Here is a 56,525-nt window from a genome sequence, read left to right on the forward strand (position 1 = left end):
TTACTCACTCGTTGTTCAGTTTTCAAAGATCAAACCCATATTATATCTTGCTATCGTTCTTGCTTTGTTTCATCACCGCGTCTCAGTGGCGACCTTTATAATATATCATTACTTTGTGAGATTTGCAAGAGTTTTTTTAATTTCTTTTTTTTGAGCAAATTTCTCAAAAAGGAACGAAAATTAATTTACCATGAATCCTAAATAGAGTCAATACTTATTTTGATATCAGAAAGTATAAACTTCTTAAGGGTTAACTTCCTGATATCTCTGATTTTATAATTAGCTCTTATATCTTTTATTGTTTGGTTTGGGGAACGCGCCCTCTGCGAGCATATTTGGATAGTTCCTTGGCGGGTGCAAAGCGGGCATACATGCGAAAAACTGTTTTATACCGAAGCGCTATCGCATAACGAATATCCTGATCCAATCGGGTATCGCTCATATCAAGCAGCATTTCATCAAGTTCCTTACGAAGAACATAATCCAGTTCCTTGCATTCTTTTTCGTTAAACAGCATTCCCAGCATATGACCATACTCCCTTATCAGCTTATTATATAGTGCTTATATTCGCTCAACTATTGTTCCAGTCTTTACCTGTTTTTAAACTCAACTGCTAAGGTTTCAAACTTATTCCGATTTAATTCCATGTTTTCACTTTGGGCTCTCCCCTTTGTTATGTTCAATTTTCAGGAAAAATATAAATAACCGACCATAATATTTTAATGTGACAATAAACGATACGTTATTCCACTCTCGATTGCAGCAGCAATAAACAGCAGAACAACGGACCATATAGACACCCTCAACGTCTGTTTCATAAACGACTCCCACGTTTGGGCAAGCCCTTTTCGTTTCAACCCTATGCCTGCACCGATCGAGGACATCACTTGCCCCCCAAACTTCAAACCGAAAGCACAGGCGATAATTAAAACAGGTAATTCAATTACACCATGCGGAAGCAGTCCTTTTACAATAACCTCATACAAGCTTCTGCACGTATCCGCCTGTAAGTGTACGACAAACCCCAAAACCATCCCATTCATAATTAAAAATACAAACGGTACAATTCCAAATAAAGCTCCTACAAATATAACCAGCACACACTTGATAGCATTATTGAAAAAGATAAACACAAAAAAACTCCATTGAGGATGTTCAGTCTGCTGCAAACGCTGAGCCACTTCCCCCAATCCTGACAATTGTTGAGTCAATATGGATTGAATAGCCCCTGTACTTAACCAGCCCACCACAATACTTATGCAAAACAGAAATGCGGAAACTAAAATCAACCGTCTTGTCGTGTGTAAATCATGTAGAAATGCTTTTAATCCCATCAGATCAATCCCTCCTGTTTAGTCCAATGGCATAATTGACAACCCCAGGCATAGCTTTAAGTAAACAAGCACTTCTATGATGAAAGGGGCGTTATTAACCATGAATTCTTTTTTTTATGTACTGAATGGCAAAAAAATTAAACGGTTCTTTATCGTAGCGGCGGCGGCCATTTTCGCTATTGGGGTCATTTATGTAGAAACCGATAATGTCACCGTTTTTTCCGAGGAAGTACCAGCGGCTATTTATAGTGTACCCACAGACAAAAAGCTGATCGCTCTTACCTTTGACATTAGTTGGGGAGATAAGCGTACTGAACCCATCCTAAAGGTTCTTGAGGACAAAAAAGTGAACAAGTCCACCTTCTTTCTTTCCTCTCCATGGAGCAAAACGCACCCGGAGCTTGTAAATCAGATAAAAGATCGTGGATATGAGATCGGCAGCCATGGACATAAACATGAAAATTACAGCAGTCTAAGTGATGAGGACATTCGTAAGCAGATTTCAACAGCCCACACCACGTTGACCGAGCTGACCGGGCAGCCGCCGAAGTTGATCCGTATGCCTAATGGTGATTTCGACAAAAGGGTTCTTCAGGTCGCCAGCACTTTCGGCTACAAAACAATCCAGTGGGACACTGATTCTTTAGATTGGAAAAACCCAGGTACTCAGGTCATTATTGACCGTGTTGTGAAAAAAGCACATCCCGGCGACATTGTTCTTCTGCATGCCAGTGATTCCTGTAAGCAAACTCATGAAGCGCTGCCCATCATTATCGACAAATTGCGTGCGCAAGGTTATGAATTTGTAACTGTATCCGAACTGCTTCAACAGGGCACAGTAAAAGGCAAAGAGGTTCGTGATCAGGCCCTGGGTCTTTAAGAAGTTATTTTACAACCTTCTCAACAAAAAACCAAAATTCAGACGACATATTTCACCTCATCCATTCGCATACTATCCACATTCATGATGAAGGAGGAATACGGCCATGAATTGGACTCGTTTGCGATTAGTCAGCATGATATGCGTACTGGGCGTTGCGCTGACCGGCTGTGGTTCGGACCAGAGCTCGGCGCCACCCCAGAACAGCTATAAAGAAATGAAAACGATGGTTGTCGATATTTTAAAAAGCGATGACGGGAAAAAAGCAGTGGAGGAAGCTTTGACCGGGGAAAGCAGCTCATCGAAAGATGGACAATCCGGTCAAGGCAGCGAAGGCGGTGGATCTGGCGGTGGCTCCGGCGACAGTATGGGAATGAAAATGATTATGCCCACACAGTCAGCAGAACAGATGAAGATCGCAGTCAAGGATACTCTGGTTTCTCCGGAATACAAAAAGGAAATCGAGAAAATCATGACTGATCCGCGCTTTGCCGGTGAGTTTGCCAAGGCCATCAACAGCCAAAGTAAGCAACTTCATATGCAGCTCATTAAAGACCCTTCTTATCAAAAATCTATTGAGGCGATGCTCAAATCGCCAGAACTGACCAAAATGTATATGGACTTAACTAAAACCCCTGAATACCGCAAACAATCTATGACGGTCATGCACGATGCGATGCAGAATCCGATTTTCCGACTTGAGGTTATGAATTTACTCAAAACTGTCGTACAGGAAGAGCTCCAACCCAAGGTTGAGAAAAAAAGTGGTGGTCAGGAAGGGACAAGCGGTGGAAAACAAGATGGCGGCGGTGGTGATAGCGGCAGCGGTGGACAAGAAGGTCAATAATAAAAAGGCTGGTTCAGGAACCAGCCTTTTTTTCTTATTCAGATTCGGCGTGCAATGTCGTAATTTGAGTGGCGATGTCGTTGTAGATCGCTCCCGTTGCCGATTCGGATTTATATACAGATGGTGAAAAATCCGCCTCTGCCGGATGATTATCCGGAATACCCAGTGGAATTTGCGCCAGCAGCTTTGTATGAAGAGTGTCCGCCAGCATAGCCCCGCCCCCACGGCCGAAAACATAGTCCTTCTCCCCGGTAGAGGATACATAATAGGACATGTTCTCCACAACGCCGATGACCTTATGATCCGTTTGGAGCGCCATTGCTCCTGCACGGGCGGCCACAAAGGCTGCGGTTGCATGAGGAGTAGTCACAATGATTTCTTCACTCTGCGGGATCATCTGGTGTACATCAAGCGCTACATCCCCGGTTCCCGGCGGTAAATCAAGAATCATATAGTCCAGCTTGCCCCATTCCACATCGCTAAAAAACTGTCTGAGCATTCTTCCCAGCATGGGTCCTCTCCAGATCACGGGGTTGTTCTCCCTGACAAAAAAGCCCATAGACATAATCTTGATACCAAATCGCTCCACCGGCTGAATAATACCGTCTTCTACGGTAGGAACGTCCTCGGCTCCGATCATATCTGGTACGCTAAATCCATAAATGTCCGCATCAATCAAACCTACACGTTTGCCCTGTCTAGCCAAGGCAGCCGCTAGATTTACAGCCACTGTCGATTTCCCGACACCGCCTTTTCCGCTGGCAATGGCAATAAACCGTACGCCAGATGCCGGATTCAGCAGCTCATGTTCTTCCATACCAGCAGCATGTCCCTTGGTCAAAACCGGGTCAGCCGCTTCCTTCGCATTCTCTCCCGTCTGAATGGCGGATCTTTCATGCTCAGACGCTTCACGAATACGAATATGAATATGGTTCAGTCCCGCTTCTTCCAACGTCTGTCTGATTTCCCTCTCCAGCTCTGCCCGTGCCCCTTCCTCCGAGTTCAGACTAATCGCGGTCAAGGATACACGATCCTCTTTAATAACAACATCCCGAATAAAATGAAGATTGACCAAACGATGACCTGTATGAGGCTCTCGTACCTGTTGAAGTAGCTCTATAACTTGCTCTCTGGATTGCATGAATAATCAGCACCTCTGCTTCAATGAATTTACGTAGTTGTAAACACTTACAGTATACCACTATCTGGCCTCAGGTGCTGACGAGACTCCCTTTTCCCCAGCGCTATAACGCAGCACTCCTTTATAAATCGCTGCTGCGACCTGTCTCTGATAGGTTTCATCACTCAGTCGTCTGGCTTCCTCCGGATGGGACAAAAAGCCCACTTCTACGAGAGCTGATGGCATTTTGAGGGCCTTGAGTAAATATACCGTATTCACCGTCTTGACCACTCTGTCTGTATTCTCCAGGTTGCGTTTAATCTCCTCCTGAATGAGGGAGGCCAAATTTTCGTTGTCCGCATGATTAGGGACGTAAAAGGTTTGGGCTCCACTCCAGCGGCTCGACGGGATGCTGTTCATGTGAATACTTAAAAAGAGATCCGCTTTATGCTCCTCAATCATGCGCACACGCTGCTTCAGGTCCTCCGTTTTTCTTTTAGCATAGCCCTTGGTTTCTTGCTGTGCCAGATCACGGTCTGCCTCCCGAGTCATGACGACAACAGCTCCTGCTTGTTGCAAATAATCTCGCAAATATAAGGCAATCGCCAGATTAATGTCCTTCTCAATGACGCCTTCCTTGCTGACAGCCCCTCCATCTGGTCCTCCATGTCCTGCATCTATGGCAATTACTTTACCGGTAAGCGGAAGACTCCAATGGGTCCAGGCTCTCGAAGCGGGTATCTCATATAGAGCCAGCGTGATAAACAGAACGGCGAGACAGCAGCCCAACAGTATTTTTTTCAGCGTCCGATAGCGAATCCACAGTGTAACCTCGTGTTTACGATTGTTTTTTTGCATAACAAAACGCCTCCGTCCCTATACAGATACTAATGATCTATATGGGACGAGGCGTGTAAATAGTACAACTCAGGAATGAACAAATTCTTTCATACCTTCAATCAGCACTTGGGCGACTTCCGGTCGTGTAAATTCAGGCGGCGGGCAAACCCCCGAACGTAACAATTCCCTAACTTTGGTGCCCGAAAGCGTCAAATGATGTTCCTTAGGATGAGGGCATGTTTTGCTAGAGGCCATATTTCCACATCGGGTACAATAAAAGCTGTGTTCGAAGAACAACGGGGTAATCTCCAGTTCCTCAGGTGTGAAGTTTTTGAAAATATCCTGAGCTTCGTACGTACCATAGTAGTCTCCTACACCCGCATGGTCCCTTCCTACAATAAAATGGGTACACCCGTAGTTCTTCCGCACAATGGCATGAAAAATAGCCTCTCTCGGACCAGCATATCGCATGGCAGCAGGAAACACACCCAAAAAGGTACGGTCAGCCGGATAATAGTTGTTTAGCAGCACCAGATAGCTCTTCATACGCACATCTGCCGGAACGTCATCTGACTTGGTTTCACCCACGAGCGGATTCAGAAATAACGCATCGACAATCTCCATCGCGCTTTTTTGGATGTACTCATGTGCCCGATGTACGGGATTACGTGTTTGAAACCCGACTACTGTTTTCCAGCCTTTTTCAGCAAAATGATTGCGTGTCTGCACCGGTGTGTAATAAAACTCACCAAATTGCGCGGGTTCTGGCCGATTCAGCACCTGCAGAGATCCCCCTACATAAGTAGCTGGTCGCTCCAAAAGTTTTTTAACGCCAGGATGCGCCGGATCATTTGTCTTGAATACACGTCTGGCCTCCTCTGCCTGATCAACCTGATATATACTCTCAATATCAAGTACAGCATATATGGTACCGTCCGTTTCACCCACTAAAGCGACCTGTTGACCCAATGTAAGTTCCCGGGCTATGATCTCCGTAACCGCAAGCGTAATGGGGATACTCCAGACTGTACCATCGGCAAGACGCATATCCGCTACCACCGACCGATAGTCGGCTTCGTTCATAAACCCTGTCAGCGGAGAAAATGCCCCCACCCCAATCAAATCCAGATCGGAAATAGTCCACGAATTTACACGGATAGGAAACAATTCACGGGCGGCCTGCAAAAGTGTTTTTTGCTCTGGTCCTGTAATGATTCTATCGACAAGCGTTCCACCATGCGGAAGAATTGCAGCCATAATGCACTTCCTTTCTGTTCATAAATGAGATTGACAGCTACTTGTTTATCGTTATTGATGGAGTCCACATTCCGTTTTCTCACTGCCTGACCAGCGACCAGCACGAGGATCTTCGCCTGGAAGGACTTTACGCGTACATTGCTCACAACCAATGCTGGGATAGTTACGATCATGTAGCGGATTATACAGCACTTTATGTGTATGAATATAGTTCCACACGTCCTCTGATGTCCAGCTCGCCAACGGGTTGAATTTAACGAGACCGAATTTTTCGTCATATTCTATCTTTTTTGCATTTGCACGGGTAGGAGCCTGATCTCGGCGAATCCCGGTAATCCATGCATCGTATTGCGATAAAATACGTGTCAGCGGCTCTACTTTACGTATACCACAGCATGTGTTGGGATCTGATTTCCAAAGCTCTTCTCCATGCTTGGCCGCTTGCTCTTCCGGAGTAATTAGGGGAGATACCCGCACAAAATCCATGTTGTATTTTTCCCTCATCTGATCACGCGTATCGTACGTTTCTTGAAAATGAAAGTCAGTGTCCAAATAAAAAATATCACTGGAGGGACTAATTTTTTGCAGCATATCTACAAGCACTACATCCTCCGCCCCAAAGCTACAAGCAAAGGTAAGATTCGGAAACGTATGAACAGCATACTGAATAATTTCCTCAGGCGTAGCCTCTTCCAGCTCGATTGCCTTGACCTTGATCAACTCTTCTTTCTCCAACAAGTTCATTATCAATGCGCCTCCATATGAAGATTCATAAATAAATTCCAGCATTCCAATACCGACTAAACTAATAAGAATAAATATAGTATAAAACTTTCATATTCATTGTCAATCCAAGGGATTGTGTCCTTATGCATACAATCTTTGGCCCTAAAAATGCAGAATCGTTGCCCTGTAAGCATTATATAACCCTATCCTCCGCATCCGACCAAGTTCATTGACTTTATATAAAATATTCTTATACAATACATTTGGAAATCACCCTAAAGTTACTTGATAACTAAAAGTAATTAGTCATAGAAAGAAAGTTCGCTTGAACGGAAGCTTTTTACGTCAACAAAGACCGTTCGCTCGCTACTCCGCTCAAAGGAAAAGATGTACTCGCCAATCCGCTTTTAAACAAGGGTGTCGCCTTTACACCGAATGAACGGAAGGAGTTGGGGCTTGAAGGTATACTGCCTCCGACGGTTCTGACTTTAGAAGAGCAGGCCGAACGTGCGTACAAGCAGTTTCTCGCTCAACCAACCACGCTGCGTAAGAATGCTTCGTTGAATGACTTGTATAATCGGAATGTGGTCTTATACTATCGTCTCCTTACGGATCACCTGAGCGAAATGCTTCCGATTGTCTATACACCAACCGTAGGTCAAGCTATTCAGGAATACAGCCATGAGTATCAACGTCCCGGTGGGGTATATCTTTCCATTAATAATATGGATGGCATCGCACAGGCTTTTGCCAACACGCAATTGAGCGCTGACGATGTAGACTTAATCGTGGTTACTGACTCCGAAAGCATACTCGGTATCGGGGATTGGGGTGTGGGAGGCATTAACATCGCCATAGGTAAGTTAGCGGTGTATACAGCAGCAGCTGGTATTAATCCGGGGCGTGTGCTACCTGTCGTTTTAGATGTTGGGACGAACAATGAAAAACTGCTACAAGACCCTCTCTACATCGGTAATCGACAACAGCGGGTGCGTGGAGAGCAGTATGACCGTTTTATTGATGCGTTTGTACAGCATACATTGGGACAGTTCCCGAAGGCACTTCTTCATTGGGAAGATATGAACAATGTTAACGCCCGCAATATTATGGAAAAGTACGGAGAACATATTCTTACGTTTAATGATGACATACAAGGAACAGGTGCGGTTACATTAGCAGCTGTTATTTCGGCGTTAAAGGTGACGGGAATTCCGTTGCAGAAGCAACGTATTCTTATTTTTGGCCCCGGTGCTGCAGGGATTGGAAATGCCGACCAGATTCGAGATGCTATGATGAAGCAAGGTCTATCTGAGAAGGAAAGCAGCCAATGTTTTTGGACTTATGATTACCGAGGGCTGTTAACCGAGGGGATGGAGAATATATTCGATTTTCAAAAGCCCTATCTACGTTTCGAAGAGGAAGTACGTTCATGGGCACGGTCCGATGACGGTAAAATTACTCTGCTTGAGGTCATTCGTCAGATTAAGCCTACTATACTGATCGGCACCTCAGATGTCCACCGTGCTTTCTCGGAGAAAATTATAAAAGAAATGGCTAACCACGTTGAACGGCCTATCATTATGCCTATGTCTAACCCTACAGCGCTAGCAGAGGCAATTCCAGAGGATCTGATCCGCTGGACACAAGGTAAGGCACTTATCGCTACTGGAAGCCCCTTTGAGCCTGTCACCTATGAAGGGACGGTTTATGAGATTGGACAATCGAACAATGCATTTGTGTTCCCAGGATTGGGGCTTGGCGCGATTGCAGTACAGGCCAAGACGATCACTGGAGGTATGTTTACCGCCGCTGCAAATGCTGTAGCCGAGATGGTGGACAGCACTAAGCCAGGAAGCGCCCTTCTCCCCAGTGTACACAAGCTGAAAGAGGTATCCTTTGCTGTAGCATTAGCCGTGGCCAAAGCAGCTATACAGGACGGCACAGCCAGTGTCAAACCAGATCATATAGAACAGTCGCTTCGTGAACTCATGTGGAAACCGAGCTATAGACGTGTAACTGCGCTAAGCTAAGACGATTATACGGAAGTATGTTGAGTATTCACTTCTTGTTGTATTTAGTCACAGGTTATGAACACAACGGGGTAAACTGAATTTAAAATAAACAAATACGATTGTGCATAACATAACTGCCTTTGATCACAACGTGGACAACTTCGAGTGTTCCTTGCAATCAAGGCGGTTATTTTGTGTCCATACGGCTTTATAATTCATTCCTACACTTTACTATCTGGTTACATCATGGGTTGAGGATGAATCAAAGGTTCTAGTTAGTGCAGCTGTAGCACTTATCGACATGTGGATATTTCCAAAAAATATTTATAACAGCAAAAAAAGAACCCTTTCCATAAGGAAAAGGTTCTTCTGTATTCGAAATATTAACGTTTCGAGAACTGTGGTGCACGACGAGCGGCTTTGAGGCCATATTTTTTACGTTCTTTCATACGTGGGTCACGAGTCAGGAAGCCTGCTTTTTTCAAAGCTGGACGGAATTCCGGATCTGCTTTCAGCAAAGCACGGGAAATACCGTGGCGAATTGCGCCTGCTTGACCAGAGATACCACCACCATGAGCAATAACGAGTACGTCATAGCTACCTACTGTTTCAGTCAGGTTCAATGGTTGTTTTACGATCAGTTTGAGTGTTTCCAAACCGAAATATTCATTAATATCACGCTTGTTGATGACAATGCGTCCTTCACCCGGTACGAGACGAACACGAGCTACCGAATGTTTACGACGACCTGTCCCATAGTATTGTACTTGTGCCATGAAACTGTCCTCCCTTTTAATTATCCGCGAAGTTCGTAAACTTCAGGTTTTTGTGCTGCATGTGGATGCTCTGTGCCTTTGTAAGCTTTAAGTCTCAGCTTCATTTTCTCGCCTTGACGAGTTTTAGGAAGCATACCGTGAACAGCCAATTCCAGCATACGCTCAGGCTTGTTCTTAACCATGTCTTGTGCAACCGTTACTTTCAGACCACCCGGATGCAGGGAGTGACGATAGTATTTTTTGTTCTCCATTTTCTTACCAGTCAATACGATTTTCTCCGCATTGATTACAACAACAAAATCACCTGTGTCCACATGTGGTGTAAACTGTGGCTTGTGTTTGCCGCGAATCAACGCAGCCGCTTCGCTTGCCAGACGGCCGAGCGTTTTGCCTTCGGCATCAATGATGTGCCAGTTGCGCTCAACTTCATTTGGCTTCGCCATATACGTAGTACGCATGAAAAGTTTCCTCCTTAAGTTCGTTAACAGAAATCATCATTTATCTTCATTCGTTAAGTTGCTGCATTATTGATGGATTAGATGTTGTTTGAAAGTGATCGTCTTAATTGGGGCTGTGGGAAAGCCATTAAGAAAACACAACTTTTATATTACAGGATAACCATCAATTCTGCAAGGGTAAAATCAATGTTTTTTGATGTTTTCGTCGTACTCCACATTCCAGAGGGTTAAAGCATGCCCAACAGCCGTAGGACCGGCCTTTGAGCGATTTTTAGCCTCCAAAATGGAAGGAATATCATCCGCCGATTTTTTGCCTTCTCCCACTTCCAGCAAAGTCCCCATAATGATCCGAACCATGTGCTGCAAAAAACCGCTACCCGTAATATACGTATGAATAATTCCCTGATCATCCGAGCCCGGACGTGAAAAGGAATGGTCTACCGTCATGTAGGCTTCGTAAATTGTGCGGACATGATTCGTTTTCTGGGAACGTCGGGATGCGAACGATGTATAATCAAAAGTGCCGATCAAATGGGCCAGCCCTTCCTCCATCGCTCGTATATCCAAACTCGTCGGGTGATGTGCCTGTGTACGACGGTGAAAGATGTCCGGAAACCGGTTCGCATTAATACTGTACCGATACGTCTTCCGCTTCGCCATACGGCGTGCATGAAAGGACAACGGCACCTCTTTCGCATCCGTAACGATGATATCACGAGGCAGCCAGGCATTGAGTGCCAGACACCAGCGCTGTATCGGGATCGGTGATTCAGTATGAAAATTGAATACCTGTCCATATGCATGTACACCTGCGTCTGTGCGGCCTGAGCCTGTGATTTTAAGACGTTCGCCCGTCAATGAGTAAATAGCATTTTCAAGATAGTCCTGAATGGTATTACCACTGGGCTGCGTCTGAAAGCCATCATAGCGGGTTCCGTCATAGTTCACCTTCATGCACAAGTTCCGCATGTTTCTCACACCTTTGCAGGGGTATTCACTGGCCTTAAGGAATAACCGTACATAACAAAGGAGAAGCCCCTCAAGGACTCCTCCAAGAGAAAAAAAGGGTTGTTCAGAATCAAGCTGATTCTGTCCACCCTTCCCTCATCTTCGCCTGTTTACGCGCGGTCAACCAGTTCCAGATATACCATTGGAGCGGCATCGCCACGACGAGGTCCCAATTTCAGGATACGAGTGTATCCACCTGGACGCTCGGTGTAACGTGTAGCCAATTCGCTAAACAGCTTTTGGATTGCATCCTGCTCACCATCCAAAGTTTCACGGCGAACGAACGCAGCCACTTGACGACGTGCGTGCAGATCTCCTTTTTTCGCTTTGGTGATCAGTTTTTCAGCAATAGAACGAACTTCTTTCGCTTTAGCCTCAGTAGTTTGGATACGCTCGTACAAGAACAAATCGGTTACCAAATCACGAAACAAAGCTTTACGGGCACTGGAGTTACGGCCCAATTTTTGGTATGCCATGTAGTTTCCCCTCCTTCACAAAAACATTGCTGTACTATTCTTCCGTACGAAGTCCTAAACCAAGTTCCTCGAGCTTCTCTTGTACTTCTTCCAAAGATTTGCGACCCAGGTTGCGGACCTTCATCATATCTTCTTCAGATTTAGTAGTGAGTTCTTGTACCGTATTGATACCAGCGCGCTTAAGGCAGTTATAGGAACGGACGGAGAGATCCAGCTCTTCGATCGTCATTTCAAGAACTTTTTCTTTCTTGTCTTCTTCTTTTTCGACCATAATTTCCGCATCTTTTGCTTCGTCGGTTAGACCCACGAACAACATCACATGCTCGGTCAAAATTTTTGCTCCAAGGCTTACTGCTTCCTCAGGGCGAATACTTCCGTCAGTCCAAACCTCAAGTGTCAGCTTGTCATAATTCGTAACCTGGCCGACACGCGTATTTTCTATGCCATAGTTCACGCGTGAAATCGGAGTGTAGATGGAGTCGACGGGAATGACGCCGATCGGCTGGTCATCACGTTTATTCCGATCCTGCTTAACGTAACCGCGACCGCGATTGGCGAAAATACGCATGTGAAGTCTCGAACCCGGTCCGAGTGTAGCAATGTGAAGATCCGGATTAAGAATTTCCACATCACTGTCCGCACGGATATCTCCTGCCGTTACAACTCCTTCGCCTTCCGCATCGATTTCGAGTACCTTCTCTTCATCCGAGTGGATTTTAAGCGATAAAGCTTTCAGGTTCAGTATGATCTCCGTTACGTCTTCCTTCACACCGGGAACCGTTGCAAATTCGTGCAAAACTCCATCGATCTGAACCGATGTCACTGCTGCCCCCGGTAACGAGGATAACAGAATACGGCGAAGCGAGTTTCCTAGCGTCGTACCGTACCCGCGTTCCAGCGGTTCTACTACGAATTTTCCATAGGTGCCATCATCATTGACGTCTACCGTCTCAATTTTCGGCTTTTCGATTTCTATCACTGCAATATCCCTCCTTCAAAACGTCGCTCCTATATGAAACATTCACCTTATCCATAGTCTATCATGCAGTATGCCTAAACATCCATTCTTGGCAGTTTGTGCCGGATTTATACTACACGCAGAGGAGAAATCTCATTAGACGCGACGACGTTTTGGAGGACGGCATCCGTTATGAGGTACCGGAGTTACGTCTTTAATCAGGTTAACTTCCAGTCCAGCTGCTTGCAAAGAGCGGATTGCTGCTTCGCGTCCTGCGCCTGGTCCTTTAACCATGACTTCGACAGTCTTCATGCCGTGTTCCATTGCAGCTTTAGCAGCAGTTTCTGCGGCCATTTGCGCTGCGAATGGAGTAGATTTACGGGAACCACGGAATCCCATGCCGCCTGAGCTGGCCCAAGAGATTGCGTTACCGTGTGGATCTGTGATCGTAACGATCGTGTTGTTGAACGTGGAACGGATGTGTGCCACGCCAGTCTCGATATTTTTACGGTCACGGCGTTTTGTACGTACAACTTTTTTCGGTTTAGCCATTGAATGTTATCCTCCCTTCTTATTTCTTTTTGTTCGCTACAGTCCGACGAGGACCTTTGCGGGTACGAGCATTAGTTTTGGTACGTTGTCCGCGAACAGGCAATCCACGACGGTGACGAACACCACGGTAGCAGCCAATCTCAGTCAGACGTTTAATATTTAAGGAAATTTCACGACGCAGATCGCCTTCTACTTTAACTTCTTTGTCGATCGTTTCACGTAATTTGCTCACTTCATCTTCAGTCAAATCACGAACACGCGTGTTTGCACTGATGCCTGTTTCCTTCAAAATTTTCTGAGAAGTCGTTTTACCGATTCCGAAAATGTAAGTCAAGGCGATCTCAACGCGTTTGTCACGTGGCAAATCCACACCAGCTATACGAGCCATTTTACGCTACACCCCCTTCTATTAACCTTGTTTTTGTTTGTGTTTCGGATTTTCGCAAATAACCATTACATTCCCTTTACGGCGAATGACTTTGCATTTCTCGCAAATAGGTTTTACAGAAGGTCTTACCTTCATGTTGATTACCTCCTCCAAGCTTTACCCTGGTAAAACTCGCTTCGTGAACATTCACATCGTTTTGCCGAGCAAAACAAGTTTTTTTAAAATGACGTACGTTTAATTAAACCTGCATGAATTACTTGCGGTACGTAATACGGCCTTTAGTTAAATCGTAAGGCGATAACTGTACAACCACCTTGTCGCCTGTCAAAATACGGATAAAGTGCATCCGCAGTTTTCCGGAAACATGTGCAAGAATTTGATGACCGTTCTCCAGCTCTACCTTGAACGTAGCGTTCGGCAGTGGCTCGATTACCGTACCTTCAACCTCAATGACATCTTCTTTGGCCAAAGTCAGTCTCCTTTCTCTTCAGCTTGGTATTCGGACGACTCCATGAAAGTTTTCACTGCATGACGCAGCTTTCCATTTGTCACCCGACCGCTTTCGTTTAAACTGTTTACAACCTCGCTACTAATCTTGGGCTGAGGCATCAGATGAAGAACGTTTTTCTTCTTCGACTGATCAAACTTTCGTTTGTCCCCATCCGCAATATATACAAACCTGCTGTCCGCTATAGAAACGACAACCGCAATCTGTCCGACATCTCTGCCTTTCAGAATCTTCACCAGCTGACCGATTTGCAGGTTTCCTTGCTGAATCATTCAAATCACCTACGCACTCAGTTTCGTGAAAATGTCCATGCCGTCCGTTGTGACCGTCACCGCTTGCTCGTTACGAGCACGAGAGGCCACGTTCACCGTTACGACCGTCCAGTTGTCTTCCAGCGCCCCCACATGGCGAGAACCTATATGAACCATGAGTTCAATAGCCAGCACCATGCCGGTTTTCAGCCTCGGCCCCCGTTCGGGAATACCACGGTTTGGATTCTCAATATATTGCCGAATGGCATGCGACATTGTAAACTGGCGAGTCTTCGCGATGATATCGCCTTTGTTTAACTTGCGTTTGCCGGGAAATCCGTGCACCAGTTGTTCGTTGACTGAAGCGCAAATGCTGGCAGGAAAACCGTTATAACCTTTAAAAGACGGCACAGCTCCTTGACTGCGAATATACCGATCAGCTAAATGATCAAGTTCACCGGTCGTCATACCGGGCTCGATGTGTTCCACCAAGGAATGATTCGTTTCCGTATCCACTCTCTCAGCTTTCCTCATAAAGCTTAATTCCGTCCCCGACTTGCAAATGATCATTACAGCTAACCCCGCAACAAGGACACGATATTTTTGGAAACCACATCAATATCCTGTTCTCCGTCAATATGACGCAGAAGATTCTGGTTCTCATAAAACGTGAGGAGTGGTGCTGTTTTATTACTATATTCGTCAAGTCGTGTTCTTACGCTATCCTCGTTATCGTCAGGGCGCTGATAGAGCTCCCCGCCATCTTTATCGCAAATGCCTTCAACCTTTGGAGAATTAAAGACAACATGATAGCTAGTTCCACAGATTTTGCAAACTCGCCGTCCTGTGATTCGTACCAACAATTTGTCACGATCCACTTTCAGGTTGATGACATCATCAAGCTTCGTATCCAAACGACCCAAAATTTGATCCAAGGCTTCAGCCTGAGCCAAAGTTCTAGGAAAACCGTCCAGCAAGAAACCTTTCTTACAGTCCGGCTGTTGCAGCCGCTCTTCAACGATGCCAATCGTTACATCATCCGGAACAAGTTCACCCTTGTCGATATATTCCTTGGCTTTAATGCCAATAGGTGTTCCCTGTTTCATCGCCAGGCGAAATGCATCACCTGTCGAGATATGAGGAATGCCGAATTCCTTCACAATGACATCTGCTTGTGTACCTTTACCAGCCCCCGGAGGGCCCATGATTAAAATATTCACAATCTGTCACTCCTCAAGACGACCCCTACACAAGAAACAGCACAAAAGGTGCCGGTAAGTATGCGAACATCCTAAGCCGGAACCTGTTGCCTATTTGTTGATGAAGCCTTTGTAATGGCGTTTGATCAGTTGGCTTTCGATCTGCTTCATCGTATCCAATGCTACACCGATAATGATGAGCAATGAAGTACCGCCAATTTGCACGGAACGAGGCAAGCCCGAAAGCGAACCGAAGAATACCGGCAATACGGATATGACTGCCAGGAACAAAGCTCCTGTCATTGTCAAACGTGACATTACTCGTGTCAGGTATTTCTCCGTGGCTTTACCCGGGCGAATTCCCGGAATATAACCGCCGTTTTTCTTCATGTTGTCGGCCATTTGCTGCGGATTCATCTGTACAAAGGTATAGAAGAATGTGAAACCGATAATCATTACGACATACAAAACCATACCCAGCGGCTTGTCATAATACAAGTAAGTGGTAATCCACTTCGCCCAAGCATGATCTGCCCAAAAACTCGCAATAATTGTCGGGAATTGCAGCAATGATACCGCAAAGATTACCGGAATAACGCCTGCCGCATTAATTTTCATCGGAATATGCGTATTCTGGCCACCGTACATTTTGTTACCAACTACACGTTTGGCGTATTGTACCGGGATTTTCCGAATACCTTGCTGGATGTAGATAACACCCACAATAATCAGAATAATCACCAAGGCAATAATAATTGCCTTCAGAATATTCATAAACAGTTGATCTGCCTGAATAAACTGGGATTCTACAACCGTCCGAATATGTCTTGGAATACCTGCCGCGATCCCTGCAAAGATAACGATAGAGATACCGTTGCCGATTCCCTTTTCGGTAATTTGCTCACCTAGCCACATAAGGAACGTAGTTCCTGCTGTAAGCACAATAGCTATTACCAGATAATCTGCAAAAGTGGCTCCTGGAATCATCGCTGCACCATACAGTCGATTAAAGCCGATCGACGTTCCGAATGCTTGAATCAAGCCCAGTATTACCGTACCATACCGTGTAAGTTGAGCCAACTTCTTTTTACCATGCTCTCCTTGTTTAGCCCATTCCGCAAGTTTCGGAATAACGTCCATTGACAGCAACTGTACAATGATAGACGCTGTAATATATGGCATAATCCCGAGGGCGAAGATCGAGAACTGATACAAAGCGCCCCCTGAGAAGGTGTTAAGGAGTCCAAATAACTCGCTTCCTGCCTGATCCTGAGAAGTAAAGACTTGCTTGTTCACGCCGGGAACCGGCACGAAGGAGCCAATACGGTATACAAACAGTATAAACAGGGTAAACAGGATTCGGGTTCTAAGATCCTCAACCCGCCATATATTTTTCAGGGTCTTGAACATTAGATCACCTCGGTTTTACCGCCGGCAGCTTCAATTTTCTCTACCGCAGATTGAGAGAACTTGTTCGCTTTAACTGTCAATTTTACAGTGATTTCACCGTTACCCAGAATTTTAATTCCGGATTTCGCGTTTTTCACAATGCCATTGTTCAGCAAAAACTCAGGGCTTACTTCTGTACCCGCTGCAAAACTGTTCAAATCTTCGATATTCAAAACCGCATACTCTTTACGAGTAGGATTTACGAAACCGCGTTTAGGCAAGCGACGATACAGTGGGTTTTGACCACCCTCGAAGCCTGGACGTACACCACCGCCGGAACGAGCGTTTTGACCCTTATGACCACGACCAGAAGTTTTACCCGTACCGCTACTAGGACCACGACCCAAACGTTTACGTTCTTTGCGGGAGCCTGGAGCTGGGGAAAGCTCATGTAACTTCATCGTTCGTTGCACCTCCTTGATTATTGTTAAAATGCTTTACTTTATTTCCTATGCCTCGATTTCTTTAACAGAAACCAAATGGCTAACTTGATTGATCATCCCGCGAATCGCTGGATTGTCGGGTTGAATTACTTTATGGTTGATTTTACGCAAGCCGAGCGTTTTAACAGTCGTTCTTTGAGTACCAGGACGACCGATCAACGAACGAACGAGGGTAATTTCTAATTTCGCCATGACATTCCCTCCTTAGCCCAGCAGCTCTTCGATGGATTTGCCGCGCAATTTTGCAACTTCTTCAGCGCGTTTCAAGCGGGACAAACCTTCCAATGTCGCATTGACCATGTTCATGGAATTCGAAGAACCCAGAGATTTTGTCAAGATATCACCTACACCAGCAAGTTCCAGTACAGCACGAACCGGACCGCCAGCGATAACTCCAGTACCTTCCGATGCCGGTTTCAACAGAACCCGGCCAGCACCGAACTTACCTGTAACAAGGTGAGGAATAGTTGTTCCTACGAGCGGAACGTGAACCAAGTTTTTCTTAGCATCTTCAATACCTTTGCGAATCGCATCAGGTACTTCGCCAGCTTTACCGATTCCGGCGCCTACCCAGCCGTTACCGTCGCCTACTACTACCAGAGCACTAAAGCTGAAACGGCGTCCGCCTTTGACAACTTTAGCTACACGATTAATATTTACTACTCTTTCAGTCAGTTCCAAAGTGTTCGGATCTACACGCAAGTCGTTAACCTCCTTTTGAGAAATGTCTTAGAATTCAAGGCCTGCTTCGCGAGCTGCATCAGCCAAAGCCTGAATCCGTCCATGATACAAGTATCCACCACGGTCAAATACGATGTTAGCATGACCTTTTTCTTTTGCACGTTTAGCAACGAGTTCGCCAACCTTACGAGCTGCCTCTACGCTACCACCGTTTTTGATCTCACTGCTCAGTTCTTTATCCATAGTGGATGCAGATACCAATGTTACACCAGCTACATCATCAATCAATTGTGCGTAGATATGTTTGGAAGAACGGAATACGTTCAAACGAGGACGCAAAGCCGTACCTTCGATTTTCTTACGTACACGCAGATGTCTTCTGACACGTGCTTTATTTTTATCTTGTTTTGTAATCATCTTAAGTTTTCACTCCCTTCAGTTTGCCTTTTAAAGCTTTATACTAAGACGCACTGGGTAAAAAAGAAGTACGGAGTCTTTCCAGCAGAAAGACCGCACAAAGTCGGTAAGAAACTTATTTCTTCTTACCGGCTTTACCTTCTTTACGAATGATGCGCTCGCCTTCGTATTTAATCCCTTTACCTTTGTACGGCTCAGGTTCACGAACGGAACGAATTTTAGCAGCATAGGCACCTACACGCTCTTTATCAATTCCGCGAACGATGATTTTAGTGTTCGAAGGAACTTCGAATTCGATGCCCGCTTCCGGTGTGATTTCAACCGGGTGAGAGTATCCAACGTTCAGAACGATTTTATCTCCGGATTTGCTTGCACGATATCCGACCCCAACCAACTCCAGAGATTTTGAAAATCCTTCAGTTACACCACTTACCATGTTGTTGACAACGCTGCGGGTTGTTCCATGCAAAGAGCGGTGAAGTTTGTTGTCCGAAGGACGAATTACGTTGATTTCATTGTTTTCCACAGTAACGGACATGTCTTTATGAAGCTCACGAGTCAATGTTCCTTTAGGCCCTTTAACTGTGATCGCTGTGTTGTTCAAAGTTACGTCAACACCACTTGGTACTGTGATTGGCTTACGACCAATACGGGACATATCTGTTGCACCTCCTATCTTTTAAACGTTATCTTACCAAACGTAGCAAACCACTTCTCCGCCGGCTTTAGACTGACGTGCTTCTTTGTCGGTCATGATACCTTTGGATGTCGAAATAATCGCGATCCCGAGTCCACCCAGAACGCGTGGAATTTCGTTGCTCTTCGTGTAAACACGAAGACCTGGTTTACTGATTCTTTTCAAACCTGTAATAACACGTTCGTTGTTTGCACCGTATTTCAAGAAAACACGGATGATCCCTTGTTTGCTATCTTCAACAAATTCCGCATCACGAATGAATCCTTCACGTTTCAGGATGTCGGCGATTTGTTTTTTCATTGTAGATGCAGGCATTTCTACTGTTTCGTGACGAACTGTGTTCGCGTTACGAATACGAGTAAGCATATCTGCAATTGGATCAGACATAGTCATTGTGTATAAACCTCCTTCCCAAACAGGACTTTTTACCAGCTTGCTTTTTTCACGCCAGGAATCTGGCCTTTATAAGCTAATTCACGGAAGCAAATTCTGCAGATCTTAAACTTTTGCAGTACCGAATGTGGACGACCACAACGCTCGCAACGAGTATAAGCACGAACTTTAAACTTTGGTGTGCGTTGTTGTTTGACTTTCATTGAAGTTTTTGCCACTTAGCCTGACACCTCCTAAATAGTTTCGGAGAACAGGGTGTCTCTTATATCAGACGCCCAAAACGTTATGCCAACATTACTTTGCGAAAGGCATGCCCAGTTGAGTCAGAAGCTCACGGGACTCTTCGTCAGTTTTGGCAGTCGTTACGATAACGATGTCCATACCACGAACCTTATCAACTTGATCGTACTCGATTTCCGGGAAGATCAATTGTTCTTTCAGACCAAGCGTGTAGTTACCACGTCCGTCGAAAGCTTTTGTTGAAACACCATGGAAGTCACGTACGCGAGGAAGCGTGATATTGAACAATTTGTCCAAGAAATAATACATACGCTCGCCACGAAGTGTTACCTTAACACCGATTGGCATGTTTTCACGCAATTTAAAACCTGCAATAGATTTTTTTGCGCGAGTGATTACTGGTTTTTGACCAGCGATCAACTGCATGTCGCTCACAGCCGAATCGAGCACTTTAGAGTTTTGGACTGCGTCGCCAACACCCATGTTGATTACAACTTTCTCGATTTTAGGCACTTGCATTACTGATGTATAGCTAAACTTCTGCATCAAGGCAGGAGTGATTTCTTTCAAGAAACGCTCTTTCATTCTTGTTGTTGCCATGAATCATAGACCTCCTTTCTTTGAAAATTAATTAGTCGATCACTTCGCCAGAACGTTTTGCAATGCGCACTTTTTTTCCGTTGTCCAATACTTTGTAACCAACACGAGTTACTTTTCCGCTCTTCGGATCAATGTGCATAACGTTGGAAACGTGAATCGGAGCTTCTTTCTCGATGATGCCGCCTTGTGGATTCAACTGATTAGGCTTTTGGTGCTTTTTAATCATGTTAACACCTTCCACAAGCACACGGTTTTGACGAGGGTAAGCAGCGATAACGCGACCTTTTTTACCTTTATCTTTACCAGTAATCACCAGAACAGTGTCGTCTTTTTTGACGTGCAGCTTGTTGTTATGGGATTCCAGAACTTTTTTCACTTTTGGCATTTCGTACACCTCCTACAGGCACATTTTAAGGTGAATTTAGATCACTTCCGGAGCCAAGGAAACGATTTTCATGAAGTCCTTGTCACGAAGTTCGCGAGCAACTGGTCCGAAAATACGAGTACCACGTGGGCTCTTGTCTTCTTTAACGACCACTGCTGCGTTCTCGTCAAATCCGATATAGGAACCGTCTTTACGGCGGATAGAACGTTTAGTACGAACGACAACCGCTCTTACTACATCACCCTTTTTGACAACGCCGCCTGGTGTTGCTTGTTTTACGGAACAAACGATCAGGTCACCAATTTGAGCTGTACGACGTCCCGTACCACCGAGCACACGGATACACATCAGTTCCTTCGCGCCGGAATTGTCAGCTACAGTCAAACGTGTAAATGGTTGAATCATTTATTTATCCTCCTTTCGGAAAAACTACACTACATTAAATTATAACAGCTTTTTCAATGATTTCGACCAGTCTCCAGTTTTTGTCTTTGGACAAAGGGCGAGTTTCCATGATTTTAACAGTATCACCGATTTGTGCGGTGTTGTTTTCATCATGAGCTTTGAATTTCTTTGTTACTTTGATACGTTTATGGTAGAGATCATGTTTTTTGTAAGTTTCTACAGCAATCACAATCGTTTTGTCCATTTTATCGCTGACTACTTTACCGACTAACACTTTACGGGCATTACGTTCGCTCATTGTTGGCCTCCTTCCTAATGACAGGCGGAATCTCCACCCGGTCTGATATCTTAGCTAATCCCAAGTTCTCTTTCACGGATCACGGTTTTAGCACGAGCAATTTCCTTACGTACATCGCCGATCCGAGTCGGGTTATCAAGCTGACCGGTAGCGAGTTGAAAACGAAGGTTAAAGAGTTCTTCTTTGAACCCAGAGATCTTTTGTTCAATTTCAGCAGTGGTTAGGTTGCGAAATTCACTAGCCTTCATTTGCTTCACCACCCAATTCTTCACGTTTCACAAACTTAGTTTTGATTGGCAGTTTGTGAGCGGCAAGACGCATTGCTTCACGAGCAATCTCTTCCGGAACACCAGCAAGTTCGAACATAATCTTACCTGGTTTCACTACTGCAACCCATTTTTCTACGTTACCTTTACCACTACCCATACGAACCTCAAGAGGCTTCTGAGTAATTGGTTTGTCAGGGAAAATTTTAATCCAAACCTTACCACCACGTTTGATGTAACGAGTCATCGCAATACGAGCAGCTTCGATCTGACGGTTAGTAATCCATGCAGGTTCAGTAGCTTGCAAACCATACTCACCAAAGTTCAGTGTAGTGCCGCCTTTTGCACGACCCTTCATATGACCACGTTGTTGCTTACGATGTTTTACGCGTTTTGGTACCAACATGATTAGTTGCCTCCTTCCTGAGGAGCTTGTTTCTTAGCTGGAGGAAGAACCTCTCCACGATAGATCCATACTTTTACGCCAATACGGCCGTAAGTAGTATGAGCTTCCGCTGTACCGTAGTCAATGTCGGCACGAAGCGTATGAAGTGGAACTGTTCCTTCGCTGTACCCTTCGGAACGAGCGATTTCAGCACCGCCAAGACGTCCGCCTACTTGAGTTTTAATTCCTTTTGCTCCAGAACGCATAGTTCTTTGGATCGCTTGTTTCAAAGCACGACGGAAAGAAACGCGACGTTCCAATTGTTGTGCAATGCTCTCAGCAACCAAGATTGCATCCAGCTCAGGATTTTTAATTTCAGAGATATTGATGTGTACCTTTTTACCGCCTGCGATTTTAGTGATTTCATTACGCAAGTTTTCAACTTCGGAACCACCCTTACCGATAACCATACCAGGTTTCGCAGTGTGAATCGTTACGTTGACGCGGTTAGCTGCTCTCTCGATTTCAACACGGGATACAGCGGAATCTTTCAATCTTTTTTTCAGATGTTCACGAATTCTAACGTCTTCCAGCAAAAGATCACCGAAATCTTTGCCTGCATACCATTTGGATTCCCAATCACGGATAATACCGATTCGGAGTCCGACGGGATTTACCTTTTGGCCCACACGTTTTCCCTCCTTATTTTTCAGATACCACCAGAGTAATATGACTGGTGCGTTTATTGATGCGGCTTGCACGACCCATTGCACGCGGGCGGAACCGTTTCATTGTAGGACCTTGGTTTACAAAAACTTGCGATACTACCAACTTGTTCACGTCCAAAGAGTAGTTGTGGTCTGCATTTGCAATAGCAGAATTCAACAGCTTCTCAACGACTGGTGAAGCGGATTTCGGAGTGTGGCGAAGAATTGCAATCGCCTCACCAACCTGCTTACCGCGGATCAAATCGATAACGAGTTTAACTTTACGAGCGGAAATCCGTACGGATTTAGCATGTGCTTTTGCTTCCATTGAGTTTACCTCCTCTCAAACACTACGCTGTGTTGATTATCTTCTTGTTTTCTTATCGTCATCCGTATGGCCTTTATAGGTACGTGTTGGAGCGAATTCGCCCAATTTGTGTCCGACCATATCTTCCGTTACGTATACTGGCACGTGTTTACGACCATCATATACACCAAACGTATGTCCGATAAATTGTGGGAAAATCGTAGAGCGACGGGACCAAGTTTTGATCACGACTTTTTTGTCCGATTCGTTCAAAACCTCTACTTTTTTCAGCAGGTAACCATCAACGAATGGTCCTTTTTTGAGACTGCGACCCATGTATGAATCCTCCCTTCGTTAAAACGTTGTCGTTCCTTAATATGTTAACGTGCGACTTAAGCGCACGTCTTATTACTTAGTACGACGACGAACGATGTATTTATCAGATGCTTTACCTTTTTTACGTGTTTTGTAACCAAGGGTTGGTTTACCCCATGGAGACATCGGAGATTTACGTCCGATTGGAGCGCGACCTTCACCACCACCGTGTGGGTGATCGTTAGGGTTCATAACAACACCGCGAACTTCAGGACGTTGTCCCAACCAACGGCTACGTCCGGCTTTACCGATCTTCACCAATTCATGGTCTTCGTTACCAACAGAACCGATTGTAGCGCGGCAAACTTTCAGAACGCGACGAACTTCACCAGAAGTCAAACGAATTGTTACATACTTCTCTTCTTTACCAAGAAGCTGGGCTTCCGTACCGGCAGCACGAACGAGTTGACCACCTTTGCCCGGTTTCAATTCGATGTTGTGGATAACCGTACCTACTGGAATGTTTTCCAAAGGCAAAGAGTTACCGATTTTGATATCGGAACCTACGCCGGATACCACTTCGTCCCCTACTTTCAAGCCTTTAGGAGCGATGATGTAACGTTTTTCACCATCCACATAGTGGATAAGTGCGATGTTGGACGTACGGTTTGGATCATATTCGATCGTAGCAACGCGGCCCGGTATTCCATCTTTGTTACGTTTAAAATCGATAATACGGTATTTACGTTTGTGTCCGCCGCCTTGATGACGAACCGTAATTTTACCTTGGTTATTACGTCCAGCTTGCTTGCTCAGAGGCGCCAGCAACGATTTCTCGGGCTGATTAGTCGTGATCTCCTCGAAAGTAGATACAGACATAGCACGTCTGGCCGGGGACGTCGGTTTATACTTTTTAATTGGCACTGAGTTTCCCTCCTTACTTTACAGTTTCAATTATACCGTTTCAAAAAACTCAAGCGGCTTACTATCTTTGCTCAGCGTTACGAACGCTTTTTTCCACTCGCTCGTATAGCCGGAATGACGGCCGTAGCGTTTTGGTTTTGCAGGAACACGAAGCGTGTTTACGTTACTTACTTTCACGTTAAAGATCGCTTCAATTGCTTTTTTAACTTCGACTTTATTGGAACGAATGTCTACCTCGAAAACGTATTTCAAGTCATTCATCATACCAGCCGTACGTTCGGTGATTACCGGACGTTTGATAATATCACGAGGATCCTTCATTACGCGAGCACCTCCTCTACCTTCTGAACTGCTTCCTTCGTAATGATCAGTTTGTCGTGTCCAAGCACGTCAAGAACATTAATGCCGTCTGCGGATACAAACTTCACACCAGGAATATTACGAGCGGACAGAGCCACATTATCATCATAGCTAGGAGCTACGATCAATGCTTTACGGTCAGCTTTAAGGTTGTTCAAAATGGCTGCGAATTCTTTCGTTTTAGGTCCGTTCAGTGTAAGAGCGTCCAATACAATGATTTCATTCTCAATCACTTTGGAAGACAAAGCCGATTTGATCGCCAAGCGACGAACCTTTTTAGGCAATTTGTAAGCATAGCTGCGTGGAGTCGGACCAAATACAGTACCGCCACCAACCCATTGCGGTGCACGGATCGAACCTTGACGAGCGCGGCCAGTACCTTTTTGTTTCCAAGGTTTACGTCCGCCACCACGTACTTCAGAACGTCCTTTTACTTTGTGAGTACCTTGACGCAGGGAAGCCAATTGCATAACAACAGCGTCATGAAGAACGTGTTTATTCGGTTCGATACCGAATACTGCGTCGTTCAATTCAATTTCGCCAACTTGGCTGCCGCTAATATTGAAAAGTGCTACTTTTGGCATTTCGTGTTCCTCCTTTCTTCAGTTGTTTATTTTTTCACCGTTTCTAGTACTTTAACGAAGCTGTTTTTAGGTCCTGGAATGGAGCCTTTCACGAGCAATACATTACGTTCTGTATCGATCTTAACAACTTCAAGGCGTTGGATCGTTACCGTTTCATGCCCCATGTGTCCTGGCAGGTGTTTACCTTTAGGAACGCGGTTAGCTTGAATGGAGCCCATCGAACCTGGACCTCTGTGGTAACGCGAGCCGTGTGCCATTGGTCCGCGGCTTTGTCCCCAACGTTTGATAACGCCGGCAAAACCTTTACCTTTAGAAATACCTGTTACGTCAACGAATTCGCCTTCTGTGAAGACATCAGCCTTCAGTTCTTGGCCAACCTCGTACGCAGCAAGGTCGATGCCACGAAGTTCACGAACGTAGCGCTTAGGTGCAGTATTTGCTTTTTTCGCATGTCCTGCTTCAGGTTTGTTGGATCTTTTTTCTTTTTTATCAGAGAAACCGAGTTGAATAGCTTCGTATCCATCGTTTTCCAGATCTTTCTTTTGCAGAACAACACAAGGGCCCGCTTCGATAACCGTAACAGCAAGTACGTTACCTTCAGGGGTAAACACTTGAGTCATTCCGAGTTTTTTTCCTAAGATACCTTTCATGTTGACACCTCTTTTCTTTTCCTAATCACAAATTACAATTTAATTTCGATATCTACACCGGACGGCAGGTCCAAGCGCATCAAGGCATCCACAGTTTGTGGAGTCGGGTTAACAATGTCGATCAAACGCTTATGTGTGCGCATTTCGAACTGCTCCCGGGAATCCTTGTACTTGTGTACCGCACGGAGAATAGTAATGATTTGTTTTTCAGTTGGCAGCGGAATTGGTCCGGATACACCTGCGCCCGAACGTTTAGCTGTTTCAACAATTTTCTCAGCGGATTGATCAAGAATTCTGTGGTCGTAAGCTTTCAAACGAATACGAATCTTTTGCTTTGCCATTTTAGTCCCTCCTTCTATCGCCCAATTTGGTATCGGACATACTCCGTGAAAATTTTCCGACATCCCTCCCATGGCAAAGGGGCCGGGTGTGTCAGTAACCTCTCACATCATCGCACAGTCACAAACAACATTAGTTATTATATCTAATAGTTCTGCCTATTGCAAGCAAAAACGAAAAAACAATGTATCTTATTTTGAAAAGATACAATTGCACTCGCAGCTCGCGATTTATTCAAGAGAAAAGCCCCCGCACTAGGGCGGGGGCTTCTTTTAGCTCCGTTCCAATACAATGTTACTCGTTCCAGTACAATGTTGCTTTATTTAAAGGCCAAGGCCTTCTTATTTAGAGATTGTTGCTACCGCGCCAGCGCCAACTGTACGTCCACCTTCACGAATAGAGAACTTAGTTCCTTCTTCGATAGCGATTGGGTTGATCAGTTGAACAGTAACTGTGATGTTGTCACCAGGCATTACCATTTCGGTACCTTCTGGCAAAGTGATGATACCAGTTACGTCAGTTGTACGGAAGTAGAACTGTGGACGGTAACCAGTGAAGAAAGGTTTGTGACGTCCACCCTCTTCTTTAGTCAAAACGTAGATTTGAGCAGAGAATTCTGTATGAGGTTTAACAGAACCTGGTTTAGCCAATACTTGGCCACGCTCAATTTGTGCACGATCTACACCGCGAAGCAATGCGCCGATGTTATCGCCAGCTTGAGCAGAGTCAAGCAATTTACGGAACATCTCTACGCCTGTTACTACGGATTTACGGGATTCTTCTTGAATACCGATGATTTCGATTTCGTCGCCCACTTTAACAGTACCACGCTCTACACGGCCTGTAGCAACTGTACCACGACCCGTGATGGAGAATACGTCCTCGACAGGCATCAAGAAAGGCTTGTCAGTGTCGCGTTCTGGAGTTGGGATGTAAGTGTCGATTGTTTCGAACATTTCAACGATTTTCTTAGCATAGTCGCCCTCTGGGTTTTGCAGAGCTTCACGAGCGGAACCGCGAATGATTGGAGTGTCGTCGCCTGGGAAGTCATATTCGCTCAGCAAGTCACGAACTTCCATTTCAACCAGTTCCAACAGCTCTTCGTCTTCAACCATGTCACATTTGTTCAGGAATACAACGATGTAAGGAACGCCTACTTGGCGGGACAACAGGATGTGTTCGCGAGTTTGCGGCATTGGGCCGTCAGCTGCGGATACAACCAGAATCGCTCCGTCCATTTGTGCAGCGCCAGTGATCATGTTTTTAACATAGTCGGCGTGACCTGGGCAGTCAACGTGTGCATAGTGACGGTTAGGTGTTTCGTATTCCACGTGTGCTGTGGATATTGTGATACCGCGTTCGCGCTCTTCTGGAGCTTTATCGATTTGGTCGAATGCTACAGCAGCACCACCGTAAGTTTTGGACAATACAGTTGTGATTGCAGCAGTCAAAGTAGTTTTACCATGATCGACGTGACCAATAGTACCGATGTTAACGTGCGGTTTGTTACGTTCAAACTTAGCCTTTGCCATTTGAACAATTCCTCCTCAATAACTTGTTTTATTTTTAGGCTGTCGGATTCCTCATGGACAAACCTTGAGGTATACCGATCAGCTGATACATTGTATTACTCGCCGCCTTTGGTTTTGGCAACGATCTCTTCAGCAATGCTCTTCGGAACTTCTTCATAATGAGAAAGCTCCATGGAGAACACGCCGCGTCCTTGCGTACCGGAACGAAGTGTTGTCGAGTATCCAAACATCTCGGACAAAGGCACCTTCGCACGAATGATCTGAGCTCCACTGCGGGAGTCCATACCTTCAATCCGTCCGCGACGGGAGTTCAACATACCCATTACGTCACCCATGTATTCCTCAGGAACCGTTACTTCAACTTTCATAATCGGCTCAAGCAATACTGGTTTACATTTGTCTTTCGCTGCTTTCAGCGCCATTGATCCGGCAATTTTAAACGCCATTTCATTGGAATCGACATCATGGTATGATCCGTCCACGATTGTAGCTTTAACGTCCACAAGCGGGAAGCCTGCGATAACGCCATTTTTCATTTGTTCCTCAATACCAGCAAGAGCAGGAGCGATGTACTCTCTAGGAACAGAGCCGCCGACTACCTTACTTTCGAATTGGCTACCAGTACCTGGCTCAAGCGGTTCGAACTCAACCCATACGTGACCGTATTGACCACGACCACCGGATTGACGAACGAATTTACCTTCGACACGTGCTGGAGCACGGAATGTTTCACGATAAGCAACCTGTGGTTTACCCACATTGGTTTCCACCTTGAACTCACGACGCATACGGTCGATGATGATATCAAGGTGAAGCTCACCCATACCTGCCAAGATGGTTTGGCCTGTTTCTTCGTTAGTATGAGCGCGAAGAGTTGGATCTTCTTCGGTCAATTTACCGAGGGCAACAGACATTTTATCTTGGTCAGCTTTGGTTTTAGGCTCAACCGCGATTTCGATAACCGGATCAGGGAAATTCATGGACTCGAGAATAACTGGATTCTTCTCATCACACAGTGTATCACCTGTACCTGTATCTTTCAATCCTACGGCTGCCGCAATATCACCGGAGTAAACTACAGTGATTTCTTGACGGCTGTTCGCATGCATTTGAAGAATACGTCCGATACGTTCGCGCTTGCCTTTTGTTGCATTCAATACGTATGAACCGGATTGAAGAACACCGGAGTATACGCGGAAGAATGTCAACTTACCAACGTAAGGGTCCGTCATGATTTTGAAGGCCAATGCAGAGAAAGGCTCTTCATCGGAAGAGTGACGTTCAACTTCCGTACCGTCTTCCAAATGCCCTTGAATACTTGGCACGTCAGTAGGAGCCGGCAAGTAGTCGAGAACAGCATCCAGCATCAGCTGAACACCTTTGTTACGGTAAGAAGATCCACAGATAACTGGGAAGATTTTAACTTCTACAACACCTTTACGGAGAGCGGCTTTAATTTCGGCAACCGAAATTTCTTCGCCTTCCAGGTATTTCATTGTCAATTCTTCGTCCAGTTCAGCAACCTTCTCGATCAATTCATTGCGAAGTTCTTCAACTTGATCTTTGAATTCCGCAGGAATTTCTACTTCTTCGATATCTTGACCAAGATCATCTTTGTACATATGAGCTTTTTGTTCAACGATATCGATAATACCAATAAAATCATTTTCTGCACCGATTGGCAATTGAATCGCAACTGCGTTCGCTTGAAGGCGATCACGCATGTCGGAGACAACATTCAGGAAGTCGGCACCAATGATATCCATTTTGTTTACATATGCGATCCGTGGAACTCCGTAGCGATCAGCCTGTCTCCATACGGTTTCGGACTGAGGCTCAACGCCTTCTTTCGCACTGAAAACACCAACTGCTCCGTCCAATACACGAAGGGAACGTTCAACTTCAACAGTGAAGTCAACGTGCCCCGGGGTGTCGATGATATTGACGCGGTGACCTTTCCAGGCAGCGGTCGTCGCAGCGGAAGTAATCGTGATTCCGCGCTCTTGTTCTTGTTCCATCCAGTCCATTGTCGCAGCGCCTTCGTGAACTTCACCGATTTTGTGCGTACGTCCTGTGTAGAACAAGATCCGCTCTGTTGTTGTGGTTTTACCCGCGTCAATATGAGCCATGATCCCGATATTACGTGTATTCGTCAAGGAGAACTCTCTTGCCATGAAATGGGTCTCCCTTCAAAATTGAAGTTATTTTTTTGAGCTGAATCCTACCAACGGTAGTGAGCAAACGCTTTGTTCGCTTCAGCCATTTTGTGCGTATCTTCGCGTTTTTTCACGGAAGCGCCTGTGTTGTTGGAAGCATCAATAATTTCAGCCGCCAAACGCTCTTCCATCGTTTTCTCACCGCGATTGCGGGAGTAGTTTACGAGCCAACGTAAACCCAGGGAAGTACGTCTTTCTGGTTTTACCTCGATTGGTACTTGGTAGTTGGCACCGCCGACACGGCGTGCTTTAACTTCCAGGACTGGCATGATATTCTTGATAGCTGCTTCAAAAACTTCCATCGGGTCATTCCCCGTACGTTCTTGGATAAGCTTGAACGCATTGTACAGAATGCTTTGAGCAACGCCTCGTTTTCCGTCGAGCATGATGCGGTTGATCAGGCGGGTAACCAACTTGCTGTTGTATACCGGATCTGGCAACACATCTCTTTTGGTAACTGGACCTTTGCGTGGCATGGATATCCCCCTTTCTTACATGTTAAACCGATTTATTCGGTTTATATTCATTAGGATTTTTTAGCTTTAGGGCGTTTTGCGCCGTATTTGGAACGAGCTTGCATGCGGTTGTTTACGCCTGCAGTATCCAAAGCACCGCGAACGATATGGTAACGTACACCCGGAAGGTCTTTTACACGACCGCCGCGAATCAGCACTACGCTATGTTCTTGCAGGTTGTGTCCGATACCCGGAATGTAAGCAGTCACCTCTACACGGTTCGTCAAACGAACACGAGCATATTTACGAAGTGCGGAGTTTGGTTTTTTTGGAGTCATAGTACCTACACGAGTGCATACTCCGCGTTTTTGCGGGGCACTGATGTCGGTAGCTTCACGTTTCAAGGCGTTAAAACCTTTTTGCAAAGCCGGTGATTTCGATTTCTCGATTTTGGCTTGACGTCCTTTACGAACCAGTTGGTTAATAGTTGGCATTGTGGTTGCCACCCCCTTCCTCAATTTTTCCTGTTACTTCACAAACCATTTCTAAGCCCACAGACCCAGGCGGTTCATAAAAGAACAAATGAAAAGTCTTTGCCGCCAAGAATTCATTCTCTTAGACAAAAACGTTCCTTACCCTATTGTTTTACGATAGCAGCCATAGCGGCTCCCACTTCAATCCCACATGCAGCTCCGAGATTTTTCATTGTATCTACAAGAGTCACCTTGACTCCTTGCTTGTTGCACAAAGCAATGATGTTGGAAGTGAGACGTGGATCTGCGTCTTCCGCCACATATACTTCAGAGGCGAAGCCCAATTCGACCATACGAATGGTTTGTTTGGTACCGATTTTGACATGAGCATCTTGCAGTCCCTGTTCTTTAGACATATCTCATTCCTCCGAAAAGACACAATAGCATATAGGCTACTCACGCACCTTTGCTATATTAGCATTGACTATAAGCAATGTCAAGACAATTATCGACTATAGTTTACTTAACAAAGAAATACATTTCATTTCAAGAAAAAGCGCCGGAACACCGTCTGACAAAGCCATAATCTAAAAGCTTCATCAGAGATGCGATGTTCCGGGCCCATCATGCCATTTATTAACGTTATATTACTCGGCCGAAATCGGTTCGAGTTCTTCGGACGAGGATTGCTCCCCTTCCGGTTGGGCAAATTTCACACTGCGGTAACGATTCATACCTGTACCCGCAGGGATCAACTTACCAATAATGACATTCTCTTTCAGACCAAGCAACTGATCGACTTTGCCTTTTATAGCCGCATCGGTCAGCACACGAGTGGTCTCTTGGAAGGAAGCTGCTGACAAGAAGGAGTCAGTTTCCAGAGATGCCTTGGTAATACCAAGCAGAACCGGTTTGGCTACGGCTGGCTCTTGGCCACTGAGAATTGCTGTTTTGTTCGCATTTTCATACTCGTGCACATCAACAAAGGAGCCCGGAAGCAACGTGGTATTCCCCGCATCAAGGATACGGATTTTACGCAGCATTTGACGAACCATAACTTCCACGTGCTTATCATTGATTTCTACGCCCTGATTCCGGTATACGCGTTGAACTTCCTGAAGGATATAGTTCTGTACCCCGCGAATACCTTTAATACGCAGCATTTCTTTAGGGTCGATTGAACCGTCTGTCAGTTCATCCCCGGCTTCAACAGTCATGCCTTCGCTTATGCGCAGACGAGAACCATACGTAACCGAATAAGTTTTCGTTTCAGCTTCACCCTGAATGTCGATCTCACGGCGATCTTTACCTTCACGAATTTCTTTAACTGTACCGTCAATTTCACTGATGGTTGCCTGACCTTTAGGATTACGCGCTTCGAAAAGTTCCTGAATACGCGGCAAACCTTGTGTAATATCGTCGCCCGCTACACCGCCTGTGTGGAATGTACGCATTGTAAGCTGGGTTCCTGGTTCACCGATGGATTGTGCCGCGATAATACCAACTGCTTCACCAATCTCAACGTGTTTGCCAGTAGCCAGATTGCGACCGTAGCATTTCTTGCAGACGCCATGTTTGGCACGGCAGCTCAGTACAGAACGAATTTGAACCTTTTGTACACCAGCTTTAACAATTGCTTCAGCTTTGTCGGAATCGATCAATTCGTTACGGCCAGCCAAAATCTCGCCAGTCTCCGGATGACGTACCGTTTCAAAGCAATAGCGACCTTCCAGACGGTCATACAGGTCCTCAATAACTTCTTTACCGTCCTGAATACGGCTTACTGTAAAGCCTTTGTCAGTCCCGCAATCTTCTTCACGCACGATAACATCCTGTGCCACATCGACAAGACGACGAGTCAGGTAACCTGAGTCAGCCGTACGAAGCGCTGTATCCGCCAAGCCTTTACGCGCTCCGTGAGTGGAGATGAAGTACTCGAGTACTGTCAAACCTTCACGGAAGTTCGATTTAATTGGGAGCTCGATAATGCGACCGGATGGATTCGCCATCAGACCACGCATACCGCCGAGCTGGGTAATCTGTGATTTGTTACCCCGCGCTTTGGAGTCTACCATCATCATGATGGAGTTATAGCGATCCATGGACTTCATCAGCACTTCGGTAATATCATCTTTCGCTTTGGACCAAATATCAATAATCCGGTCATAGCGTTCCTCGTTCGTAATCAGACCACGACGGTATTGATTCGTTACGACTTGCGCTTTGTCCTCAGAACCTTTAAGAATTTCTTGTTTTTCCACTGGCACGATAACGTCCGATACAGCAACAGTTACACCTGCACGAGTAGAATACGTAAAGCCAAGCTGTTTGATTTTATCCAAAATCACAGCTGTTTCTGTTGTATGGTAAGTTTCAAAGCAACGGGCGATAATGTTACCAAGATAGTCCTTACCCACCCCGCCAGCTTGCGGAGCATTTTGAATCGCTTCTGTAAGATTTACACCCTTCTCGTAAACAAAGAATTCCTCCGCAGTACCATAAAGCAGGTTGGCACGGGTAGCATCATTGATATACGGGAAGCTGGCCGGGAAAATTTCATTAAAGATAATTTTACCAACCGTGGTGATCAGCATCGCATCCTGTTGTTTTTCCGTAAAGCTCGTTTTATTCAAAGCTTTAACCGGAATAGCTACACGAGCATGAAGACCCGCTGTACCGCGCTGGTAAGCCGATATAGCCTCGTTCATATTGCGAAGGATCATGTTGCTGCCTTCTTCTTCTTTGTTATCCATAGTCAGATAGAAAGAACCAAGGACCATATCCTGGGAAGGAGTAACAACAGGTTTGCCGTCTTTCGGATTCAAAATGTTACCGGATGCCAGCATGAGCAAACGAGCTTCTGCTTGGGCTTCCGCAGACAATGGAACGTGAACCGCCATTTGGTCACCGTCAAAGTCGGCATTATATGCCGTACATACGAGCGGATGCAAACGGATTGCACGACCTTCAACCAAAATCGGTTCAAACGCCTGAATACCGAGTCTATGCAGTGTAGGGGCACGGTTCAGAAGAACCGGATGCTCCTTAATTACTTCTTCGAGCACATCCCATACTTCTGCGCTCACGCGCTCTACTTTACGTTTCGCGCTCTTGATGTTGTGTGCAAGACCTTTGTTAACCAGTTCCTTCATCACAAAAGGCTTGAACAATTCCAACGCCATTTCTTTCGGCAAACCGCATTGGTACATTTTCAAGTACGGACCTACAACGATAACAGAACGACCGGAGTAGTCAACACGTTTTCCGAGCAAGTTTTGACGGAAACGTCCTTGTTTACCTTTCAGCATGTGGCTGAGGGATTTCAAAGGACGGTTACCCGGACCTGTAACAGGGCGGCCACGACGACCATTATCGATCAGAGCGTCAACAGCTTCCTGCAACATCCGTTTTTCATTTTGTACGATAATATCCGGTGCACCCAGATCTAGCAAGCGTTTCAGACGGTTGTTACGGTTGATAACACGGCGGTACAAGTCATTCAAGTCAGAGGTAGCAAAACGTCCACCATCCAGCTGTACCATCGGACGGAGCTCAGGAGGAATAACAGGCAGCACGTCCATGATCATCCAGTCCGGCTGGTTGCCGGAATTACGGAACGCCTCAATCACTTCAAGACGCTTGATCGCACGGTTGCGGCGTTGTCCTTGAGCTGTACGCAGCTCTTCTTTCAGGAATTCCAGTTCTTTGTCTATATCCAAATCTTGAAGGAGCTTCTTAACCGCTTCAGCACCCATACCTGCCTGAAATCCGTAGCCATATTTCTCACGGTAGCTGCGGTATTCTTTCTCGGACAGGAGTTGCTTTTTCTCCAACGGCGTATCTCCCGGATCAGTTACAACATAAGATGCGAAGTAAATGATCTCTTCCAGAGATCTTGGAGACATATCAAGAGCAAGACCCATACGGCTCGGAATGCCTTTAAAGTACCAAATATGCGATACAGGGGCAGCCAGTTCGATGTGACCCATACGTTCACGACGAACCTTAGCGCGGGTAACCTCTACGCCACAACGGTCACAGACAACACCTTTATAGCGCACGCGTTTGTACTTACCGCAATGACATTCCCAGTCTTTCGTAGGTCCGAAAATTTTCTCGCAAAATAGTCCTTCTTTTTCCGGTTTAAGCGTACGATAGTTAATCGTCTCCGGTTTTTTGACTTCTCCGCGGGACCAAGAACGAATCTTTTCGGGGGAAGCAAGCCCGATTTTCATATATTCGAAATTGTTAACGTCCAACAAGGAGCAACCCTCCTTAACCAAATCCTGAGTTTTTAGGTTTGATACCGCCCGGCAGCACCGGGCGGTATCAAGAAGCCCGATCCATCCTGTAGAGAATGGATCAAGGCATATAACAAAGCTGATATGATTCAGTCAGCAGACAGACTACTCTACGCCAACCTCAGAGCCTTCCAGATTTAAACTCAGCTTGTCGCTGGTTGTATCATCTTCATCATCAAGCTCTCTCATTTCGATCTCTTGTTCATCACCGGACAGAATCTTCACGTCCATACCCAAGCTTTGCAGCTCTTTGATCAAGACCTTGAATGATTCAGGCACACCCGGTTCAGGTACATTTTCACCTTTGACGATGGATTCGTATGTTTTAACACGTCCAACCACATCATCGGATTTGACTGTCAAAATTTCCTGAAGCGTGTAAGCCGCGCCGTAGGCTTCCAGCGCCCATACTTCCATCTCCCCGAAGCGCTGACCACCGAATTGAGCTTTACCACCCAACGGCTGTTGCGTAACGAGAGAGTAAGGACCTGTAGAACGAGCATGGATTTTATCGTCAACCATATGCGCCAGTTTGATCATGTGCATGACACCGACAGTAACTTCACGTTCAAAACGATCACCTGTACGTCCGTCATACAACACCGTCTTACCATTGCGCTGCATGCCTGCCTCTTCCATCGTATCAAAAACGTCATACTCCTTGGCACCATCGAATACCGGCGTTGCCACATGAATACCAAGACGCATTGCAGCCATACCCAGATGAATTTCAAGCACCTGTCCGATGTTCATCCGTGAAGGTACGCCCAGTGGATTAAGAACGACCTGAACTGGTGTACCGTCCGGCAGGAACGGCATATCTTCTTCAGGCAAAATACGGGCAACGACACCCTTGTTACCGTGACGTCCGGCCATTTTATCGCCTTCGGAAATTTTACGTTTTTGAGCAATATATACACGAACCAGTTGGTTCACGCCTGGTGGCAGTTCGTCGCCATTCTCACGTGTAAATACTTTGACGTCCACAACAATCCCGTCTGTTCCGTGAGGAACCCTCAAAGAAGTGTCGCGAACCTCGCGTGCCTTCTCACCAAAGATTGCATGCAAGAGGCGCTCTTCGGCTGTCAGCTCCGTTACACCCTTAGGTGTTACTTTACCAACAAGAATGTCACCTGCGCCGATTTCGGCACCAATGCGGATAATTCCACGCTCATCCAGATTACGGAGCGCTTCTTCACCGACATTCGGAATATCACGGGTGATTTCTTCCGGTCCAAGCTTCGTGTCGCGAGCTTCGGATTCGTATTCCTCAATATGAATGGAGGTGTATACGTCTTCCTTAACCAGCTTTTCACTCAGCAGGATCGCATCCTCGTAGTTGTAACCTTCCCAAGTCATGAAGGCAACGACAACGTTACGTCCCAATGCCAATTCGCCCATCTCTGTGGAAGGACCATCTGCGAGAATATCGCCAGCTTTCACCACATCGCCTCTGTTGACGATTGGACGTTGGTTAATGCATGTTCCTTGGTTCGAACGCATAAATTTGTGTAATTTATGCTTAACTATGTCGCCCTTCACTTCGGAACCATCTACTGTTTCGATACGGCGCAGCCAAATTTCGTTAGCTGAAGAACGTTCGATCACACCGTCGTATTTGGATACAATACATACCCCGGAATCTTTTGCAGCCTTGTGCTCCATTCCTGTTCCGACCAAAGGAGACTTCGGAATCAACAAAGGAACGGCCTGCCGTTGCATATTGGAACCCATCAACGCACGGTTGGAGTCATCGTTTTCCAGGAACGGAATCAGTGCAGTTGCCACGGACACTACCTGTTTAGGCGATACATCCATATAATCAACACGGCTACTTGCCATTGGAATGATGTTATCAGACTGCTTGTTGTAACGGACAATGACGACTTCTTCCTTAAAGGTGCTGTCCTCTGTCAGTTCCTCATTTGCCTGGGCTACGATGTAGTTATCTTCTTCATCAGCCGTCAGGTAATCAATTTGGTCTGTAACTTTTCCGGTTTTCGGATCTACCCAACGATAAGGAGCTTCGATAAATCCGTACTCATTGATACGCGCGAAGGTAGACAAGGAGTTGATCAAACCAATGTTTGGTCCCTCTGGTGTCTCGATAGGACACATACGGCCGTAGTGACTCGGATGGACGTCACGTACTTCCATGCCCGCGCGTTCGCGTGTCAAACCGCCGGGTCCGAGTGCGGACAAACGACGTTTGTGTGTCAATTCGGCAAGCGGATTCGTCTGATCCATAAACTGGGAGAGCTGGGAGCTACCAAAGAACTCCTTAATCGAAGCAATTACCGGACGTATGTTAATCAGCGCCTGTGGCGTAATCACATTAGCATCCTGAATCGACATTCTTTCGCGCACCACGCGTTCCATACGGGATAAACCGATACGGAACTGGTTCTGGAGCAATTCACCTACAGAGCGCAAACGACGGTTGCCCAAATGGTCAATATCGTCCGTGCTTCCGATTCCGTGAAGTAAGTTAATAAAATAACTGATGGAGGAAATAATATCGGCAGGCGTAATATTTTTAACCGATTTATCAATATTTCCGTTGGCAATCAGTTTTACAACTTTACCATCCTCAATCGGCGAGAATATGTCGATCGTTTGAAGAGGAATATCATTGCTTTCCAGCACGCCAGCAGCAACATGATACGTTCGGTGTCCTACCGATTCCTCAAGCTGGGCCAAAATCTCGTCCAACAGGCGGCGATCCACCATTTGTCCTGCTTCAGCGATGATTTCACCGGTTGTCGTATCAATCAAAGTCTCAGCAAGCCGTTGATTGAACAGACGGTTTTTGATGTGAAGCTTTTTATTGATTTTGTAACGGCCTACGTTGGCCAGATCATAACGTTTTGGATCAAAGAAACGTGCAACGAGCAAGCTCTTTGCATTATCCAGTGTAGGTGGCTCACCCGGACGAAGACGCTCATAAATCTCAATCAGCGCTTTTTCCGTAGAATCTGTGTTGTCTTTATCAAGAGTGTTACGGATATATTCGTCATTGCCGAGCAAATCCAGAATCTCAGCATCAGTGCCAAAGCCAAGCGCACGCAGCAACACCGTAACCGGAATTTTACGGGTACGGTCAATCCGGACATAGATAATGTCCTTCGCATCCATCTCCAGTTCGAGCCAAGCCCCCCGGTTAGGAATTACCGTTGCGGTGTATGTTGTTTTCGCATTCTTGTCGACTTTTGTGCTGAAATAGACGCTGGGAGAGCGAACCAACTGGCTGACAATAACCCGTTCCGCACCGTTAATAATAAACGTACCCGTATCAGTCATCAGCGGGAAGTCTCCCATAAATACTTCCTGCTCTTTAACTTCCCCGGTCTCTTTATTAATAAGCCGGACTTTTACCCGAAGCGGTGCTGCATACGTTACGTCGCGTTCCTTTGCGTCGTCAACGGTATATTTGGGTTCTCCGAGAGAATAATCGATAAACTCCAAAATCAGATTTCCTGTGAAATCCTGAATTGGCGAAATATCCCGAAACATCTCCCGCAATCCTTCCTCCAAAAACCAATCATAGGATTTTTGCTGGATCTCAATCAGGTTCGGAACCTCGAGTACCTCGTTAATACGTGCATAACTGCGCCGAGTGCGTCGACCATATTGAACAAGATGTCCTGCCAACTTAAACTCACCCCTCATGTCTACTCACTTTAAAAATTCATTGCGAACCTTTGTTTGTGACCTTATAATAAGACACAGACAGAAGATTCAATCCACAAATACAGAAAAGCCCTTACTCGAATGCATTCGAAAAAAGAGCGACGTATCTGCAGAATCCTCTTACCGGAAGATCTTCATCACTTGTAGATTTGCCCAAAATGATTGTATTATACGTAATAGGTATAAATACTATACCCGCCTACGCATAAACCTATTGACATTTCAACAAACTAAAGCCATGGAGGGCATCCTAATACTGACATTTTATAATAATATCACAGACCAGGATTCAAGTCAATGGTCCTATTGCATTTTTCTAAAACTTTTTTTCCGCCTTCAAAATACGGTAACCTTTATCCTTCGTAACTTCCTCCACACGTCCGAAAAGGCTCTCTATTTTAGCGCTTGCCGAAGGGGCGCCCTGCTTTTTCTGAATAACTACCCACAAAGCTCCACCTCCATTTAAATGTTCATAAGCAAGCTCGAAAATGGTATGCACCGTTTCCTTACCCGCACGTATAGGTGGATTCGTTAGAATCACGTCAAAACGATCATCTTTCACTTTCTCAAACAGATCGCTTTGCTTTATGGTCACATTGGTAATCCCATTCCGTTCCGCATTCTCTATTGCCAGTTGAACGGCTCGCTCGTTAATATCCACCATTGTAACGTGACCATTCGGTACAAGCGTAGCTGCCGTCAAACCAATCGGTCCATAGCCGCACCCTACATCCAGCACCGAAGCCTGCGCAGGAAGCTGCATCGCCTCAATTAACACACGGCTACCGTAATCAATTCCCTGCTTGGAGAAAACGCCTGAATCGCTGGCAAAACGGTATGTCCGCCCCCGCAGCACTGTTTCCAGGCTCCGCCGTTCGTGCGCCGTCTCTGGCCGTTTGGAGTAATAATGATCAGACATTCATGACCACCTCCTTCGGTTTGTAATACCATCATAGCCTTCACTATAATGTTTCAGACATGCTTGTACTGCCGTTTTACAGCAACAAACCCCTTGAAGATCACCTCAAGGGGTTTGTTTTAGTGCACTGTCTGCTAGATAGCAGTCAATTATTTCACTTCTACGGAAGCGCCTGCTTCTTCCAATTTCGCTTTCAGGGAATCAGCTTCTTCTTTCGCGATTTTTTCTTTCAGTGGTTTTGGAGCGTTGTCAACCAGTTCTTTTGCTTCTTTCAGGCCAAGACCTGTGATTTCGCGAACTGCTTTGATAACGTTGATTTTGGAAGCGCCTGCGCTTGTCAAAATTACGTCGAACTCGGATTGCTCAGCTTCTGCTGCGCCACCTGCTGCGCCGCCTGCTACAGCTACTGGAGCTGCTGCAGTTACGCCGAATTCTTCTTCGATTGCTTTCACGAGATCGTTCAGTTCCAATACGGACATACCTTTAATTGCTTCCAAGATTTGCTCTTTACTCATGGTTGAACCTCCATTTAAATTCTTATTTTTTTGTTTTCAATCTGCTATACAGCAGCTTTAATCCCTAACTTATGCGGTTTGCTCTTCTTTTTCTGCAACAGCTTTAACTGCAAGCGCGAAGTTGCGCATAGGAGCTTGAAGCACGCTGAGGAGCATGGAAAGGAGACCTTCGCGGGATGGCAGTTCTGCCAGCGCTTTGATTTCCTCAACACCGATAACACGGCCTTCTACAACTGCACCTTTCAGTTCCAGCGCAGTGTTTTTCTTAGCGAAATCATTCAAGATCTTAGCTGCAGACACTGCATCATCTTTGCCGAACGCGATTGCAGTAGGACCTGTCAATACTGCGTTCAGTTCAGTCAATTCTGCTGCCGCAGTTGCACGACGGAGCAGCGTGTTTTTCAGCACTTGAAATTCGATTCCGGCTTCGCGAAGCTGCTTACGCAGCTCAGTTACTTGGGCAACATTCAGACCGCGATAGTCAGCAACCACAGTTGTTACGCTCTCGCGCAATTTTGCAGCTACAACTTCAACAGCTTCTTGTTTTGCTTGAATCACTTTTGCATTTGCCAAACTGTACACCTCCTGATCAATTTATCCGCTTTGCTCGACCAACCTGGTGATCGTCCAAAGCTACCTTCATGAGCATGAAAAAAGCCTCCGTAGAGTACGAAGGCTTGATAAATCTACATGGACGGGACGAGCCCGCCACATGAAACGTTCTATCATAACACCTCGGTAGGAGATTAAGCCCGAAGGCACCTACTGTCTACGGTAAGCATATTCAACTTTAATGGTCAGTCACACGGACTCACAACTTTTACAGAATAACAAAATCAATTGAACGTGTCAATCAAAATATTATTTGTAAACAGATGCGTTCACACGAGCACTTGGTCCCATAGTCGAAGAAATAGCGATGTTTTTCAGGTAAATACCTTTAGCAGCCGCTGGCTTCGCACGGTTCAAGGCTTCGATCAAAGCTTTAAGATTCTCGTTCAGTTGTTCAGCACTGAAAGAAGCTTTGCCGATTGGCGCATGAATTTGACCCGCTTTGTCGAGACGGTATTCGATTTTACCGGCTTTAATTTCTTGAACAGCCTTGGCAACGTCGAAAGTAACCGTGCCTGCTTTAGGGTTTGGCATTAAGCCTTTACCACCGAGCAAACGACCCAGTTTACCAACCTCGCTCATCATATCAGGTGTCGCAACGCAGACGTCGAATTCGAACCAGCCTTGTTGAATTTTGTTGATCATATCTTGATCACCAACAAAATCAGCGCCAGCCGCTTCGGCTTCTTTCACTTTGTCACCTTTTGCAAATACCAGAACGCGTTGTGTTTTACCCGTACCATGTGGCAGGACAACAACACCACGAACAGCCTGGTCTTGTTTACGGGAATCTACGCCCAGACGGACTGCTGCTTCAACAGTTTCGTCAAATTTAGCAGTTGCGCCTTTTTTCACCAATTCAACGGCTTCCAAAGGCTCATAAGTCGCTTCGCTGTCGATCAGCTTAGCGGCTTCCAAGTACTTCTTACCATGTTTAGCCATAATCTTTTCCTCCTTATGTGGTATTAGCGGATATTCCTCCCACACTTGCCGGACAGTCAAACTGCCGGCACACGAAGACTAATAAAAATTAGTCTACGATGGTGATACCCATGCTGCGAGCAGTACCTTCAACCATACGCATTGCCGATTCTACGGAAGCTGCGTTAAGGTCAGGCATTTTTTGCTCAGCAATTTGACGAACGGCAGCGCGATTTACAGTTGCAACTTTCGTTTTGTTCGGTTCACCAGAACCTTTTTCGATTTTAGCAGCAACTTTCAACAGCACAGCAGCCGGTGGAGTTTTGGTGATGAACGTAAAAGAACGATCTTCAAACACCGAAATTTCAACCGGGATGATCAGGCCTGCTTGATCAGCAGTACGAGCATTGAACTCTTTACAGAATGCCATGATGTTGACACCTGCTTGACCCAAAGCTGGACCTACTGGAGGCGCTGGATTAGCTTTACCTGCAGGGATCTGCAGTTTTACCATTTTGATTACCTTTTTTGCCACGGATGACACCTCCTTGACTCAATAGTGGTAGACGGACCTAATGATCCTCCCACAAGAAACCTGTAAGAAAAATCTATATTTTCTCCACCTGAGTATAATCCAACTCAAGCGGGGTTTCCCGTCCAAACATGTTGACGTGAACCTTAAGCTTGCTCTTCTCAACCAAAATTTCTTCCACGGAGCCCACAAAATTCGCAAAAGGACCAACTTTAATTCGCACGGATTCCTTAACATCGAATTCAATCTTCGGTTTCGGCTCTACCATGCCCATATGCTTCAGAATCTGTTCAACTTCTTCTGGAAGCAAAGCTGTCGGTTTGGAACCCGAGCCTGTTGATCCTACAAATCCCGTAACACCCGGTGTGTTGCGCACAACATACCAAGAATCGTCGGTTTGAACCATTTCGACCAAGACATAACCAGGGTAAACTTTACGCATAACGGTCTTTTTCTTACCGTCCTTGGTTACCAGTTCTTCTTCCATTGGAACAAGAACGCGGAAAATCTTGTCCTCCATGCCCATGGACTCAACGCGTTTCTCCAAATTGGCTTTGACTTTGTTCTCATACCCTGAATAGGTATGAACGACGTACCATCTTTTTTCCATATCAAGCCACCTGGAACCCTTCCTAGATAATCGCTCCGATCACAGCGGAAATGCCGATATCGAGAACCCAAAAATAAATCGTGACAAACGCAATCGTCCCAATGACAATCAGCGTATAGTTGGTCAGTTCTTTACGATTGGGCCAGCGAACCTTCTTGAGTTCAGCCCAGCTTTCAGAGAAAAAGGAAAACAGAGACTTGAAACTGCGTTTCACGCCGACTACACCTCCAAAAAAACTATCTGGTTTCCCGATGAGAAGTCTGTTCGTTACAGGACTTACAGAATTTCTTCATCTCCATGCGGTCGGGGTGATTACGCTTGTTTTTAGTCGTTGTGTAATTTCTTTGTTTGCATGTTGTACAAGCCAAAGTAATAATTACCCGCATGATGTGCACCTCCCGAAGACATCCAACACCGGAAGTCTCATAATTGATCCTAAAAAAACCGCGAATTTAGGCCTACCTAAAACACTTTATCACACGCGGTTTTCCATGTCAACGAATGTTTGCATACATTTCGCAGTCCCGGCTGTGGTGCATTTTAACATCTGCTCATCCTTTAAAAATCATCTCTGAAAAACCTCTCCAAGATCCATGCGATATCTATTATTCATCTTTTTCAGTATAAATCATTCTTAACACATATAAACCTGCATATCCTGCCCTTAACGAATAAAAAAGACTCGGACTCGAGCCTTTTCCCTGCCAGCCTCTACTTTCAGCTATCCCTTACTTCCAAATACTTTTCAAGTTTGCGCTTGACCCGTTGCAGCGCATTATCAATAGATTTCACGTGGCGGTCAAGGTCCTCGGCAATTTCCTGATATGAACGTCCGTCCAGATACAGCATAAGTACCTTCCGTTCCAGCTCGCTCAGAATCTCGGACATTTTGTCCTCAAGGCCTACAAACTCTTCCTGATTAATAATCAGCTCTTCAGGATCACTTACCTGCGTTCCGCAAATCACGTCCAGCAACGTCCGATCCGACTCTTCATCATAAATGGGCTTGTCCAGAGATACGTAGGAATTCAGAGGAATGTGCTTTTGTCGTGTGGCTGTCTTGATTGCCGTAATAATCTGTCTTGTAATGCACAGCTCGGCGAAGGCCTTGAACGAAGCAAGCTTGTCTCCCTTAAAATCACGAATAGATTTGTAGAGACCAATCATGCCCTCCTGAATAATATCCTCGCGATCAGCGCCGATCAGGAAGTAGGATCTGGCCTTGGCCCGCACGAAGTTCCGATATTTATTAATCAGAAACTCCAGTGCCTCCCCATCACCTTCATGGACTGCTCCAACAATGTCTTCATCAATTTTGTAATCAAACTTTGACAACATGATATCCTTGAGGTCCACACTCACTAACAATCCCTCCGGCTGCAACGCAAGATACCCGTTACTCTCTCAAATATAGGACAAGTATACGCGATGCAACCTGATACCGTCAACCACAACAGCCTAAAAAAGAAGAGCACTAACAAAATTGTCAATGGTTTCAAAATGGAGAACTGTCCAATTACTGGATTTTTTATCTAGACTATTCTCTTCTCCAGCGCTCAAACAGCTTTCGAAGCTCCGGGCTTAGCTTGGCATCCAGCGAATTGCGGGACAATTTGGCGCTATCCTGCTCTATCCGCTTTTTCACTTCCTTTTCAGATTCCTCAATCTCAATCAAAAGTTCACGCGCCGACACCCTGAGCGCTCCTTGTCCAAAAGCGACATGTTGTTCCACCTGATCACTTGTTGCTACATAAATGCTTCTTCTTCGGCTGCTTAGCTCCCGAACCAATCGCTCTATACACTCGTCAGCGGTCTCTTTTTCTTTGGTAAAATAAATCTGGACTTTACTTTGGGCATACGTTTTACCCAATCCTGGCACCCGGTAAGCATCAAATACGACGATGACTCTTCTGCCGGAATACGCCTGATGATCCGCGAGTCGTTCAAGCAGTCTGTCCCTCGCTTCCTGCATACCAGATTGTACCAGTGCGGAAAGTTCGGGCCAGGCTCCAATCACGTTGTAACCGTCCACAAGCAGAACATCCCGCGTGTCAGCCATATCATCAGCCCCGTGCCTGTCGTCCGCGCAACACTTCGTACATCACGACACCTGCGGCTACAGAAGCATTCAGGGAATTGATTTGCCCAGCCATCGGCAGCTTAACGAGTACGTCACATTTCTCACGGATCAAACGGCCTATCCCTTTATTTTCGTTACCAATGACGATAGCTACTGGCCCTGTGAATACACCATTTCCAAAAACTGGGTCCGTAGCTGTCACATCTGTGCCGACTACCCATACGCCTTCCTCTTTGAGACGGTCGATGGTTTGCCCCAAATTGTTCACACGCGCCACAGGAACGTACTCAACCGCCCCCGCCGATGTTTTGGACACCGTTACAGTTACTGCCGCCGAACGTCTTTTCGGCACGATTACTCCATGTGCCCCTGTGCAGTCCGCTGTCCGAAGGATAGACCCCAGATTATGCGGATCTTCAATCTCATCCAATAGGATCAAAAACGGCTCTTCTCCCTTACTACGGGCAGTTGCGAGCAGTTCTTCCACTTCAACATAGGCAAAAGGTGCAGCCTGTGCAACCACTCCCTGATGCTGTATTCCCGGAACCATTTGATCAAGCTTACGCTTGTCCACCTGTAACACAATGATCCCCGCTTTTTTAGCCTCAGCCGTAATGGGCAATGTCAGGTGCTTTTGTGCATTATCCGCAATCCATATTTTATTTATCGTTCTGCCTGAGCGAAGCGCCTCCGTTACCGAATGCTTACCGGCAATCCATTCTTCTTCCATATCTAGCTTCCTCCCGGGAAAACGGCCAATGCTCAATGCATTTGATCCGCTCGTTCCCAATTAAGATTTTTCTGTATTTTCCATTTGTGCAATGCCGTACGTAATCAATTCTCTCATTCTGTCCAAACGTCCGTCACAATAAAGAAAACCGAACAGTCCCTCCAGCGCAGTAGCATGACGATACTCAAGCACATCAGCATTTTTGGGCAGGCTTCCTGACTTGGCATTTCTTCCTTGTCTAACAATATCACGTTCTTCCTCCGTCAGTACCGTCTCCAGCAGCGTGAGCATACGACTCTGCGCCTTGGCAGAGACTAGCCCTGTGGCTCGCCGATGTAAATGGTTCGGGCGCAGATTGGGCTGCGCCAGCAAATATTGCCGCACCGCGACCTCATACACGGCATCGCCAATGTAAGCCAGCGCAATCGGCGGCATCAGGCGGGCCGGCTTGGACGCAGGATACGGGAACCAGTTTCCCGCACCTTCCGAAGCTCCCGCGTGCAATGGCTTATCACTCATTTTCGCCGCCACCGCATACCCTGTGCTGTATCCTCAAGCACGATTCCTTTGGCAGCCAGCAGATCGCGAATTTCATCGGCTCTGCCCCAGTTCTTGGTTTTGCGTGCCTCGACACGCTCCGCAATCAACTGTTCAATTTCATCATCCAACAATTCTTCTCTCCGTTCCGCATAAATACGAAGTACATTGTTCATCGTATGAAAGGTATGCAATACAGCCTTCAATTCCGCCTGGTTTACGACATCGCGCTGCAACAGATGATTCGCTTCGCTAACCCAGTCAAATACAGCAGTAATCGCGTCAGGTGTATTGAAATCATCATCCATTTTTTCGCCAAACTGCTGCAAAATCCCGTCAAGCTTGGCTTGCAGTTCCACTGACACTTCCCTGTTGCCTTCCAGCGTATTGGCTAAACGATGCTTCACGTTGGTAACTGCATTGGCAATCCGTTCGACACTATTCTCCGCCTGACTCATAGTCTCTTGGTTGTAATTCAACGGATTCCGGTAATGAGTCGAAAGCATAAAATAGCGTACAGCCTCCGGCTTGTGACGAGCGCGCAAATCTTTTACCAAAATACCATTACCGAGTGATTTCGACATTTTTTCATTATCAATGCGAATATATCCGTTATGCATCCAGTAGCGAGCTAATGGCTTACCCGTAATCACCTCGGATTGTGCGCATTCGCATTCATGATGCGGGAATTGCAAATCCTGTCCGCCCCCATGAATATCCAGCGTATCCCCCAGATAGTGGCGGACCATGGCAGAGCATTCGATGTGCCAGCCCGGGCGACCGTTGCCCCAAGGACTCGACCAATAAATTTCTCCCGGCTTAGCAGCCTTCCAGAGTACAAAATCCTCAGCGTTTTCCTTACGTTCATCCACATGAATGCGAATCCCGAACTGAAGCTCCTCCAGATTCTGACCCGACAGCTGACCGTAGCATTTGAATTTTTTGGTCCGATAGAACACATCGCCATCATTTTCATAGGCATAGCCTTTATCTACCAATTCCTTGATAAAATCAATAATCAGATCCATACTCTCGGTTACACGGGGATTCATGCTGGCTGCTGGGACATTCAATCCCGTCAAATCCTCATGATAGGCCGCAATAAATTTTTCGGCAACGGCCGAAACATCCATACCCAGTTCCCGAGCCTTGCGGATTAATTTATCATCGACATCCGTAAAATTCACCACATAATTCACGTCATAGCCCAAATACTCCAGATAGCTGCGCACCACATCAAACACAATAACAGGTCGTGCGTTGCCGATATGAATGTAATCATACACGGTAGGTCCGCATACATACATTTTAACCTTTCCAGGCTCGAGTGGCACAAATGGGTTCCGGCTTCTCGTCATTGTATTATAAATTTGAAGCGGCATCGTTATGTTCCTCCCTAATGAAAATCATCCTTGTATTTTATTCTCTTGGGCCACCTGATGTTTCTGAGCGGATCGCCCATCCTTCAAATCAGATATTTCTGCACGCAATCGTTCTATTTCCAGTTGAAGCTCCCGTATAGAATCCACGACCGGATCGGGTAGCTGGTGACTAAGTCGTTCTGGACGTCTACCGTCCTGTCTGACAACCCGTCCCGGGATACCCACCACCGTACTGTTTGGCGGTACCTCTTTTAGCACAACCGAGTTGGAGCCAATGTTGGAATGCGCCCCAATCGTAAAAGAGCCTAATATCTTGGCCCCGGAGCCTATAACCACATTATTCCCAATGGTAGGGTGACGCTTCCCTTTCTCTTTACCCGTCCCTCCAAGAGTGACCCCCTGGTATAATACGACATCATCACCAATCTCACAGGTTTCCCCAATGACAACTCCCATGCCATGGTCAATGAACAGCCGTTTTCCAATAGAAGCACCGGGATGGATTTCAATTCCTGTCATAAACCTAGATACATGAGATATAACACGGGCCAGAATACACCAATTTCGCAGATAAAGCCAATGTGCGATTCGGTGTGCCCAAAGTGCATGAACACCGGGACACGTAAAAATAACCTCCAGCTTGCTTCGGGCAGCCGGATCATTATCCAAAACAGTCTGAATGTCGGATTTAATATGTCTGACCATGTCGCCCCTCCTATTTCCTTCATTTCCTTGCCGCTCTCCACACCACTCCGCGTTTCGCCAATTTTCGCATTCGTCAGCACACTTCGACATTTTTCACCTTTAACGAGCTTGAGTCTGATAAAAATGAAAAAGCGCCTCCGCAGCCTAAGCTGCAGAGACGCATGAACGTGGTCCCACTCTGCTTCAGGCATACCTGCTGCATATAAGCAGAAAAGCCTGTCCTTGGCGTCCGGTAACGAGAACGACTCGGCACACCCTTGCCATATCAGCAGTCGACGCTAATTAGGGTTCAGGCGCACGGCTCCCAGGTGCATTTCCTCCGCAGGTCATCTGGACGGCTTCCAGCCCCGGGGTTCCCCTCGGCCGTCCTCTCTGGCAAATGCCCTTATGCAGTGTACTTCTCCTGTTCTCAGCCTTTACACGTAAATATCAATCCGTATCAATGGAGTCATTATAGCGAAAAGACAACAAATTGACAAGAAATATCAGCCTTTAATTTGTGCCTTGAGACGGTCCAGCACCTTGTCACGTCCAAGCAGGAAGATCGTTTCGTTCAAATCGCGTCCATGCGTTTGACCTGTAAGGGCCACACGAATCGGCATGAACAACTGTTTCCCTTTAAAACCGGTTTCCTTTTGAACTTCCTTGATCAGCTTGGCCATTTGTGGAGCGGTAAATTCCTCGCTCACTTCAACCTTGCCAGCAAAGGCTTTAAGCACTTCAGGAACCTGCTCTTCGGCCAGCACTGCTGCCGCTTCAGCATCAAGCTCCAGATGCGAACGGAAAAACAGTTCAGACAAAGCCACAATGTCGGACGCAGAGGTCATTTGTTCCTGATATAAGCGAACAAGAGCCTTAGCCCAATTCTGCTGTTCCTCCGATAATTCATTCGGTAACAGCCCCGCTGCTTGCAAATGAGGAATCGCCATACCAGCAATCCGCTCAGGATCGGCTTTTTTAATATAATGATTGTTCAGGTAAGCCAGCTTGTGCGTATCAAAGACAGCCGGACTTTTAGATAAACGATTGGGATCGAAAACCGAAATCAATTGCTCCCGGTCATAAATTTCTTCTTCGCCTTCCGGGGACCAGCCCAGCAGCGCAATAAAATTGAATATAGCTTCTGGCAAGTAGCCCAACTTGTCGTACTGCTCCATGAACTGAATAATGGACTCGTTGCGTTTGCTAAGCTTTTTGTGATCATCGCCCACGATCAATGTCATATGACCGAAGATTGGAGGCTCCCAGCCAAGCGCTTCAAAGATCATCAATTGTCGCGGTGTATTGGAGACATGGTCCTCGCCCCGCAGCACATGCGATATTTTCATCAAATGATCGTCAACCGCCACTGCAAAGTTATATGTCGGAATACCGTCTTTTTTGACGATAACAAAATCGCCGCTTTCCTTCGAATTAAACGTAATTTGGCCTTTGACCATATCATTAAAGGTATATTCGCGATCTTCTGGTACGCGGAAACGGATACTTGGTACACGACCCTCCGCTTCGAATGCCTGACACTGTTCCTCCGTCAGATCACGGTGTTTCCCGGAGTAGCGCGGTGTCTCCCCACGTTCCGTCTGTTCTTCACGTTCGCGTTCCAGTTCTTCTTCGGTGCAGTAACAGCGGTAAGCCAGGCCACGATCCAGCAGATCCTGCCAATACGTTTTGTATATATCCAGGCGCTCGGTCTGACGGTAAGGTCCATACTCGCCTCCGACATCCACGCTTTCATCCCAATCCATACCCAGCCATTTCAGATATTTAAGCTGGCTCTCTTCCCCGCCTTCAATGTTGCGTTTCACATCTGTATCTTCAATACGAATAATAAATTTGCCACCTTGGTTCCGAGCATACAAATAATTAAATAATGCCGTTCTGGCATTTCCAATATGCAGATGCCCTGTTGGGCTTGGGGCATAACGTACACGAACTTCCGTGCTCATAAAATCTCCTCCAAATCTAAGTTCTCAAGATGATAGCATACCCTTAACAAGACAGACAACCGATTGAGCTGCGATCCCTTCACCCCGCCCGGCAAAGCCGAGCTGCTCTGTCGTAGTCGCCTTCACGTTCACCTGGGAAGGGTCCTCCGCTTCCAGCGCACGAGCGATTACTTCATTCATCTGCGGGATGTAAGATGCCATTTTGGGCTTTTGTGCAATAATCGTAGAATCAATATTCCCCAATCGATATCCTCGCTCTTTAGCCAAACTCCATACATGCTCCAGCAGCTTGAGACTGTCGGCATCCTTGAATTCCGGATCGTTATCCGGAAAGTGCTTCCCGATGTCCCCCAGACCAAGCGCGCCCAGAATGGCATCGCTAATCGCATGCAGCAGCACATCAGCATCAGAATGACCCAGCAATCCCTTTTCATAAGGAATATTCACGCCCCCGATAATGCACGGCCTTCCTTCCACCAACTGGTGGACGTCAAACCCTTGTCCCACTCTGATCATCTGATATCCTCTCCCTCTGTCTTTACCCATAACGCCGCCATATCCAAATCCTCAGGCGTGGTAATTTTAATATTTTTGTAGCTGCCCTGAACCACAGTGACCGGAATCCCCAATCGCTCCACAAGCATAGAATCGTCTGTCCCCAAAAATCCTGCCTGCTCCGCTTCCTCGTAGGCCCGCAGCAGATCGGAAAGACGAAAAGTCTGTGGCGTTTGAATACTCCACAGACTTCGGCGATCTGGCGTTGCCGTAATGATACCATCCCCGTTCACTTGCTTGACTGTATCCTTTACAGGCACCGCCGCTACAGAAGCACCAGTACGCTGGGCTGCCTCCAGGCATGAACGTACAAGCTCAGGCTGAATGAGCGGGCGCACACCATCATGCACCATCACCCAATCTGCTTGCAGGTGGCTCAGACCACGATATACCGAATGCTGGCGTTCACTGCCCCCAGCCACCACCTGCACGTTCTTGCCGATCCGGTATTGACGAATCCACTCTTGGCAGCGCTCGACATCTTCCGCCCCCGTCACCATCACCATTTCATCCACTTCGGGTATGGCTGCGAATATTTCAAGTGTATGTATGAAGATGGGCTTGTCCCGCAAAAGCAAAAATTGCTTGCTCTCCGGCGTTCCCATACGGGAGCCGCGCCCGGCCGCCACAATGACGACTCCTACCCGATTGTTCATTGAAATGACTCCTGCCTTGATCGCATCTGGACGATCCGTATGATTACACATCTACTTCATCATACCGCGTTTATTGAGCTTTTTCCAATAATTTCGGTTTGGCAAAAATCATACGGCCCGCAGAGGTCTGAAGTACGCTCGTTACCAACACCTCCATCAGAGAACCAATGTAGTCTCGACCGCCTTCCACAACGATCATTGTACCATCATCCAGATAGGCCACACCTTGCCCATGCTCCTTGCCGTCTTTGATAATCTGCACCATAATTTCCTCACCAGGCAGCACTACAGGCTTTACAGCATTTGCCAAGTCATTAATATTCAGCACCGATACACCTTGAAGCTCGCACACCTTATTCAGGTTAAAATCGTTCGTTACCACCTTACCCTGTAGCACCTTTGCCAGCTTGACCAGCTTGCTGTCGACCTCTGAAATCTCCTCAAAATCGCCTTCATAAATCAATACATTTACATCCAACTCTTTTTGAATCTTGTTCAAAATATCCAGACCTCGCCGCCCGCGGTTACGCTTGAGCAAATCCGACGAATCTGCAATATGCTGAAGCTCCTCCAGCACAAATTCGGGAATAACAATCGTCCCTTCGATAAAACCCGTCTTGCAAATATCCGCAATACGTCCGTCTATAATAACGCTGGTGTCCAAAATTTTATGTTCCTCTAGCTTGCGTTCTTCCACACCCGTACCACGACCAAAAAATCCCGAACTCCAAAATGAGGACAGCTCGTCCCGTTTTTCCAGCCCGACCATCACACCCACATATCCGCATACGATGGTGACGGCCGTTTGGATCAGTTGACCTGGTGCCCCCAGCCATGACAAAAGCGGGTAAACTGCTAAGGAAAGGATCAAGCCCACCGCTAATCCAATCGTACCTGCCATCATCTCATTCATTGGAATCCGTACCAAACCTTCGATCCCCTGCTGTAAACGATTCGCCACAGCTGTTCCGGCGAGCGAACATCCAGCCATAAATAACACAGCTCCCGCAATCATCCAAACAGCCATTCCCGGTAACGAACCATCACTCAACCACTGGGGCAGCCATGATACGATACCTCCTACCCGATGATATAACGTATAGCCGAACCATGCTCCGCACAATCCTGTAAAAGTTAAAATAGCCTTTCTCCACATCAAGTCTCTATACCTCCTTTGTTTTCTTTTTACATCCTGATATTTATTGCATATACATCACTTTCCTTACCAGTATGATCCAATTTTCACGCAACTAACCCTATGTTTTTGATTTTTTATGCATAAAAAAAAGCATCTATCTCCCTGAAATGATTCAAGGAAATAAATGCTCATTTGTTTTCTCGCTTAATTCTAATGCTGTGAATGACGATATTGATCATCCTGTTCTTCCTGAGTGGAACGTCCCCGTCCGCGCCCACGTCTACGTGACAACTTACGGATATTAAGTTTCATGCCATACAATGCATACAACACCAACGGTACGAAAATCAGCTTCGATAATTGATCCGGGAATTTAACTGCCAGTACAACGGCAGCAACCACAACCCATGGAGCGATCCAGATCGCTTTCTTCGGAAGACCCACCTTTTTTAAATTCGGATATTTCATCGAGCTGACCATCAAATAAGAGACAAGTAGCATCGCAACCGACATGTATAACGTGGAGACATCATTATGAAACAAGGATAAAGTCGCCAGCACTCCACCTGCTGCCGGTATCGGCAAGCCTGTAAAATAACCCGGTACACCAGGACGTACATTAAAACGAGCCAAACGTAACGCTCCGCACATCGGAAAAATAGCCGTAACCGTCCAGGCCAAAGCCGAATTAGCATCATGAAAAGCAACCATGTACATAATAACTGCGGGGGCTACACCAAAAGATATCATATCTGATAAGGAGTCCAGTTCTTTACCGAATTCGCTCTGGGCATTTAGCGCCCGGGCCATTCGTCCATCCAGTCCGTCCAACAACATGGCGACAATAACCATAATAGCGGCAAGACTGTATTTTCCGTCTACGGCCAGTAAAATGGCGATCATTCCGAGAAACAAGTTACCCAAGGTACACATGTTCGGAATTGATTTGGTAATCATCTCTTCACCTCAATGTATGAATTGTTCCATTATAATCCTTTCACTGTATTACATTTACATTTGCCTGTCAATGAAAACTTGTTCCTGCAATCGTTTGAGTCCCTCTTTAATGGTACGCGCACGGACTTCTCCAATGCCATCTACTTCATCCAGTTCTTCAATCGTCGCTGTCATAACATGCGGAAAACGCCCAAACCGCTCCACCAGATTGTGAATGATCACATTCGGTAGACGTGGTATCTTGTTCAGCACCCGATAACCGCGCGCCACGATATATTCTTCTGATGTCGCAGCCGAAGACGGGTATCCCAGCAAACGCACAATATGATTTGCATCCAGCAGCTCATCGTCCGTGGAACGCTTGAGACCCAATATGATGCCACGAATTTTCTCATCGCTATCGTCTTTGGCATAATCCTTATACAGTAGCCAAGCCTCTTCCTCGATATTACTGACAAGCTCATCCATCTGCATGCAAATTAAACGGCCCTCATTCCCAAGCTCGTTAATAAATCGTTTGATTTCCATTTTGATGCGCAGCACCATTTCGATCCGTTGGATAACATTTACCACTTCGGGCATGGTCACTAATTCTTCAAATTCGGATGCCGTCAAATTCGTCGAGGCTTGCCCCAACACAGATCTATACTTTTCCAGCGTCTGAATGGCCTGATTGGCTTTGGTTAAAATAACTCCAATTTCCTTGAGCGCATATCTCAGCGTTCCCTGATACAATGTAATAATATTACGCCGCTGCGAAATAGATACGACTAACTTGCCGGTTTGCTTGGCAACCCGCTCCGCTGTCCGGTGACGAATACCCGTTTCAATCGATGAGATAGAAGAATCAGGAATCAATTGCGTATTTGCGTATAGAATCCGTTTCAAATCCTCGCTCAGTATGATGGCACCGTCCATCTTAGCCAGTTCATACAAATAGTTCGGCGAAAAATCACAGTTAATCGAGAAGCCGCCGTCCACGACCTCCATTACCTCCGGGCTATAGCCAACGACCAGAAGAGCGCCCGTTTTGGCGCGCAGCACGTTTTCCAGTCCGTCGCGAAAGGGAGTTCCCGGTGCCACAAGCCGCAGCAAATCATTCATTTTATCCAGTTGGCTCGCTTCTTTCATTCTCATTGCCCCCTAATCTAATGCGGCTGCCAATGCATCTGCCACCGTTCCTACTCCTACAATTTGTATCCCTTTCGGATGCGTCCAGCCCTTCAGACTCTTCTCTGGCATAATCACCCGTTTAAAACCGAGCTTCTCTGCTTCACGCACACGCTGCTCCGCTCTGGATACAGCACGCACCTCACCCGTCAGCCCCACCTCGCCAAAAATCACATCGTACGGCTTGGTAGGCGCATCTCGAAAGCTGGAAGCAATACTCACCGCTATAGCCAGGTCCACCGCTGGTTCATCCAGTTTTACGCCCCCGGCCACATTTAGATACGCATCCTGATTTTGCAAAAACATACCCATCCGCTTTTCCAACACGGCTATAATCAATCCCATTCGGTGATGGTCAACCCCTGTACCCATTCGGCGCGGAGAAGGAAAATGTGTAGTCGCAATCAGCGCTTGCAGCTCAACTAATACAGGCCGGGTCCCTTCCATACTGGCGACGACTGTGGAACCAGCCACACCCAGAGGTCGTTCGGACAAGAACAGCTCGGAAGGATTCGACACCTCACGCAAGCCGCTTTCAGCCATTTCAAAAATACCAATTTCATTCGTAGAGCCAAAACGATTCTTAACCGCACGCAACAGCCGATACGTATGATGGCGCTCTCCTTCAAAATAAAGCACGCAATCGACCATATGCTCCAACAGACGCGGGCCTGCAATGGCCCCTTCCTTGGTCACATGTCCTACCAGCACCGTCGCAATACCTAATCCCTTGGCAATCCGCATAAAACGTGAAGTACATTCCCGTACCTGTGCTACACTCCCCGGCGCACTCGTCACCTCAGGCAAATATACAGTCTGGATAGAGTCAATCACCAGAAACTCCGGTTTCAAGCTGTCTACCGCTTCTTCAATCGTCTCCAAATTCGTCTCACATAATACGTATAGGTTGGGGGACAAGGCACCGAGACGATCTGCACGCAGCTTCGTCTGACGAACGGATTCCTCACCTGACACATAAAGCACCTTTAAACCGGTTAAAGCCAGCTCATTTGATGTCTGTAGCATAAGCGTAGACTTTCCAATCCCCGGATCACCGCCCACCAGAACGAGTGAACCCGGCACCACGCCTCCTCCAAGCACGCGATTCAATTCGCCAATTCCCGTCAAAATTCGTGCTTCTTTGCCACTCTCCACCTCGATAATAGGGAGCGGTTTATCTTTTGTGCTATGAGTAAGAAGGGAAGAACCCAGTCCTTGAGTTTTAACAACGCTTTCCGTTTCCTCCACCATGGAATTCCATGCCTGGCATCCGGGACATTTTCCATACCATTTGGGCGATTCATAACCGCACTCCGTACAGGAAAATTTAGTTTTCACTTTAGCCATACTTTGTTCCTTGGCTCCTTATATGACAACGATCAATGTCGGATTTATCATCACACAGCCCGGAAAGGGCTGTAACAATAAAAGTTTACCATTGAAGCTCGGCGGACGTA

70 protein-coding genes, 1 pseudogene and 1 other annotated feature are annotated in these 56,525 nt (G+C 46.2%); of the genes and pseudogenes, 3 read left to right on the plus strand and 68 right to left on the minus strand.

What is annotated here, in order from left to right; translation table 11 throughout:
* Positions 1-295: 295 nt before the first annotated feature.
* Complete coding sequence (locus L696_RS0124055) at positions 296-526, minus strand: hypothetical protein (protein WP_013312131.1); 231 nt, start codon at positions 524-526, stop codon at positions 296-298.
* Positions 527-720: 194 nt separating this feature from the next.
* The gene (locus L696_RS0124060; RefSeq protein ID WP_025685918.1) at positions 721-1,335 is read right to left on the minus strand and encodes a stage II sporulation protein M; all 615 of its coding nucleotides are present in this window, start codon (positions 1,333-1,335) and stop codon (positions 721-723) included.
* A gap of 100 nt (positions 1,336-1,435) precedes the next feature.
* Here L696_RS0124060 and pdaB point away from each other — a divergent pair, with 100 nt between their 5' ends.
* Entirely contained in the window at positions 1,436-2,215 is a 780-nt protein-coding gene (gene pdaB, locus L696_RS0124065) for a polysaccharide deacetylase family sporulation protein PdaB (protein WP_025685919.1), read from the plus strand.
* A 106-nt stretch (positions 2,216-2,321) separates the two neighbouring features.
* Positions 2,322-3,062, plus strand: coding sequence for a spore germination lipoprotein GerD (gene gerD / locus L696_RS0124070; RefSeq protein ID WP_025685920.1), 741 nt, complete (start codon positions 2,322-2,324; stop codon positions 3,060-3,062).
* 34 nt (positions 3,063-3,096) lie between these two features.
* On the opposite strand, the gene L696_RS0124075 is transcribed toward gerD, so the two are convergent.
* The 4 genes from L696_RS0124075 to L696_RS0124090 all read right to left on the minus strand — a co-directional run bounded on the left by L696_RS0124075 (position 3,097) and on the right by L696_RS0124090 (position 7,023).
* Positions 3,097-4,203 carry an Mrp/NBP35 family ATP-binding protein gene (locus tag L696_RS0124075; protein WP_025685921.1) on the minus strand — a complete coding sequence of 369 codons (1,107 nt, stop codon included), beginning with the start codon at positions 4,201-4,203 and terminating at the stop codon, positions 3,097-3,099.
* Positions 4,204-4,263: 60 nt separating this feature from the next.
* The gene (cwlD, locus tag L696_RS0124080) at positions 4,264-5,040 is read right to left on the minus strand and encodes an N-acetylmuramoyl-L-alanine amidase CwlD (RefSeq protein WP_025685922.1); all 777 of its coding nucleotides are present in this window, start codon (positions 5,038-5,040) and stop codon (positions 4,264-4,266) included.
* A 69-nt stretch (positions 5,041-5,109) separates the two neighbouring features.
* Positions 5,110-6,279: a sulfate adenylyltransferase gene (sat, locus tag L696_RS0124085; RefSeq protein ID WP_025685923.1), complete on the minus strand. Its 1,170-nt coding sequence runs from the start codon at positions 6,277-6,279 to the stop codon at positions 5,110-5,112.
* 51 nt (positions 6,280-6,330) lie between these two features.
* Positions 6,331-7,023, minus strand: a complete 693-nt coding sequence (locus tag L696_RS0124090) for a phosphoadenylyl-sulfate reductase (protein WP_025685924.1) — start codon at positions 7,021-7,023, stop codon at positions 6,331-6,333.
* A 317-nt stretch (positions 7,024-7,340) separates the two neighbouring features.
* Between L696_RS0124090 and L696_RS0124095 the strand changes: the two are divergent.
* Positions 7,341-9,035: pseudogene (locus L696_RS0124095) on the plus strand (NAD-dependent malic enzyme); the annotation flags it as partial.
* Between the two features lie 365 nt (positions 9,036-9,400).
* On the opposite strand, the gene rpsI reads toward L696_RS0124095, so the two are convergent.
* The 62 genes from rpsI to radA all read right to left on the minus strand — a co-directional run bounded on the left by rpsI (position 9,401) and on the right by radA (position 56,415).
* Positions 9,401-9,793, minus strand: a complete 393-nt coding sequence (rpsI, locus tag L696_RS0124100) for a 30S ribosomal protein S9 (protein ID WP_013312140.1) — start codon at positions 9,791-9,793, stop codon at positions 9,401-9,403.
* 20 nt (positions 9,794-9,813) lie between these two features.
* Positions 9,814-10,251 (minus strand): 50S ribosomal protein L13, encoded by a 438-nt coding sequence (rplM, locus tag L696_RS0124105; RefSeq protein ID WP_025685926.1) that lies wholly within the window; start codon positions 10,249-10,251, stop codon positions 9,814-9,816.
* Positions 10,252-10,434: 183 nt separating this feature from the next.
* Entirely contained in the window at positions 10,435-11,220 is a 786-nt protein-coding gene (truA, locus tag L696_RS0124110) for a tRNA pseudouridine(38-40) synthase TruA (protein WP_025685927.1), read from the minus strand.
* A gap of 149 nt (positions 11,221-11,369) precedes the next feature.
* Positions 11,370-11,735: a 50S ribosomal protein L17 gene (gene rplQ / locus L696_RS0124115; protein ID WP_013312143.1), complete on the minus strand. Its 366-nt coding sequence runs from the start codon at positions 11,733-11,735 to the stop codon at positions 11,370-11,372.
* Positions 11,736-11,769: 34 nt separating this feature from the next.
* Entirely contained in the window at positions 11,770-12,714 is a 945-nt protein-coding gene (locus tag L696_RS0124120) for a DNA-directed RNA polymerase subunit alpha (RefSeq protein WP_014278300.1), read from the minus strand.
* Between the two features lie 135 nt (positions 12,715-12,849).
* Positions 12,850-13,245 (minus strand): 30S ribosomal protein S11, encoded by a 396-nt coding sequence (gene rpsK, locus L696_RS0124125; RefSeq protein ID WP_013312144.1) that lies wholly within the window; start codon positions 13,243-13,245, stop codon positions 12,850-12,852.
* A gap of 19 nt (positions 13,246-13,264) precedes the next feature.
* A complete protein-coding gene (rpsM, locus tag L696_RS0124130; protein ID WP_007432560.1) occupies positions 13,265-13,633 on the minus strand; it encodes a 30S ribosomal protein S13 in 369 nt (122 codons plus the stop codon).
* 21 nt (positions 13,634-13,654) lie between these two features.
* Entirely contained in the window at positions 13,655-13,768 is a 114-nt protein-coding gene (rpmJ, locus tag L696_RS0124135; RefSeq protein ID WP_003333770.1) for a 50S ribosomal protein L36, read from the minus strand.
* A gap of 118 nt (positions 13,769-13,886) precedes the next feature.
* Positions 13,887-14,102: a translation initiation factor IF-1 gene (infA, locus tag L696_RS0124145; protein WP_006212898.1), complete on the minus strand. Its 216-nt coding sequence runs from the start codon at positions 14,100-14,102 to the stop codon at positions 13,887-13,889.
* Positions 14,103-14,104: 2 nt separating this feature from the next.
* A complete protein-coding gene (locus L696_RS0124150; RefSeq protein WP_025685928.1) occupies positions 14,105-14,413 on the minus strand; it encodes a KOW domain-containing RNA-binding protein in 309 nt (102 codons plus the stop codon).
* 9 nt (positions 14,414-14,422) lie between these two features.
* Positions 14,423-14,962: a M24 family metallopeptidase gene (locus L696_RS0124155; RefSeq protein ID WP_025685929.1), complete on the minus strand. Its 540-nt coding sequence runs from the start codon at positions 14,960-14,962 to the stop codon at positions 14,423-14,425.
* Between the two features lie 5 nt (positions 14,963-14,967).
* Positions 14,968-15,612, minus strand: a complete 645-nt coding sequence (locus tag L696_RS0124160) for an adenylate kinase (RefSeq protein ID WP_025685930.1) — start codon at positions 15,610-15,612, stop codon at positions 14,968-14,970.
* A gap of 90 nt (positions 15,613-15,702) precedes the next feature.
* Positions 15,703-17,001, minus strand: coding sequence for a preprotein translocase subunit SecY (secY, locus tag L696_RS0124165; RefSeq protein ID WP_025685931.1), 1,299 nt, complete (start codon positions 16,999-17,001; stop codon positions 15,703-15,705).
* On the minus strand, positions 17,001-17,441 hold the full coding sequence (rplO, locus tag L696_RS0124170) for a 50S ribosomal protein L15 (protein WP_013312149.1): 441 nt from the start codon (positions 17,439-17,441) through the stop codon (positions 17,001-17,003). Before rplO ends, secY begins: the two co-directional genes overlap by 1 nt.
* Before the next feature lie 48 nt (positions 17,442-17,489).
* Positions 17,490-17,675: a 50S ribosomal protein L30 gene (rpmD, locus tag L696_RS0124175; RefSeq protein WP_014278305.1), complete on the minus strand. Its 186-nt coding sequence runs from the start codon at positions 17,673-17,675 to the stop codon at positions 17,490-17,492.
* A gap of 12 nt (positions 17,676-17,687) precedes the next feature.
* The gene (rpsE, locus tag L696_RS0124180; protein ID WP_013312151.1) at positions 17,688-18,185 is read right to left on the minus strand and encodes a 30S ribosomal protein S5; all 498 of its coding nucleotides are present in this window, start codon (positions 18,183-18,185) and stop codon (positions 17,688-17,690) included.
* 27 nt (positions 18,186-18,212) lie between these two features.
* Entirely contained in the window at positions 18,213-18,581 is a 369-nt protein-coding gene (rplR, locus tag L696_RS0124185; protein ID WP_025685932.1) for a 50S ribosomal protein L18, read from the minus strand.
* A gap of 115 nt (positions 18,582-18,696) precedes the next feature.
* Positions 18,697-19,239: a 50S ribosomal protein L6 gene (rplF, locus tag L696_RS0124190; RefSeq protein WP_014278307.1), complete on the minus strand. Its 543-nt coding sequence runs from the start codon at positions 19,237-19,239 to the stop codon at positions 18,697-18,699.
* Positions 19,240-19,272: 33 nt separating this feature from the next.
* A complete protein-coding gene (gene rpsH, locus L696_RS0124195) occupies positions 19,273-19,671 on the minus strand; it encodes a 30S ribosomal protein S8 (protein ID WP_014278308.1) in 399 nt (132 codons plus the stop codon).
* Between the two features lie 32 nt (positions 19,672-19,703).
* On the minus strand, positions 19,704-19,889 hold the full coding sequence (locus L696_RS29910) for a type Z 30S ribosomal protein S14 (protein WP_013312154.1): 186 nt from the start codon (positions 19,887-19,889) through the stop codon (positions 19,704-19,706).
* A gap of 76 nt (positions 19,890-19,965) precedes the next feature.
* Positions 19,966-20,511 carry a 50S ribosomal protein L5 gene (gene rplE, locus L696_RS0124200; protein WP_025685933.1) on the minus strand — a complete coding sequence of 182 codons (546 nt, stop codon included), beginning with the start codon at positions 20,509-20,511 and terminating at the stop codon, positions 19,966-19,968.
* A gap of 31 nt (positions 20,512-20,542) precedes the next feature.
* On the minus strand, positions 20,543-20,896 hold the full coding sequence (gene rplX / locus L696_RS0124205) for a 50S ribosomal protein L24 (RefSeq protein WP_013312155.1): 354 nt from the start codon (positions 20,894-20,896) through the stop codon (positions 20,543-20,545).
* A 36-nt stretch (positions 20,897-20,932) separates the two neighbouring features.
* Positions 20,933-21,301, minus strand: a complete 369-nt coding sequence (rplN, locus tag L696_RS0124210; RefSeq protein ID WP_007432573.1) for a 50S ribosomal protein L14 — start codon at positions 21,299-21,301, stop codon at positions 20,933-20,935.
* 34 nt (positions 21,302-21,335) lie between these two features.
* Positions 21,336-21,599 (minus strand): 30S ribosomal protein S17, encoded by a 264-nt coding sequence (rpsQ, locus tag L696_RS0124215; RefSeq protein WP_025685934.1) that lies wholly within the window; start codon positions 21,597-21,599, stop codon positions 21,336-21,338.
* A gap of 50 nt (positions 21,600-21,649) precedes the next feature.
* Complete coding sequence (gene rpmC / locus L696_RS0124220) at positions 21,650-21,847, minus strand: 50S ribosomal protein L29 (RefSeq protein ID WP_014278310.1); 198 nt, start codon at positions 21,845-21,847, stop codon at positions 21,650-21,652.
* Positions 21,837-22,271 (minus strand): 50S ribosomal protein L16, encoded by a 435-nt coding sequence (gene rplP, locus L696_RS0124225; RefSeq protein WP_007432576.1) that lies wholly within the window; start codon positions 22,269-22,271, stop codon positions 21,837-21,839. Before rplP ends, rpmC begins: the two co-directional genes overlap by 11 nt.
* A 2-nt stretch (positions 22,272-22,273) precedes the next feature.
* The gene (gene rpsC, locus L696_RS0124230; protein WP_014278312.1) at positions 22,274-22,939 is read right to left on the minus strand and encodes a 30S ribosomal protein S3; all 666 of its coding nucleotides are present in this window, start codon (positions 22,937-22,939) and stop codon (positions 22,274-22,276) included.
* A gap of 13 nt (positions 22,940-22,952) precedes the next feature.
* Positions 22,953-23,285, minus strand: a complete 333-nt coding sequence (gene rplV / locus L696_RS0124235) for a 50S ribosomal protein L22 (protein ID WP_013312157.1) — start codon at positions 23,283-23,285, stop codon at positions 22,953-22,955.
* Positions 23,286-23,321: 36 nt separating this feature from the next.
* Positions 23,322-23,600 (minus strand): 30S ribosomal protein S19, encoded by a 279-nt coding sequence (gene rpsS / locus L696_RS0124240; protein WP_025685935.1) that lies wholly within the window; start codon positions 23,598-23,600, stop codon positions 23,322-23,324.
* A 72-nt stretch (positions 23,601-23,672) separates the two neighbouring features.
* Complete coding sequence (gene rplB, locus L696_RS0124245) at positions 23,673-24,503, minus strand: 50S ribosomal protein L2 (protein WP_025685936.1); 831 nt, start codon at positions 24,501-24,503, stop codon at positions 23,673-23,675.
* A gap of 30 nt (positions 24,504-24,533) precedes the next feature.
* Positions 24,534-24,824, minus strand: a complete 291-nt coding sequence (gene rplW, locus L696_RS0124250; RefSeq protein WP_013312159.1) for a 50S ribosomal protein L23 — start codon at positions 24,822-24,824, stop codon at positions 24,534-24,536.
* On the minus strand, positions 24,824-25,447 hold the full coding sequence (gene rplD / locus L696_RS0124255; RefSeq protein ID WP_025685937.1) for a 50S ribosomal protein L4: 624 nt from the start codon (positions 25,445-25,447) through the stop codon (positions 24,824-24,826). Before rplD ends, rplW begins: the two co-directional genes overlap by 1 nt.
* 26 nt (positions 25,448-25,473) lie before the next feature.
* Complete coding sequence (rplC, locus tag L696_RS0124260) at positions 25,474-26,097, minus strand: 50S ribosomal protein L3 (RefSeq protein ID WP_013312161.1); 624 nt, start codon at positions 26,095-26,097, stop codon at positions 25,474-25,476.
* Between the two features lie 32 nt (positions 26,098-26,129).
* Positions 26,130-26,438 carry a 30S ribosomal protein S10 gene (gene rpsJ, locus L696_RS0124265; protein ID WP_005544556.1) on the minus strand — a complete coding sequence of 103 codons (309 nt, stop codon included), beginning with the start codon at positions 26,436-26,438 and terminating at the stop codon, positions 26,130-26,132.
* A 339-nt stretch (positions 26,439-26,777) separates the two neighbouring features.
* Complete coding sequence (gene tuf, locus L696_RS0124270; RefSeq protein ID WP_025685938.1) at positions 26,778-27,968, minus strand: elongation factor Tu; 1,191 nt, start codon at positions 27,966-27,968, stop codon at positions 26,778-26,780.
* Positions 27,969-28,063: 95 nt separating this feature from the next.
* Entirely contained in the window at positions 28,064-30,142 is a 2,079-nt protein-coding gene (gene fusA, locus L696_RS0124275) for an elongation factor G (protein ID WP_025685939.1), read from the minus strand.
* Between the two features lie 47 nt (positions 30,143-30,189).
* On the minus strand, positions 30,190-30,660 hold the full coding sequence (gene rpsG / locus L696_RS0124280; protein WP_007432586.1) for a 30S ribosomal protein S7: 471 nt from the start codon (positions 30,658-30,660) through the stop codon (positions 30,190-30,192).
* A 50-nt stretch (positions 30,661-30,710) separates the two neighbouring features.
* The gene (gene rpsL / locus L696_RS0124285; protein WP_007432587.1) at positions 30,711-31,133 is read right to left on the minus strand and encodes a 30S ribosomal protein S12; all 423 of its coding nucleotides are present in this window, start codon (positions 31,131-31,133) and stop codon (positions 30,711-30,713) included.
* 143 nt (positions 31,134-31,276) lie between these two features.
* Entirely contained in the window at positions 31,277-31,528 is a 252-nt protein-coding gene (locus L696_RS0124295; protein WP_014278316.1) for a ribosomal L7Ae/L30e/S12e/Gadd45 family protein, read from the minus strand.
* 231 nt (positions 31,529-31,759) lie between these two features.
* Positions 31,760-35,374 (minus strand): DNA-directed RNA polymerase subunit beta', encoded by a 3,615-nt coding sequence (rpoC, locus tag L696_RS0124300; protein ID WP_025685940.1) that lies wholly within the window; start codon positions 35,372-35,374, stop codon positions 31,760-31,762.
* A gap of 144 nt (positions 35,375-35,518) precedes the next feature.
* A complete protein-coding gene (rpoB, locus tag L696_RS0124305; protein ID WP_025685941.1) occupies positions 35,519-39,064 on the minus strand; it encodes a DNA-directed RNA polymerase subunit beta in 3,546 nt (1,181 codons plus the stop codon).
* A gap of 355 nt (positions 39,065-39,419) precedes the next feature.
* Positions 39,420-40,022, minus strand: a complete 603-nt coding sequence (locus tag L696_RS0124310; RefSeq protein ID WP_025685942.1) for a class I SAM-dependent methyltransferase — start codon at positions 40,020-40,022, stop codon at positions 39,420-39,422.
* A gap of 149 nt (positions 40,023-40,171) precedes the next feature.
* On the minus strand, positions 40,172-40,537 hold the full coding sequence (gene rplL, locus L696_RS0124315; RefSeq protein ID WP_025685943.1) for a 50S ribosomal protein L7/L12: 366 nt from the start codon (positions 40,535-40,537) through the stop codon (positions 40,172-40,174).
* A gap of 69 nt (positions 40,538-40,606) precedes the next feature.
* The gene (gene rplJ / locus L696_RS0124320) at positions 40,607-41,110 is read right to left on the minus strand and encodes a 50S ribosomal protein L10 (protein ID WP_025685944.1); all 504 of its coding nucleotides are present in this window, start codon (positions 41,108-41,110) and stop codon (positions 40,607-40,609) included.
* 68 nt (positions 41,111-41,178) lie between these two features.
* Positions 41,179-41,330 (minus strand) — a sequence feature (ribosomal protein L10 leader region).
* 68 nt (positions 41,331-41,398) lie between these two features.
* Positions 41,399-42,091 carry a 50S ribosomal protein L1 gene (rplA, locus tag L696_RS0124325; RefSeq protein WP_025685945.1) on the minus strand — a complete coding sequence of 231 codons (693 nt, stop codon included), beginning with the start codon at positions 42,089-42,091 and terminating at the stop codon, positions 41,399-41,401.
* Between the two features lie 88 nt (positions 42,092-42,179).
* Positions 42,180-42,605, minus strand: a complete 426-nt coding sequence (rplK, locus tag L696_RS0124330) for a 50S ribosomal protein L11 (RefSeq protein WP_007432595.1) — start codon at positions 42,603-42,605, stop codon at positions 42,180-42,182.
* Positions 42,606-42,678: 73 nt separating this feature from the next.
* Positions 42,679-43,212: a transcription termination/antitermination protein NusG gene (gene nusG / locus L696_RS0124335; protein WP_014278324.1), complete on the minus strand. Its 534-nt coding sequence runs from the start codon at positions 43,210-43,212 to the stop codon at positions 42,679-42,681.
* 22 nt (positions 43,213-43,234) lie between these two features.
* A complete protein-coding gene (gene secE / locus L696_RS0124340) occupies positions 43,235-43,426 on the minus strand; it encodes a preprotein translocase subunit SecE (RefSeq protein ID WP_025685946.1) in 192 nt (63 codons plus the stop codon).
* A gap of 22 nt (positions 43,427-43,448) precedes the next feature.
* A complete protein-coding gene (gene rpmG, locus L696_RS29915; RefSeq protein WP_023990562.1) occupies positions 43,449-43,598 on the minus strand; it encodes a 50S ribosomal protein L33 in 150 nt (49 codons plus the stop codon).
* A gap of 331 nt (positions 43,599-43,929) precedes the next feature.
* Complete coding sequence (sigH, locus tag L696_RS0124345) at positions 43,930-44,574, minus strand: RNA polymerase sporulation sigma factor SigH (RefSeq protein ID WP_025685947.1); 645 nt, start codon at positions 44,572-44,574, stop codon at positions 43,930-43,932.
* 175 nt (positions 44,575-44,749) lie between these two features.
* Complete coding sequence (locus L696_RS0124350) at positions 44,750-45,271, minus strand: NYN domain-containing protein (protein ID WP_025685948.1); 522 nt, start codon at positions 45,269-45,271, stop codon at positions 44,750-44,752.
* Between the two features lie 4 nt (positions 45,272-45,275).
* Positions 45,276-46,022 carry a 23S rRNA (guanosine(2251)-2'-O)-methyltransferase RlmB gene (rlmB, locus tag L696_RS0124355; protein WP_025685949.1) on the minus strand — a complete coding sequence of 249 codons (747 nt, stop codon included), beginning with the start codon at positions 46,020-46,022 and terminating at the stop codon, positions 45,276-45,278.
* Positions 46,023-46,082: 60 nt separating this feature from the next.
* Complete coding sequence (locus L696_RS0124360) at positions 46,083-46,541, minus strand: Mini-ribonuclease 3 (protein WP_025685950.1); 459 nt, start codon at positions 46,539-46,541, stop codon at positions 46,083-46,085.
* Entirely contained in the window at positions 46,538-47,941 is a 1,404-nt protein-coding gene (gene cysS / locus L696_RS0124365; RefSeq protein ID WP_025685951.1) for a cysteine--tRNA ligase, read from the minus strand. Before cysS ends, L696_RS0124360 begins: the two co-directional genes overlap by 4 nt.
* A gap of 24 nt (positions 47,942-47,965) precedes the next feature.
* Entirely contained in the window at positions 47,966-48,646 is a 681-nt protein-coding gene (cysE, locus tag L696_RS0124370; RefSeq protein WP_025685952.1) for a serine O-acetyltransferase, read from the minus strand.
* A gap of 485 nt (positions 48,647-49,131) precedes the next feature.
* Positions 49,132-50,592: a glutamate--tRNA ligase gene (gene gltX / locus L696_RS0124375; protein WP_025685953.1), complete on the minus strand. Its 1,461-nt coding sequence runs from the start codon at positions 50,590-50,592 to the stop codon at positions 49,132-49,134.
* Between the two features lie 24 nt (positions 50,593-50,616).
* Positions 50,617-51,108, minus strand: coding sequence for a 2-C-methyl-D-erythritol 2,4-cyclodiphosphate synthase (gene ispF / locus L696_RS0124380; protein WP_025685954.1), 492 nt, complete (start codon positions 51,106-51,108; stop codon positions 50,617-50,619).
* Complete coding sequence (gene ispD, locus L696_RS0124385; protein ID WP_025685955.1) at positions 51,105-51,803, minus strand: 2-C-methyl-D-erythritol 4-phosphate cytidylyltransferase; 699 nt, start codon at positions 51,801-51,803, stop codon at positions 51,105-51,107. Before ispD ends, ispF begins: the two co-directional genes overlap by 4 nt.
* A 70-nt stretch (positions 51,804-51,873) precedes the next feature.
* Positions 51,874-52,959: a PIN/TRAM domain-containing protein gene (locus L696_RS0124390; protein ID WP_025685956.1), complete on the minus strand. Its 1,086-nt coding sequence runs from the start codon at positions 52,957-52,959 to the stop codon at positions 51,874-51,876.
* A gap of 192 nt (positions 52,960-53,151) precedes the next feature.
* Positions 53,152-53,898, minus strand: coding sequence for a CDP-diacylglycerol--serine O-phosphatidyltransferase (gene pssA, locus L696_RS0124395; protein WP_025685957.1), 747 nt, complete (start codon positions 53,896-53,898; stop codon positions 53,152-53,154).
* Between the two features lie 54 nt (positions 53,899-53,952).
* Positions 53,953-55,029: a DNA integrity scanning diadenylate cyclase DisA gene (disA, locus tag L696_RS0124400; RefSeq protein WP_025685958.1), complete on the minus strand. Its 1,077-nt coding sequence runs from the start codon at positions 55,027-55,029 to the stop codon at positions 53,953-53,955.
* Positions 55,030-55,041: 12 nt separating this feature from the next.
* The gene (gene radA, locus L696_RS0124405) at positions 55,042-56,415 is read right to left on the minus strand and encodes a DNA repair protein RadA (RefSeq protein ID WP_025685959.1); all 1,374 of its coding nucleotides are present in this window, start codon (positions 56,413-56,415) and stop codon (positions 55,042-55,044) included.
* Positions 56,416-56,525: the final 110 nt, after the last annotated feature.

The sequence above is a fragment of the Paenibacillus maysiensis genome (assembly GCF_000520815.1).
Taxonomy (GTDB): Bacteria; Bacillota; Bacilli; order Paenibacillales; family Paenibacillaceae; genus Paenibacillus; species Paenibacillus maysiensis.

Bases quoted from the DNA above. Each gene is read 5' to 3' on its own strand.
- L696_RS0124055 (WP_013312131.1), bottom strand. From the start codon at position 526: ATGCTGGGAATGCTGTTTAACGAAAAAGAATGCAAGGAACTGGATTAT.
- L696_RS0124060 (WP_025685918.1), bottom strand. From the start codon at position 1,335: ATGGGATTAAAAGCATTTCTACATGATTTACACACGACAAGACGGTTG.
- pdaB (WP_025685919.1), top strand. From the start codon at position 1,436: ATGAATTCTTTTTTTTATGTACTGAATGGCAAAAAAATTAAACGGTTC.
- gerD (WP_025685920.1), top strand. From the start codon at position 2,322: ATGAATTGGACTCGTTTGCGATTAGTCAGCATGATATGCGTACTGGGC.
- L696_RS0124075 (WP_025685921.1), bottom strand. From the start codon at position 4,203: ATGCAATCCAGAGAGCAAGTTATAGAGCTACTTCAACAGGTACGAGAG.
- cwlD (WP_025685922.1), bottom strand. From the start codon at position 5,040: ATGCAAAAAAACAATCGTAAACACGAGGTTACACTGTGGATTCGCTAT.
- sat (WP_025685923.1), bottom strand. From the start codon at position 6,279: ATGGCTGCAATTCTTCCGCATGGTGGAACGCTTGTCGATAGAATCATT.
- L696_RS0124090 (WP_025685924.1), bottom strand. From the start codon at position 7,023: ATGAACTTGTTGGAGAAAGAAGAGTTGATCAAGGTCAAGGCAATCGAG.
- rpsI (WP_013312140.1), bottom strand. From the start codon at position 9,793: ATGGCACAAGTACAATACTATGGGACAGGTCGTCGTAAACATTCGGTA.
- rplM (WP_025685926.1), bottom strand. From the start codon at position 10,251: ATGCGTACTACGTATATGGCGAAGCCAAATGAAGTTGAGCGCAACTGG.
- truA (WP_025685927.1), bottom strand. From the start codon at position 11,220: ATGCGGAACTTGTGCATGAAGGTGAACTATGACGGAACCCGCTATGAT.
- rplQ (WP_013312143.1), bottom strand. From the start codon at position 11,735: ATGGCATACCAAAAATTGGGCCGTAACTCCAGTGCCCGTAAAGCTTTG.
- rpsK (WP_013312144.1), bottom strand. From the start codon at position 13,245: ATGGCTAAACCGAAAAAAGTTGTACGTACAAAACGCCGTGACCGTAAA.
- rpsM (WP_007432560.1), bottom strand. From the start codon at position 13,633: ATGGCTCGTATAGCTGGTGTGGATTTGCCACGTGACAAACGCGTTGAG.
- rpmJ (WP_003333770.1), bottom strand. From the start codon at position 13,768: ATGAAGGTAAGACCTTCTGTAAAACCTATTTGCGAGAAATGCAAAGTC.
- L696_RS0124150 (WP_025685928.1), bottom strand. From the start codon at position 14,413: ATGATTCAGCAAGGAAACCTGCAAATCGGTCAGCTGGTGAAGATTCTG.
- L696_RS0124155 (WP_025685929.1), bottom strand. From the start codon at position 14,962: ATGATCATTTGCAAGTCGGGGACGGAATTAAGCTTTATGAGGAAAGCT.
- secY (WP_025685931.1), bottom strand. From the start codon at position 17,001: ATGTTCAAGACCCTGAAAAATATATGGCGGGTTGAGGATCTTAGAACC.
- rplO (WP_013312149.1), bottom strand. From the start codon at position 17,441: ATGAAGTTACATGAGCTTTCCCCAGCTCCAGGCTCCCGCAAAGAACGT.
- rpmD (WP_014278305.1), bottom strand. From the start codon at position 17,675: ATGGCGAAATTAGAAATTACCCTCGTTCGTTCGTTGATCGGTCGTCCT.
- rplR (WP_025685932.1), bottom strand. From the start codon at position 18,581: ATGATTACAAAACAAGATAAAAATAAAGCACGTGTCAGAAGACATCTG.
- rplF (WP_014278307.1), bottom strand. From the start codon at position 19,239: ATGTCCCGTATTGGTCGTAAGCCAATCACAGTACCAAGTGGTGTTGAC.
- rpsH (WP_014278308.1), bottom strand. From the start codon at position 19,671: ATGACTATGTCTGATCCAATTGCAGATATGCTTACTCGTATTCGTAAC.
- rplE (WP_025685933.1), bottom strand. From the start codon at position 20,511: ATGGCAACAACAAGAATGAAAGAGCGTTTCTTGAAAGAAATCACTCCT.
- rplX (WP_013312155.1), bottom strand. From the start codon at position 20,896: ATGCCAAAAGTGAAAAAAGTTCTGGAATCCCATAACAACAAGCTGCAC.
- rplN (WP_007432573.1), bottom strand. From the start codon at position 21,301: ATGATTCAACCATTTACACGTTTGACTGTAGCTGACAATTCCGGCGCG.
- rpsQ (WP_025685934.1), bottom strand. From the start codon at position 21,599: ATGAGCGAACGTAATGCCCGTAAAGTGTTAGTCGGTAAAGTAGTCAGC.
- rpmC (WP_014278310.1), bottom strand. From the start codon at position 21,847: ATGAAGGCTAGTGAATTTCGCAACCTAACCACTGCTGAAATTGAACAA.
- rplP (WP_007432576.1), bottom strand. From the start codon at position 22,271: ATGTTGGTACCAAAACGCGTAAAACATCGTAAGCAACAACGTGGTCAT.
- rplV (WP_013312157.1), bottom strand. From the start codon at position 23,285: ATGGAAGCAAAAGCACATGCTAAATCCGTACGGATTTCCGCTCGTAAA.
- rpsS (WP_025685935.1), bottom strand. From the start codon at position 23,600: ATGGGTCGCAGTCTCAAAAAAGGACCATTCGTTGATGGTTACCTGCTG.
- rplW (WP_013312159.1), bottom strand. From the start codon at position 24,824: ATGAAGGATCCTCGTGATATTATCAAACGTCCGGTAATCACCGAACGT.
- rplD (WP_025685937.1), bottom strand. From the start codon at position 25,447: ATGCCAAAAGTAGCACTTTTCAATATTAGCGGCAGCCAAGTTGGCGAA.
- rplC (WP_013312161.1), bottom strand. From the start codon at position 26,097: ATGAAAGGTATCTTAGGAAAAAAACTCGGAATGACTCAAGTGTTTACC.
- rpsJ (WP_005544556.1), bottom strand. From the start codon at position 26,438: ATGGCAAAGCAAAAGATTCGTATTCGTTTGAAAGCTTACGACCACAGA.
- tuf (WP_025685938.1), bottom strand. From the start codon at position 27,968: ATGGCAAAGGCTAAGTTTGAACGTAACAAACCGCACGTTAACATCGGT.
- fusA (WP_025685939.1), bottom strand. From the start codon at position 30,142: ATGGCAAGAGAGTTCTCCTTGACGAATACACGTAATATCGGGATCATG.
- rpsG (WP_007432586.1), bottom strand. From the start codon at position 30,660: ATGCCACGCAAAGGTCCAGTTACCAAAAGAGATGTGTTGCCAGATCCG.
- rpsL (WP_007432587.1), bottom strand. From the start codon at position 31,133: ATGCCAACTATTAACCAACTGGTTCGTAAAGGACGTCAAGCCAAAATC.
- L696_RS0124295 (WP_014278316.1), bottom strand. From the start codon at position 31,528: ATGTCTAAAGAACAGGGACTGCAAGATGCTCATGTCAAAATCGGTACC.
- L696_RS0124310 (WP_025685942.1), bottom strand. From the start codon at position 40,022: ATGTCTGATCATTATTACTCCAAACGGCCAGAGACGGCGCACGAACGG.
- rplL (WP_025685943.1), bottom strand. From the start codon at position 40,537: ATGAGTAAAGAGCAAATCTTGGAAGCAATTAAAGGTATGTCCGTATTG.
- rplA (WP_025685945.1), bottom strand. From the start codon at position 42,091: ATGGCTAAACATGGTAAGAAGTACTTGGAAGCCGCTAAGCTGATCGAC.
- nusG (WP_014278324.1), bottom strand. From the start codon at position 43,212: ATGGAAAAAAGATGGTACGTCGTTCATACCTATTCAGGGTATGAGAAC.
- rpmG (WP_023990562.1), bottom strand. From the start codon at position 43,598: ATGCGGGTAATTATTACTTTGGCTTGTACAACATGCAAACAAAGAAAT.
- L696_RS0124350 (WP_025685948.1), bottom strand. From the start codon at position 45,271: ATGGCTGACACGCGGGATGTTCTGCTTGTGGACGGTTACAACGTGATT.
- rlmB (WP_025685949.1), bottom strand. From the start codon at position 46,022: ATGGAAGAAGAATGGATTGCCGGTAAGCATTCGGTAACGGAGGCGCTT.
- L696_RS0124360 (WP_025685950.1), bottom strand. From the start codon at position 46,541: ATGAGTGATAAGCCATTGCACGCGGGAGCTTCGGAAGGTGCGGGAAAC.
- cysS (WP_025685951.1), bottom strand. From the start codon at position 47,941: ATGCCGCTTCAAATTTATAATACAATGACGAGAAGCCGGAACCCATTT.
- cysE (WP_025685952.1), bottom strand. From the start codon at position 48,646: ATGGTCAGACATATTAAATCCGACATTCAGACTGTTTTGGATAATGAT.
- gltX (WP_025685953.1), bottom strand. From the start codon at position 50,592: ATGAGCACGGAAGTTCGTGTACGTTATGCCCCAAGCCCAACAGGGCAT.
- ispF (WP_025685954.1), bottom strand. From the start codon at position 51,108: ATGATCAGAGTGGGACAAGGGTTTGACGTCCACCAGTTGGTGGAAGGA.
- ispD (WP_025685955.1), bottom strand. From the start codon at position 51,803: ATGAACAATCGGGTAGGAGTCGTCATTGTGGCGGCCGGGCGCGGCTCC.
- L696_RS0124390 (WP_025685956.1), bottom strand. From the start codon at position 52,959: ATGTGGAGAAAGGCTATTTTAACTTTTACAGGATTGTGCGGAGCATGG.
- pssA (WP_025685957.1), bottom strand. From the start codon at position 53,898: ATGATTACCAAATCAATTCCGAACATGTGTACCTTGGGTAACTTGTTT.
- disA (WP_025685958.1), bottom strand. From the start codon at position 55,029: ATGAAAGAAGCGAGCCAACTGGATAAAATGAATGATTTGCTGCGGCTT.
- radA (WP_025685959.1), bottom strand. From the start codon at position 56,415: ATGGCTAAAGTGAAAACTAAATTTTCCTGTACGGAGTGCGGTTATGAA.